The sequence below is a fragment of the Campylobacter sp. BCW_6460 genome (assembly GCF_001762705.1).
Taxonomy (GTDB): Bacteria; Campylobacterota; Campylobacteria; order Campylobacterales; family Campylobacteraceae; genus Campylobacter_D; species Campylobacter_D jejuni.
Window position 1 is genome coordinate 1 of the sequence record NZ_MJXI01000002.1, and the last position, 57,671, is coordinate 57,671.

A 57,671-nucleotide genomic window follows, 5' to 3' on the forward strand; every position below is an offset into this window, starting at 1 on the left:
GGATTCGAACCAACGGCCCCCTCCTTAAAAGGGAGATGCTCTACCGGCTGAGCTAACGAGACATTTTCTGAAATAAAAATGTGATTATGCCAAAATTAGCTCTATTTGTCAAGCTTTTTTAAATCATTTTTGGCATTTTCTCTCCAAATAACGAGAAAATATATTTATAGGTAAAGTCAAAACAAGATATGTAATAGCCAAAATTACATAAGCTTCAAGAGTAGCAAAAGTATAAGAATTTATCTCTTGTGCACTTTGGGTTAATTCATTTACAGCAATAACGCTTAATAATGAACTATCTTTAATTAAATTTGCAAATTGTCCACTCAGAGGTGCTAAAATATTTTTTAAAGCTTGGGGCAAAATTACATACGCAAAAACCTGCATCTCTTTTAACCCTAAAGCCCTAGCGCTCTCAAGCTGAGATATAGAAATACTTAAAATTCCAGCTCTAAATATTTCAGCTAAGTAAGCAGCAGAAAAACATGATAAAATAATAACTCCAGCCACATATCGATTATCAAGTCCTAAATTATTTGCAACGATATAATATATCAATAATACCTGCACTAGTAAAGGGGTTCCTCTGATAAGCTCTATGTAAAATATAGATAAAAATCTTAAAAAAACAATTGAACTTAAAGAAAAAGCACAAAAAACTCCACCCAAAATTATACTCAGTAATAAAGAAAAAAAACTGATTATTAAAGTATTTAAAAAACCTTGAAGAAATTTTTCTTTATAGGTCGCAATTGCACTAAAATCAAAATGATAAGCACTTATACTAAAACTACAATAACAAAACAATATTAAAAATAAAATCAAAAGAATTAAATTAGTGATTATTTTTGACTTTGATAGAGGTTTTAAAGGTTTAAAATTCTTATTTTTTTGGATAAACAAAGACAATAAAAATCTCCAAAATTACAATTTATTCATTTCTTAAAGTATCTAAAATGTTAATTTGAGTTGCTTTTTTTGCAGGATAAAAAGACGATAAAGCTATGATTATTAAAGCACCTATAATGGTTAAAGAAAAATCCATTAAAGACAAATCAAGTGGTAATTTACTAGTTCCATAAACATCAGCAGGTAAAGTTACAATATCAAAATTTCCTAAAAGCCATAAAGCAAAAAATGCAAGCATCACACCCACTATCATACCGCCGCCGCCAATAAGCATGCCTAAGGCAAAAAAACTCTTTTTTACCTCATTTTTGCTTGCACCTAGGGCAAGTAAAAGTGCTATTTCACTGCGACGATTCATTACTATCATCAATAAAGAACTTACTATATTTAAACTTGCAACCAAAATAATAAGCATCAACACTATAAAAAGCGCTCTTTTCTCAAGCTCTAAGGCTGAAAAGAAATTTTTATTTTGTTCCCACCAACCTACTACAGCATAATCGTCTTTTAAATAAGATTTAATTTTTTCAACATCCTTAAAAGCATTATCACTATATACATGAACTCCATCATAATTTGGATTTTTAGGCATTCCAAGTACCTTTTTCAATGCATCAACATCTGTGTACATATAAGCTTTATCATAAAATGCAAGCCCTGAAGTAAAACGCGCTTTAACATCAAAACGTTTAGTTTGCGGTACTAAAGAAAATCCACTAGGATTAAGATTTGAAAAAATAAGTGAAAGTTTGTCATTTTTATGCAAACCAAATTCATCAATAAGTGCTGATCCTACAAGTATATCAAAACCACTTAAATTCTCATCCTTTAAAGCTTTAGCAACCACTTCGTTTATTTTTTTTTCATCATTAAAATTAACGCCAAAAAGCACACCACCTTCAAAACGATTATCTCCCTTTACAACAACTTGAGTGCTTATATAAGGGCTAAATAACAAATTTGGAAATGTTTTTCTTAACTCATCTATAAATTCATCATTTACAGGAGCGTAAAATTTAGGCAAAATAGTAATAGGATAATTCATCACAAAAAAGCGTTTTTCAAATTCTTTATCAAAACCATTCATAATTGCCATAGCTACAAGCAAAACGCAAAGTCCTACACAAACTCCCAAAAAGGCCAAAAGCATAGAAAGATTGATAAAGGGTTGTTCTTTATCAAATCTTAAATATTTAAAAAGTAAATATTTTAAAACGCTTTTATTCAAGCTAAAATTCCTTGCTTAGGACCACTTTTTCCATGGCATTCTTTAAATTTTTTTCCACTTCCGCAAGGACAAGGAGCATTGCGTGGAACTTTTTTAAACTCAGCTTCGCCAAGATTATCTTCGCTTGCGCCCATTTCTACTGAGCTTTGAAGTAGCTTTTCATTTTCTTCATTGGCTTTATTTTCTAAATTTTGTACCTCTTCTTGATTAAATTGCACACTAAAAAGTAGTTTAATACTATCAAATTTAATACGATTAACTAGCTCCAAGAAAAGATTATAACTTTCTTTCTTATATTCCACAAGAGGATCTTTTTGATTGTATCCGCGAAGTCCTATTCCTGTTTTTAAAATATCCATTTGATACAAATGCTCTCTCCAAGCATTATCCAAAACTTGCAAATATAAAATACGCTCTATATTACGCAATTCTTTAATCTCAAGTCTTGACATCTTTTCGTTATAAGAATTTTCAAGAATTTGACTTAGCTTATCTTGCATTTCAATGACGCTTAAATTTTCAAAATCTTTTTCACTAATCTGAGTTGAACACTCATATAAAATTTTTGCTTTCAAATTTTCAAAATTTACATTAAAACCGCTTTCATCAAGCATATAATCATTCATTACATTTGCGCTATATTCAGCGATATTTTGAGAAATTTTAGCTCTAATATCATAGTTTTCATCTAAAAGCTCATTACGATAACGATAAATAGTTTTTCTTTGTTCATTTGCTACATCATCGTATTCTAACAAATGCTTTCTGCTTTCAAAATGTAAGCTTTCTACTTTTTTTTGCGCATTTTCAACCGCTCTTGTAACGATTCTTGACTCTATGCTTTCGCCCTCTTCTATACCTAAGCGATCCATAATGCTTTTAATACGATCCCCGCCAAAAATTCTTAAAAGATTATCTTCTAAACTTAGATAAAAACGACTTATTCCAGGATCGCCCTGCCTTCCTGCACGACCACGAAGTTGATTATCAATACGGCGGCTTTCATGTCTTTCTGTACCTATGATATAAAGCCCACCCAAAGCCCTAATCTCATCATCGATTTTTATATCCACACCACGACCTGCCATATTTGTAGCGATAGTTACGGCACCTTTTTTACCTGCATCTTGGATAATCAAAGCTTCTTGCTCGTGATTTTTAGCATTTAAAACATGATGAGGGATTTTCTCTTTTACAAGCATATTGTGAAAAACTTCACTGCGCTCTATACTTGCGGTTCCTACGAGCACAGGCTGACCTTTAGCATTGGCTTTTTTAATCTCTTCAATTACGGCTTTAAATTTTTCATTTTGAGTTTTATAGATAAGATCATCTTTATCTTGTCTTTTAATAGGAATATTTGTCGGTATAGAAATAACATCTAAACTATAAATTTGAGAAAATTCAGTCGCTTCTGTTTGTGCAGTTCCTGTCATACCTGCAAGTTTATTGTACATTCTAAAATAATTTTGAAAAGTAATATCTGCTAGTGTTTGGCTTTCTTCTTGAATTTTTACATTTTCTTTGGCTTCTAAAGCTTGATGCAATCCTTCGCTAAAACGACGTCCTTCACTTAAACGCCCTGTAAATTCATCAACGATGATAACTTCATTATTTCTTAAAACATAATGCACATCTTTTTCAAAAAGATTATGTGCCTTTAAAGCTTGATCAAGCTGATGTGCTAAGATAGCATTATCAAGACTGTATAAATTTTCTACACCAAAAAGTTTTTCAGCCTTAGCAATACCTGCTTCGGTAATCAAAACACTACGATTTTTCTCATCTACCACAAAATCACCCTCAGGTTTTGCAGGAGGTAAAACTGCTTCGCCTTTTTGCATTTGCTTAGCTACTTCATTGGCTTTAATATAACCATCTAAAGTGCGATTTGTAGGGCCGCTGATGATAAGCGGAGTTCTTGCCTCATCAATTAAAATACTATCTACTTCATCTACAATAACAAAATTATGCTCTCTTTGAACTTTTTCAACTTTTGAAAATTTCATATTATCACGCAAATAATCAAAACCAAACTCATTATTGGTTCCATAAGTAATATCGCAATCATAAGCTTGCTTGTGCTCTATGTCACTATTTTGAGAAGAAAGAATCACGCCTACGCTAAAACCTAAAAAATTATAAATCGCACTCATTTGCTCAGCATCTCTTTTGGCTAGATAATCATTCACTGTAACGACATGTACGCCTTTGCCACTCATGGCATTTAAAACTACAGGCAAGGTCGCTACAAGGGTTTTACCTTCTCCTGTTTTCATTTCTGCGATTTTTCCATCGTGTAAAACCATACCACCGATTAACTGCACATCAAAATGACGCATATTTAAAGTTCTCTTACCTGTCTCTCTGACTATAGCAAAAACATCATTTAAGATATCATTTTCGTTTTTTTCTCCGCTTAAAATTTGCTCTTTAAATTTTGCAAATTCGGCTTTTAATTCATCATCGCTTAAATTTTGATATTTGCCTTCTAAAGCATTGATTTGTGCTACACGCTTGAAGTATTTTTTAACTTCACGATCATTTTTTGTTCCAAAAACGGCTTTTAAGGTATTTAAAAACATTTTTAAACCTTTATAAATTTTTCAAACTACCATTATAACGATTATTTAATTAAAATTAGCTAGAATGATATAAAAAATATAATTTTTTTAAGGAAAATAAATGAAAAAAACATTCTTGATATTTTTTATTTTTATAGGACAACTTTTTGCCCTTGATCTTAATTTTAATACCTTTTCAAGCGATTTTATCCAAATAGTAAAATCCAAAAACTCTACACTTTCTTATTCTGGACATTTTATACTGAGTAAAGATCAAGCATATTGGAGTTATGATACTCCTAGTAAAAAAGAGATTTATATTAACAAAAATCAAGTAACCATAATAGAGCACGATCTAGAGCAAGTCATTTTCTCTCATCTTGATAACATTCCAAATCTTAATGAAATTTTCAAAAAAGCAAGTCTTATAGATAAAGATAAACTTGTAGCAAAATATGATAATATAAATTATACAATTAAACTCAATCAAGAGCAAATTCAAAGCATATCCTATAAAGATGAATTTGAAAATGATGTTATAATCAATCTAAACAATCAAATTAAAAATCCAAAAATTAATTCCGATGTTTTTAAGGCAAAAATTCCGCAAAATTATGATATAGTTCGCTAATTTTGCGTTGTATTTTCATCAAGCTTTATATCATAACCTGTTTGTGGTAAATGATAAGGCTTGCTTGCGTTATTTTCTTTGAATATTTGTGGAGGATTGGCGATTAAATCTCTTTTAATTTTTTCTTCTATATCTGGAGTCATTTTAGGTGTATTTAAATTATCTATATTGATTTCTCCATTGTCATTTTTATTTTCTTCATCTGAATCTTTGAAAAGCTGTTCAACTTGCTTGGCTTCTAAATTTGGAACACTAGGAGTTGGGATCTTTTCAACACCAGGAACTTGAGTTTTAGGAACTTCTAAGTTTTCAAGTGCTTTTTTTACCTCGCTGCCCATACCTTTCTCTTTAGCCTCAGTACTTTCTAAAAAGCGTTTAAACTCCTCTAAATCAAATTTTTCCACTCCGCTTAAAGATATGATATATATATCATCTAATTTAATCTTATACTTCTTATCTAAAAATTTTTCTAAAGTTTTTTTAAAATTATTTTTTCCAATTTCTGTAAAAATATCTTCGTAAAAAAACCCTGAAATTACTGTATTTACAGCATCAATCAACTTATTTTCATTTTCTTTTAAATTATTCCCATCAAATTCCAAAGAAATTTCAACTTTTTTAAGAACATTTGCTCCACTTTTAGAATACAAATCTGTTCTTATTTTATCTATTTCAAGATTTTGAGCATTTAAACTCAAAGCCAAAAAAACACTTAAAAATATTTTTTTCATTTAATGCCTTTAAATGATTTGTTCTTGTATTTCAAGATCTAAAAAATTATGTTTTTTATAAAAATCAATCACATTAGAATCTATTTTTAAAATATTAGCAAAATAAAATCCAAAATTTATCTTTTTTGTAGAATAAATTTTTAAAGTATTTGGATTTGTAGCGCGAGAAAGAGCGACATAAAGCTGTCCATTTTCAAAAATATGATCAATATCACACACTAATTTTTCAATGCTCATACCTTGTGATTTGTGTATAGTAATAGCATAAGCTAATTTAATAGGAAACTGTGTAACACTTGCAAGAATATTAACAACAAGATCTTTACCTGATTGTTCAAGTTCTTCCATGAAAAAAGTATAAGGTTCAAGTAAAATTTTCATCCCATTATTTTTAATAATACTAATATAAATTTTCTCCTCTTCATAAAGAATATCTTCTATAATGCCTTGCTCACCATTATAATAATTCTTATCCCAATTATTTACACAAAAAATAATACGAGCACCTATTTTAATATTTAATTCTTCCAATATATTTAAGCTTCTAATCCAAGAATCAAGTTCTTCATCTTTTATTCTCTTATCTTCTTTTTTAACCTGAGCCTTAAAGCATACAAGTGGGGTCTCAAGTTTGCTTAATTTTTCTTGATTAATATTGTTTACTTTTTTATTGATGCCACAAAGTAAAGTATAATCATCTTCTAAATTTTCTAATTCTTTATAATCAATTCGCAAAGATTCAAAAAAGCTTAAAATTTTTTCATCTAAAAAACCTTGTCTAATCAAAGATAAATAGTTATAAAATTCCATATTTTGTGTTCTTTTAGGTTGAGAAAGTTTAATGTTCTTAAAATTTAAATCTTGCCAAAAAAATGAAGAAAAAGCATAATAAGAATGATTAAATAAAGTTTCTTTTTTTTCTTTAATTACGGGAGGCAGTTGAAAAAAATCTCCTACAACTAAAATTTTTCCATTAAATTGAGAATTTTTAAGTCTAAAGCCTATCATTTCAAAAACACTTGCGCTAACCATGGAAATTTCATCGATAATAATAAGCTCAATCGTTTTTAAAAGCTCTTTAAGTTTTATTAATTTTTCTTTTTGTTTTTGATTGCGATCCAATGTGTTTAATTTCATCATATCATCACAATACCCTAAACAAAAAAAGCTGTGTAAAGTAACACCGCCTATATTAAACGCCGATAGAGCACTAGAACCAAGAGCTATGGCTAATTTTTTTTGTTTTCTATAAGATTTGATAAGCTCATTTGTCAAAAAGCTTTTACCAACTCCAGCACCACCACTTAAAAAAACATTATCATAAGCTAAAATTTTTTCTAGTTTATCAAGCATTATATTTCCTTGGCTTTAATTATAACTATTTTTTCTAAAAGGTTGATTATGAAATCTTGTTTATATTTTACTTTTATAGTGCTATTTTTAACAGCTTGTTCAACAAAAAATTTAACTTCACTTCATCATGAAAATTTAGAACAAAAAAATGAAAATCAACATTATGCAAAACTTGAATACGAACAAAATGTAAGCATTTTGCCACAATTTGCTTACGATATTAATTTTGATGCAAAACGATATAAAAAATATTTCTTTAACCCTTGGCATGATTCATTTAAAAATTACAAAGGACAAAATATTTTTTGGTCCTTTCCTTTATATTTAAATTCAAAAAATACTTATTATTTTTTCAATAAACAAATTATTCCACTTTCATGGTTTAAAAACGCTATAAATAATGCAAATATCCAAGAATTTGGCAAACTTAATCAAAAAGCTTTAATTATCCAAAATACAATCGTTAAAAATCTTCCAACCCAAAGAGCTATCTTAAAAAATCCTTTTTTTGAAAATGAAGGAATTCCTTTTGACTATGCAAGCGATGGCATTTTAAATGCTGGAACCCCTGTCTTAATTTCACATTTCAGCAAAGATAAGCGTTATGCTTTTGTTTTAGGTGAAGCTGGGTTTGGATTTGTTGAAAGTAAAAATTTGGAATTTTTCTCAAACGATAGAGCGAAAATCTATGAAAATCTTAACTTTATCACACCACTAAAAGAAAAATTTCCTATCTATAGCGAGGATGGTAAATTTTTCTTTGAAAGTAGAATTGGCGCTATTTATCCTTGCTACAAAGAAGATAAAAACTATTTTTATGGAAAAATAGGTTCTAAAAAATATAAAATTTCTAAAAAAGATGTATCTAAATTTCCTTTACAATTCAATGATAAAAATTTAAAAAATCAACTTTCACAAGTTTTAAATTTGCCTTATGGCTGGGGCGGTTATAATTTTGAAAGAGATTGTTCTTTACTAACTCGTGATATCTTTTCAGCTTTTGGACTTTATCTACCAAGAAATTCAGCTGCACAAAAAAATTCTTTTAATCATTTTGATATAAGCACTCTTAGTAATTCTCAAAAAAAAGATTTTTTAAACCGCTTTGGGAAAGCTTATCTTAGTTTACTTTATTTACCTGGACATATTATGCTTTATGCAGGACAAATTACAGATAATAATATTGCCATACATAATATATGGGGCTTAAGAAAAGATGCAACCCAAAGACTTCTCATAAGTTCTAGTGTCATCACTTCTTTAGAAATAGGAAAAAATGAAATTTTAGAAGATAATTTGCTTTTATCAAGACTTAAAGAAATAAGTTTTATAAATTTAAACGAACAAGAAAAAGAGCAAATAAAAAGCTATCTTGAAAATATACAAAACAAATAAGATTTATTGATTTAATCAATAAATCTTTTAGTTAAATCTGCAAAATATTCTATGCGTCTATCTCGCAAAAAAGGCCACCAACGACGCACATTTTCACTTCTTTTTTTATCTATTTCTATGATTTTTACACATTCGTTTTGAGAATCTAAAAGACAAAGTTCTTCACCTTGAGGGCCAAAAACAAAAGAATTTCCCCAAAATCTAATGCCCTCTTCTACCCCACTTACATCTTTTTCAAAACCTACTCTATTGATAGCTACTACATATAAACCATTAGCTATAGCATGTCCTTTTTGAACACCAAGCCAAGCATTGAGCTGCCTTTGTTTTTCTTCATCTTCATCCTTATCAAACCAACCAATTGCCGTGGGATAAATAAGAATCTCAGCTCCTTTTAAAGCCATAATTCTTGCTGCTTCAGGATACCACTGATCCCAACAAATAAGCACTCCAAGCTTACCTAAACTTGTATTTATAGGTTCAAAACCCAAATCTCCAGGAGTAAAATAAAATTTTTCATAAAAACAAGGATCATCAGGTATGTGCATTTTACGATATTTACCTGCTATAGAACCATCTTTTTCAAAAACCACTGCAGTATTATGATAAAGTCCGGCACTTCGTTTTTCAAATAATGAAGTAATAAGCACTATTTGATTTTTTCTAGCTATATTTGCCCAAAATTTCACATCTTTTTCATAATCATTAGCATAGTCAAAAAAATCCACATTTTCACTTTGACAAAAATACTCACTTTGATGAAGCTCTCCTAAACAAATAAGCTCAGCTCCTTGTTTAGAGGCTTCTTCTATAAATTCGCAAGTTTTTTTTATAGTTTGTTCTTTGTTTGAGTGAAATTTTTGTTGTATTAAAGCGATTTTCATTGTCTTTGCCTTTCTTGTTCTGCATCATCATAAGGATCTAAATGAATTTGTATATCCCATTTTTCATTTTCAAACATCTTACGCACACCTTCTTCTATTTCATCTGAAATTTTATGCGCATTTAAAAGCGAAATTATAGGGCAAAAAACCAAATGCACGCTTAAATAATTACAACTTGGAGTTTTACGCGTCTTTAATTCATGATAGGAAATTATTTCAGGATTATTAGAAATCAAAATACAAATTTTATCCACTTGTTCCTTAGGTAAAGCCTCATCCATTAAAAAAGCCAAAGCTTTTTTAATGATTTTAAAAGCAGAAAATGCCGTATAAAGACTGATCACTATCCCAAAAATAGCATCAATAATATGTAAATTTGTAAAATAAATCAAAACCAAAGCCCCTAAAGTACAAGCATTGGTTAAGCAATCTGTTTTGTAATGCAAAGCATCACTTTCTATAATCAAACTTTTGGTTTTTTTAGCTACATAATTTAAAAAAAGTACAAGAAAAAAAGTCATAATTAAAGCAAAAATCATCACATAGATGCTTGAATTTAAATCTTTAATTTCTTCTTTATAATAAATCTTTAAAATACTCTCATAAAAAATAAAAATCCCCACGCCAACTATAAAAACACCTTCTAACAAACCCATTAAAGCTTCAATTTTAGAAAAACCAAAATTATAATTTTCATTCGCCTTTTGTGAGCTTTTTTTAAGAGCTAAAAAATTAAAAGCAGAAATAGCAAAATCCATTAAAGAATCAATCGCACTTGAAAGCACCGCAACAGAACCACTTGTTAAGCCTACTATAAATTTAACCAAGGCTAAAACAATAGCACATAAACTTGCTACAAGAGTTGCTTTTTTTTGCAAACTCATCTTAAACCTTTGAAACGATTTTGACAAGAACAATGCAAAGAACCGTTTTGTCGTAAAAACACTCTTGCATCTACTCCTATAATTTTATGACTAGGTAAAGCTTTAGAAAGTCTTTTAGCTATGATTTCATCATTTTTATCCTTATAAAAAGGCACAATTAAAGCATTATTTATAAAAACAAAATTCGCATAAGTCGCTCCTAATCTTCTTCCTTCATAGTATAAAGGCTTAGGTATGGGAAGCTCTACTAAATCAAAGCCTGTTTTTTTAAGCTCTTCTTTCATTTTTTGCAAAGGCAAATAATGCTCATCCTCTTCATCTTCGCAAATACAATGCGCTATGGTATTTTTATCTATAAATCTTGCTAAGGTATCGATATGATGATCTGTATCATCACCTTTTATGAAACCATTTTCTAACCAAATAATTTGCTTTAAACCAAAAATTTCTTTTAATTTTGTATCAATTTGAGTTTTGTTTAGATGAGAATTTCTATTTTCATTTAAAAGACAATGAGAGCTTGTAAGCATCACACCCTCTCCATTAAAGTCAATGCTTCCTCCTTCTAAAACAAAATCCACCTTTTTAAGCCCCTCTTTAAATTTTTCTTTAAAAAGCTTAGAATTTACAGCATTATCAAGCTCACTTTGAAATTTATTTCCCCAAGCATTAAAAGTAAAATCAAGAGCCTTTAAACGACCATTTTCTACTATATCTATAGCTCCAAAATCGCGTATCCAAGTATCATTTGTATCACATTTAAAAAACTCTACATTTTTTATATCTTTAAAATTTTCAAAATCACTCTGTTTAGGAGCTATAAGTAAAACTTTTTGAAATTCACTTACCACTTTTACAAATTCTTTATAACTTTGCAAAATTTTCTCTAAATATGAACTCCAATCGCTTTTTTCATGAGGTAAAGAAAGCATGAGGTATTCTTGCTCGCTCCATTCAGGAATTGATTTTATCATTTAACTACCTTTTTTGATAATAAAATTATAATTGTATCATTTTTTGGAATTTTGTCAAATTTAAGAAGATTGCCTCGATATTTCGAGGCTTTAGTGTATTATTTAAAAAAGATTTTCATTTCATCATTACTTAAAACAAGTTTTCCATTTTCATTTGAAATTTTAAAAGTTCCTTTGAAATTTGAAAGGAAAGAATTTTCAAAATCCATTACATCCATTGGGTGACAAAGCATTTGAGTTGAAGCTACGCGATCACCTTCGATTTGCAAAGTATCTGCCTTAGTTTGGTAAGAACCAAAAAAACGATTACATCCTGAATAACCATAAAATTTATTATTTTCAAAACTAATATTTGGACTTTCCTCTGCGTTTTTTGGATCAAAAGTTTTACCATTAACTATAATTTTTTCTATTTTGAAAAGCTGGTTCTGCACAAGTTCATTATTACCTTTAGAAGCAGATGAAGTAACAGAAGTACTAGCACAACCCGCAAAAAAAGTTGCAGCTAAAGCAATTTGAAGCGTTTTTTTCATTTTATTCCTTTAAATTTGAAATTGGTTAAGTTCGCTTTCGAGATTATGACACACTATTTTTAACTCATCTGCAACTTGAAGCAGAATTTTAGAAATTTCTTCATTCTTTTCACTTACTTCGACATTTTTTTGCATACGAGAAAGTAAATTTTGTATATTCTCTTGGGAAATTTTTATTTTTTCAGTACATTGAGTTACCAAAGCCCTAGCATCTTCGTTGCATAATTTAACCTCATTAGCATCATCAACCAATAAAGTGGTGTCATCATTTAAAGCTTGTATACTTTGAGCATTTTTCTTTAATTCTGCGCTAACCTCATTAATACTTTGCAAAAGCTCTTTTGTAATTTGAGCTACATTTCCCAAAAATTCTTCACTGTTCTGAGCCAACTGCCTAACATCCTCAGCAATTACAGAAAAACCTCGTCCAAATGCACCAGCCCTAGCTGCTTCTATGCCAGCATTTAGGGATAGTAAATTGGTTTTATCTGCAATCTCATCCATCATTTGAGTTGCTTTTTGTATATTACCTGCTTGATTAACCATGTTTTCAACTTTTTTAGCCAATTCATTTTCATTTTGAGATACTGTTGATACTTTATTAGCAACATTAAACAAAGATTTAAGCATTTGCTCTAATAATAAAAAGGATTTTTCATTGGCACTATTTGCCTTATTTGACAAACTAGCAAGTTCTCCAAGTTCATTGCCAACATTTGCACCAAGTTTAAAACTTTGATCTATTTGCTTATGACTTTGTGAACTGATATCACTTAAAGAAATAGCATTTGAATTTAAAAGATTGCTTTGTTTTTCTACATTTTTTGAATTATGACTTGCACCGCTAACTGCCTTGTGAGTTTTTTTGATAAATTGATTGATATATCCACAAGCTAAAGCAATTTCATCTTGACCTTTAACTGAAATACGAGCTTTTAAATTGCCACTTCCTTGAGCTAATTCTTTAGCATGATTTAAAAGCTCTAAAACAGGCTTTCCAACAACAACTTTAAGCATTAAAAGAACCACACAAAGGGTAAAAATCAAAGCAATAGTAAATATTATAATATAAGATTGACTGGTTTTACTTATATCTTTTTGAACACCTTCTAAAGAATGCGATATATCCATAACCCCTATCACGCTCCCTACATTAGCATTTGCATGACAAGCAACACAACTTTCATCTGCAATCAAAGGGCGTATCAATCTTAAATGCACAACACCATTTACATTTTCTTCTAAAGCTTGAATTTTAGGATTTGAAAATTGTTCTATAATACGCTTATCATTTGAAATTTGAGGGGCTTTCATCTCAAAAAGATCTATAGTATCTTTTGAAGGATAAATTTTAATATCACTAATACCCTCTATACTTTTTGCATCTTCAATGGCTTCTTTAATTTTTTCAGGATCTCCTAAATTCATAGCCATTCTCATTGTTTGAAAAACAGAAGTACTTACGGTATCTAAATTTGCCCTGCTCATTTTATTGGCAGTATTTTTAAAGTCCAAATTTAAAATCACTTGCATTACAATAAAACTTATAAGCAACACCACAAAAATTGCAGCAGAAACCTTAAATCCTATAGTTTTAAACATCATAGTTTCCTAAAAATAAAATTTTTCGGAAATATTTTACACATAATTTATTTAATTTTTATTGAATTATGTGTAAAAAACATAACATTCCATTAAACTTAATGTAAAAAATGTCTTACGCCTGTGAAATAAAGCGCCATACCATACTCATCAGCCGCCTTTACCACTTCATCATCTCTTATGCTTCCGCCTGGTTCTACTATAGCTTTAACCCCTACTTTACTTGCTTCATCTATGCTATCTCTAAAAGGAAAAAAGGCTTCACTTGCTAAAACGCAACCTTGCAAATCAAGTCCCATTTCTTTAGCTTTAGCGATTGCTGCCTTTGCTGCATCGATTCTACTTGTCATACCCATACCTATAGCCACCATAGCGCCATTTTTTACATAAACAACATTGTTTGATTTGGTAAATGCTGCTATTTTCATAGCGATTTCAAGATCTTTTAATTCTTCCTTACTTGCCTCTCTTTGACTCATAAGCTTTGCATTTTTAAGCTCATCTTCGCCTACTTCATCGCTGTTTTGATATACAAAACCCCCATCAATATGTTTAAAATCATATTTATCAAAACTGCGGATTAAAAACGGACTTTCTTGAGTGAAAATTTTAATGCGTTTTTTACCTTCAAACACAGTTAAAGCTTTTTCATCTACATTGGCTGCAATGATTACTTCTACATAAATTTCATTGATTTTATTTGCTAAAGCCTCATCAAGAGTTCCATTGATTGCAACCACTCCTCCATAAGCACTGACGCTATCGCATTTTAAAGCATATATATAGCTTTGTACTAAATTTTCTTTTATAGCAAAACCGCAAGGATTTCCATGTTTTACTATAGCAATAGCTGGAGCTTTATCGAAACTACTAGCCAAATTTAAAGCTGCGTTAATATCGGTTAGATTGTTAAAACTTGCTTCGCCTTTAAGGGCTTTGAAATTTGCGCTAAAAAAGACATCAAACTCGTATAAAGCCCCTTTTTGATGTGGATTTTCTCCATATTTTGTATCAAATACTTTTTGTCCTACTATAAATTTGCTCGCTCCAAAACCTCCGTTAAAGCGTTCATTCATATAATTTGCAATATAAGCATCGTAATTTGCTGTATGCTCATAAGCTTTTATCATCAAATTTAAACGAAAATTCTCATCATTTTGACCTTTTTTTAAAGTCTCAATCACTTTTTCATAATCAAGTGGATCGCAAAGTACCATCACATCTTTATAGTTCTTTGCTGCACTTCTTATCATCGCAGGTCCGCCTATGTCGATATTTTCTATAATTTCATCAAAATCATCGCTCATAATGGTAGTTTTTTTAAAAGGATATAAATTTACACAAACTAGATCAATGCCTAAAATTTCATTTTCTTTTGCTTGTTTGATATGATTTTCATCGCTTCTTTTATGCAAAATCCCACCGTGAATCTTAGGGTGCAAAGTCTTCACACGCCCTTCAAAAAGCTCAGGACTCTTTGTAAAATCACTCACTTCTATAACTTTTATTCCATTTTCTTTTAAAAGCTTAAAAGTCCCGCCTGTTGAAAGAATCTCAAAACCTAAATTTTCAAGCTCTTTGCCAAATTCTACTATGCCTTCTTTATCACTCACACTAAGTAATGCTCTCATTTTTACCTTTCTAAATATTTTTTAACTTTTTCATAAGCTTCGTTGATTTTTTGAAATTTCTCTACGCCGATTTTAAGCTCTTCTTCGCTGACATTGTTTGCGTTTAAAATATCAGGATGGTATTTTTTTGCTAAATTGCGGTATTGTTTTTTTACCGCATTTAAATCTGCATTATTTGGAAGTTCTAAAATAGCAAAAGCTTCATCAAGACTTAATTCTTTTTTAGAACTTTTTAAATTTGAAAGACTTGCAATAAAAGCATCTAATTCGCTTTTTGCTATATCAAAGGCTTTAGCGATTTGCTCTAAAATTTCACGCTTTTTAGCATTAAAATCTGCATCGATTAAAGCCATAAAAACAAGCACACGCAAGACATTAAAACGCTCATTTTTAGGTAAAGGCACTTCTTTTAAAAAATCTTTTGCCACATAAAAGGCATCGCTTAAATTTTCTTTATGTTCGTTAAAACTTGCTTTTAAAAAAGCTCTTTCTTTTTCATCTTTGGCATTTGCATCTAAAAGATCTTTGATCATTTCAGCTTCATTTTCACTTACTCTGCCATCGCTTTTTGCAATTTTTGCCAAAAGTGCGATAACATAGTAATTCATACGCCTTTTAAACTCATCCATTCTTTCTTCCATAACCCCACGAGCAAAACCCTTAGCAAAGCCTTTAGCTCCTCTTGTAGCTGAGTTTAAAAAATCCTGTTTTCCCCAAGTTTTATAATACCAGTAAAACACCAAAACAACGAGTATAATTAAAACTAAAGTCATTGGATTTGCTCTTTAAAACTTTCAAAATAAAGCTTATCAAGTTCAGCCTTGCTTAACTCAATGCTATCAAGTTTAAAATGTTTTTGGCTTGTACTCACACCTAATTTATAAGCTTTTACTCCAAATTCTTTAGCTAAATTTAAAAAAGCTTCTTCATTTTCTTTACTAAGCCCTACTATAGCACGACTTGCACTCTCATCAAAAATCATTTTTTCATCATCAAAATCACTTGTTAAATTTGCACCCACACTAGAAATAGCAAACATTTTTGCCAAAGTCATAGCAATACCCCCTATTCCTACGCTATTGGCACACTCAAGTAAAGAATTTTGATTGGCTTTATAAAGCAAATCCCAAAGTGCAAGTTCAGCTTTATAATCAAGCTCTTTAAGACTTCCTGATACTTTTTTATCTTGGATTTTCATTACCATAGATCCGCCAAATTCTCCTAAACTTTCACCCAAAAGATAAACGCTTAAATTTTCTTTTTCAAAACTAGCTTTTAAGGTTTTATTTGCATCTTCTAAAACCCCTACGCTTACTATAGTAGGACTTGGATAAATACTTACGCCTTCAGTTTCATTATAAAGTGAAACATTGCCGCTTACTACTGGGGTATTTAACTCTTTACAAGCTTCTTTAATACCTTTGCAACCTTGTGCGAATTGCCACATCACTTCAGGATTTTGCGGATTTCCATAATTTAAACAATCACTTATTGCCAAAGGCTTAGCTCCTGTGCAAGCAACCTTTCTTCCTGCAGAAGCTACTGCTAAAGCTGCTCCTATTTTAGGATTTACATAATTTAAGCGTGAGTTACATTCTACAGCCATAGCCACACTTGCACCATTTTCTTTGATACGAATAACACTAGCACCTAATTTTCCATCAGCTTTTATGGTATTGGTTTGCACGCTTGAATCAAATTGATCATAAATAAAAGCTTTATTATTAATATTTTCATTTTGAAGCATTTGTATAAAAAGCTCTTGAACACTTGATTTTAGCTCAAATTTATAGTCTTTAATTTCACTTAAATATTTTGGCTCACTTATAGGACGACTTAAAACCGGCGCTTTTTCACTTAAAGGCTCGATAGGAATAAGCCCTACAAGCTCATCATGCCAAAAAAGTTCCATTTTTCCTGTATTGGTAACCTCACCCATAACCACAGCATCTAAATCCCATTTTTTAAAAATTTCTATAACCTTATCTTCATAGCCTTTTTTTGCACAAATAAGCATTCTTTCTTGAGACTCGCTAAGCATTAACTCATAAGGAGTCATACCGCTTTCACGCATAGGAGTTTTATCTAGGTAAAGCTTCATGCCACTGCCACTTCTTCCTGCCATTTCAAAAGAACTTGAAGTAAGCCCTGCAGCACCCATATCTTGAATACCCACAATATAATCGGTTTTAAAAAGCTCTAAACAAGCCTCCATAAGAAGTTTTTCACTGAAAGGATCGCCAATTTGCACTGTAGGACGCAAAGATTTGCTTTCTTCGTTAAAGCTATCACTTGCCATAACCGCTCCACCAAGTCCATCACGCCCTGTTTTTGAACCTACATAAATCACAGGATTTCCTACACCTTCAGCCTTAGCATAAAAGATATCTTCACTTTTACAAATCCCTAAAGCAAAGGCATTAACTAAGATATTTCCATTAAAACACTCATCAAAAGCACATTCTCCACCTATAGTTGGCACACCCATGCAATTTCCATAATGAGAAATTCCATTTACCACACCTTTAACAAGGTATTTTTGATGTTTGCCGCATTTTTCATCATGAATATTACCAAATTTTAAAGAATTTAGCCCTGCAACCACTCTTGCACCCATAGTAAAAACATCACGTAAAATTCCCCCTACTCCTGTAGCCGCACCTGCAAAAGGTTCGATAAAGCTAGGATGATTGTGACTTTCTACCTTAAAAACTGCTGCCATACCTTGCCCGATATCAATAACCCCTGCGTTTTCTCCTGGGCCTTGAATCACCCAAGATGCTTTAGTTGGAAAACCATTAAGATATTTTTTACTGGATTTATAAGAGCAATGCTCACTCCACATCGCAGAAATAACCCCAAGTTCTAACAGATTTGGTTCTCGTCCTAAAATTTCTAAAATTTGTGCATATTCTTCATCGCTGATTTTATGTGCTTTTATGGTTTCTTTATCCATTTTTATCCTTTCATTTTCCTAAGCAAAAATTACCAAACATTTCGTCTAAAATTTCATCTCTTTGAAAATCTTTGGTAAATCTTGCAAGTTCATTAATAGCTAAATTAAGTTCAAAAGCAAAAAGTTCTAAAGAACTTTCCTCTAAAAGTCCTTTAGCTCTAAAAATCGCTTCACTTGAAATTTTACAAGCATTAATAAGATCTAAAGAACTTACCATAATACCTTCGCTATCAAAAGAATTAAGATAATTTTGCAATTCTTCTTTTAACAAAGTGATATCTTTTTGAGCACTAAGCTTGATAAAATTTTTATTTTGAGTATTTTTGAAAACATTTTCTAAATCACTTTTATTTAAAATCCAAAAGATTTTTTTATCAGTATTTGCTAATAAGTCAAAAATTTTCTCATCTTCTTTATCTTGCACTCTTGAAGCATCAAAGACTGCCAAAATAATATCTGCATCTTCTAAACTTTTTTTACTTAAAGCTACGCCGATTTGTTCTATAACATCTTTACTTTCCCTAATACCCGCTGTATCTATAATGCGTAATAAATGCGTTCCTAATTTAAAGCTCTCTTCTATAGTATCACGAGTGGTGCCTGCTATATCTGAAACAATAGCTCTTTCATAAGAAAGCAAGGCATTTAAAAGCGAGGATTTGCCTACATTTGGCTTACCTACAATAGCGATTTTAAAACCTTCTATAAGTCCTTTTTTGCTTTGAGAAAGTGTATAAACTTCTTTTAAAATTTTAGAATTTTCTTCACACATAGTAGAAATTTGTTCTAATAAATCAGAAGGTAAATCATCATCAGCATAATCAATGCTAGTTTCTACAAAAGCTAAAGTTTTAACCAAATCTGTACGAATTTTTTCTAAAAGTTCTCCTAGATTTCCTTGCATGTTGCGTGCTATAATTTTAGCTGCAAGCGCAGATTTTGAAAGTATGAGATCTTGTATATTTAAGGCTTTTAAAGGAGTCATTTTGCCATTTAAACACGCTCTTTTGCTAAATTCTCCTGCTAAAGCAAGTCTTGCCCCTAAACTCACAAGTTCTTCGAGTAAAACTTCACTCACACTAAATCCTCCATGAGTTTGAAACTCTACTATATCTTCACCTGTAAAACTATAAGGAGCTTTAAAATATATCATTATAGCTTCATCGATGATTTCATTGTTTTGATTAAAAAGTTTTGTAAAAGTAGCATGGCGGGGGGTGAGTTTGGTTTTGTGGCTAAGCTTTAAGGCAAATTCTAAAGCTCTTTCACCGCTTAATCTTACAATAGAAATCGAACCCACGCCATGAGCTGTGGCAATAGCCGCTATAGTATCACTCATCTTTTTTGAAAAAGTCGTTTATTACAACAAATCTTTGATCATTATTTTGCTTAATTCCTACATACTTATCTGGAAATGCAGCTCTTAACTGCTCTAAAGCGATTTTTATCAAAACCCCATCTAAAGGTTTGGTTTGTCCGCGTCCATGAATTTTAATTTTTTCAATCACGCTTTGTAAATAAAGCTGCATACCTTGAATTTGATTTTCTAAAAATTGAGCGATCTCAAGGCGCACTAAAAGATTATATTTTAAATTGATCCAATTATGCAAAAGATAAGAAATAGCCTTGTAACGATGTGCTTCTTTGCCTATCATCAAAGCAGCATCTTCCCCATCCAATCGAATCAAAACACAATCTTCATCATACATTCTAAGTTCACTAAGCTCTATTTTAAACTGGGAGCTTTCTAAAAGTTTTACAAGCTGAATACGAATCTCATCTAAAATATCCTGAGTATTACGCACTCCTTTGCTTTCTCGATGAAAACTATCAAAAATTTCATCACTTTTTACTATGTATTTTTCTTTTTGACTTTTATTTTTTTCATTTTTTATTTCAATCTTGTTTTCTTGTTTTGGCTCATGTATTTCTGGTTTGTGATTTTTTGAACTTGTAAATTCTTTTTTAGGATTTTTTTTCAAAATCCTTTTTTTTGCTTTAGCCTCTATAATTGCCTTTTTTCTTCCAAATCCAAAAAAACCTTTTCTTGGATGCTGAATAATCTCATATTCTAAGTCCATCACAGAACATTCTAAACTTCTTGAAGCTTCTGTTAAGGCACTTTGAAGATCAATGGCTTCGATTTTCATTTTTCATGCTCCACTTGTTTTTTTGTGATGTTCTTTAGCAAATATTTTATTGATAACCCATTGTTGAACCAAAGAACAAAGATTATTTGCAAACCAATAAAGCGTAAGTCCTGCTGGGAAAGTGATAAAGAAAAAAGTAAAAATCACTGGTAAAAATTTCATAATCTTAGCTTGCATAGGATCTTGTATAGTCATAGGTGTGATAAGTTGTTGTAAAAACATCGTTGCACCCATTAAAATAGGCAAAATAAAATAAGGATCCATTACCGATAAATCATGTATCCAAAACGCCCAAGGAGCTGCTTTTAGCTCAATAGCATTAAGCAAAACGCGATAAATAGCAAAGAAAATAGGAATTTGTAAAAGTATAGGCAAACAACCACTCATAGGATTTGCACCATGTTTTTTATAAAGCTCCATCATGTGCATATTCATTTTTTGTGGATCGCCTTTATAACGCTCTCTAATATCTTTCATTTTAGGAGCAAGATCTTTAAGTTTATTCATAGAAATCATAGATTTATAAGTTAGTGGGAATAAAATAATACGCACAATTAAAGTCATCACAACGATAGCCCAACCCCAATTTCCTATATACTGATGTAAGAAATTCAAAAACTCAAACATAGGCTTAGCAATAAAAGTAAACCAACCATATTCAACAACTGCTTCAAGGCGTGGATCTATACTTCTTAAAATCACATGTTCTTTAGAACCTATATAACCCCCTGCTTTAAATTCATTATCACTATAAGCAAAAACTATAGGGTTTTTATTAGCATCCTTGCTGATTGCCACATTTAAAGGTTTATCAAAATTATAAAAGAAAGTTGCATAGTATCTATCAAAAGCCGAAGTCATTACGACATTATTAGCACTTTCATCCTTTTCTAGATCTCCATCTTTATAAGTTTCGATGGTTTCTTTATTATCCATTACCAAAGCACCATGAACTGTATAACTATCTACGGCAATATTTGGACGATATCCTGGACTTATAAAATAATTTGCATTTTTGCTGAGTTTAACTTCTATCTCATAATTTCCTTTTGGATAAAAAGTAATATCTTTTTCGATTTTCAATCCGGAAAGATTTTGAGTGAGTTTTAAAACTTGACTTCCATTTTCATCAACAAAAAGATTGCTAGAGTTAGCAATATAAGGAAATTTAAAAGCCTCTGAGTTAATACTTGGATCACTAAAACGCATTTCTAAAGGATAAGGACTATTTTCCTTGCTAACAAGATTTATAAATTCCCCTTTCTCATTTTGGTATTTTTTATCTTTTAAATAAAAAGCAGAAATTCTACCAAAAGAGTCAATTTGTGCTTCAAAATGTTTGCTTTGAACCTTAGATATCACACTATCTTGCGAAACTAAAGCCGCACTTGGAGTATTTGTGGTGGTATTTTGTATATTAGGAGTGTTATTTATGCTTGTGTTTTGTTGATTTTGTTGTGTAATGTTTTGTTCTATTTTTAAAGGTTGCTTTGGAATGAAAAAATAATCATAAACAACAAAAAATAAAAAAGAAATCACAACAGCCAAAAGTATACGCTTTTGCTGAAAAATATTATTTGAATTATTCACTGATTTGTCCTTTTAAAGATGATTTTTATAAGATAAAAACTTTTATTTTTATAAGGTATGTATAAAAAACAAAGTTGTTTTTTTGCTAAAAATATAGGCTTAAAACATAAATTCATAGGATAAAAATTTTTAGAAACTCTAGGATAATCAAATCCCCCTTTAAAAAAAGGGTTACATCTTAAAATTCTAAAAAAAGTAGAAAAAAAAGCTAGAAAAAAATTCTTTTTTTGAAACTGCCAAAGTGCATACTCAGAACAATTAGGATAATACCTACAAGCAGCGGGTTTTAAAGGGCTTAAGAATTTCTGATAAAAACGGAGTATTTTTAGGCATATCATTTGAAACATTCTAGTTTTTTCAATCCCCATTTTAGATTTTTTTCTAACCTAGAAAAAGAAAGTTCAGTGATTTCATTTTTAGCTACAAAAATATATTTGCCATCTTGAAGATATCTTTCAAACTTAGCAAACAAAGCCCTTAAAATTCGTTTTGAACGATTTCTAACCACTGCTTTTCCAACTTTTTTACTAGCAACAACTGCTATTTTTTTTTCATAACTATTCAGATAAAAAATGATCGCACCTTCGCAATGCCATTTTTTACCTACTTTATATACAGATGAAAATTCCTCGTTTGTGCTAAATTTATCAAAATTTTTCACACAGCAAGTCTTTTTCTACCTTTAGCGCGTCTTGCATTGATCACCTTGCGACCATTTTTAGTTTTCATACGAACACGGAAACCATGAGTGCGTTTTCTTGGAGTGCCATGCGGCTGATAAGTTCTTTTCATTTGATTTTTCCTTAAAAAATTATAAAATAAACTTGTATTTTATCTTAATCTTACTTATAAATTGCTTTTGATTAAGAGTAATTTTTAAATTCTTTTGATAAATTTTGAAATTACTTTTAAAAGGTTAAAAATGTCAGAATTTAAAATTATTGATTTAAGACAAGAAGATTTAGATATTTTACAAGAAATGATCATAGAATTTGCAAAATACGAAGATATGTTAGATTTTCTTCAATGCACGAAAGAAAAACTAGAACATTCTTTACTAAAAAATAAATTTGCTCGTGCTTTTTTGTTAAAAGAAAATGAAAAAACTATAGGCTATATGATTTATTTTTATACTTTTTCATCTTTTTGGGGTAGCGGTGGAATTTATCTTGAAGATATTTATATACGAGAAGATTTTCGTAAAAAAGGTTATGGAAAAGCTGTTTTTAAATTTTTAGGAGAAATTTGCAAAAAAGAAAATTTAAAAAGACTCGACTGGGTTTGCTTAAATGATAATATTTTAGGTATTAATTTTTATGAAAGTTTAAACGCTAAACATCTTAAACAATGGAGAAATTATCGTCTAAGTGGAGAAAATTTAGAAAAATTGTGTGATTTATGATAAGAAGTCTTTATTATTTAAAAGCTATGGGATTTAACTTTGTTGATACACATACAAACCACTTTGAACAAGTACAAAATTTTCAAGAATTAAAACAACTTGTTTCATCTTGCGCCTTATGCCAATTTTCCAAAACAAGAAAATTTAGTCTTATGGAGCCTAAGATAAAAAATGCCAAATTGCTAATTCTTGATGTTTTTGGGCAAAAGAGTGAAAATGAAAGCGGAATTTTACTTAATTCAAAAAAAGGTAAAAAATTAAAACACTATATTTATCAAATTTTAGGGCTTTGCGATGAAGATTTTTATTTTTCTTATTTATTTAAATGTTTTTGTAATGGAAAATTTGATGATTTTTCGCTACAATCTTGCTTACCATTTTTCTGGAACGAACTAAAACTGATTCAACCTGCTTTTTTGCTTTGTCTAGGAGAATACGCATTTAAAAGCTTGGGATTTAAAGATTATCACATTTTAAAAGGTGAAGTTTTTGCTTATAAAAATTTTTTCATAATGCCAAGTTATGATTTAGATTTTATAGAAAAAAATCCAAGTTATGAAAAAAATTTCATACAAGATTTAAAAAAAATTAAAGGATTTTTATGAAAAAAATATTTTTAATATTTTTCTTATCTTGCTTTTTGCTTAATGCAAAAGAGCAAAAATTAGTCGATGTAAAACCTGTTGAAAATTTTTATCCTAAATTAAGCGTTCAAGAATGCAACACAAATTGTCTTTTTGATCTTTTAGAATCAAGATTGTATCTCAGTTTTTTAAGTGAATTTGCAGACCAAAACGATCAATTTTTATCTAATGTTTATGCAAAATTATTAAATTCCATTACTGATTTTGAAAAAAATGTTCAAAAAATTACTTCTGTTAAACTTGCGATAATTATCCCAGAAAAAACCATAAAAAGCTACTCAAATACTATAATAAATTCAAGCATAGCCTATCTTTTAAGACAAAGAGCTGAAATCAAAGTAAAAGTTTTTTTAACTGGCACAGAAGATAGTGATAAAATTCGAGCCGCGCTTGATGCAGCACAAGCTCAAGGATATCAGTATGCCATAGCTGGATTTACTCTAAAAGGTGCCAATGAGTTGAAAAATTACTCAGGAAATATGAAAATTTTTATACCGACCATCCATAAAAACAACATACAATTTTCAAATCAAAATATTATTTTTGGAAGTATTGACTATGATGCTCAAATTGCCACACTTTTAAGCAAATCAAATGCTAATATCGCAATATTTAGCGATGGCTCTGCCTTATCAAGCAATCTAAATTCAAGAATTCTTGCTCAAAATAATAATGCTAGAATATATACCATAGAAGGCGAGAAGCTTGATTTTAGCAGACTTTTAAGATCACAAGGCGGAGTTAATAATGCCTCAATATTTTTTAACACTCCATTGATCAAAACAGCTCTAGCAAGTTCTCAACTAAGAATTTATAACATTCATCCTTATGTGCTTTTATCCACTCAAATCAACTATAATCCAACATTTTTAAGTTTAACACAACAAGGAGATAGAGAAAATTTCATCATTGCTAATTCTATCAATAACCACGATGATAACTTAGTCTATCTTAATGAAATTTTTAATCAAAGTATAGATTATAACTGGATTGCTTATGCCACTAGTATAGGAGTTGATTACTTTTATACCGAATTCTTAAATAAAAAAAGTGAAAGTTTATTTGATGAGAAAATCAAAAATTCTCAAGTTGATTACAAAGTGCGTCTTATGCAAGGCAAACAAGCAAGCTTTGAAGAATTAAAATAATTCTTCAAAGAGCTTTTTTAACTGCATATCCATTCTAGCTGGTTTTTCGTTTTTAATAAAAGCTAAAGTTAATTCCATTTTAAAAAGCAAAATTTCATCTTTATAAATTTCTTGTGAAATTTCCACAGAAGCATTTTTGACTTCTAAAATTTTTGTTTTAATCTCTATTATATCTCCAAGTTTTGCAGGTTTTAAGAAATTGCAATTTGCTTTTGCAAGCAAAAAATGTCCCTTAGACGCATCAAAAATATCTACTTTTTTATTGAAAAAAATTTCACTTCTTGCTCTCTCACAAAATTTTAAATAATTACTATGATACACCACTCCACCCGCATCAGTATCTTCATAATACACACGCATTTTCATCGCTTTACCTTAAAAAATATTTTACATTTAAAAAACATTAGATTATACAACGGAAATTCTTTGATATCGCTTTTTAGCTTATATTAAAAAATTCCGTCCAATATTAATTTAATAAAGTTTTTTAATAATATTAAATATATATTATAAAAAATAAAATTAAAAAATAACTTTTTTATTATTAATATTATTTAAATATTTTATTTATAATTAATATACTTAAGAATATTATAATTACGCTTCCTTTTAATAATATTTACAGATATTGTTAAATAGTTAAAATACAATAATCAATATTTAAGGATATCTATGCCAGCCATTAAGCTTTTTAACTTCACGGAGAGGGGTATAGAGAAATTTTGTTTTAAACTTTCTATTGTTACCTTCTTAAGCATCAATGCTTTTAGTCACTCAAGCAAATACTACAGACAATCGAAATTTCAATATTCCAGAGTATTATTTTAATGATAACAAACTTTATGATAAAACCAATTCTACTTATAAAACCCCAAGGTATAAATTATTATTCTAAGAGTTCTAAACATGATATTAACAATATTACTTTAATTTATAACAATACTAAAGTAAATATTATAAATATAAACGATTTAAATTTTAAACATTATTTACTTACTTCTGATATGAAAGAAGATAAAGTTCTTTCTTTTAATAGTGTCAATACAGCTAATCATAGTAATAAAAACAGTTAGAGCACTTCCTTTTTTAATCATAGCAAAAACGATTATGCTAATGCAAGTTATAATAAACTTATATTAGAACAAGGAGAACTTAGTTCAGTTTTTTATCTTAAACCTAAAGATACTCATATAAAAATCTTAGCAGTTCTAAAAGCAATCAACGCATGAATTTCTTAATGAGGTATAGAAACAAGCAAAGTAGATGGAGTAGAATTTGAAAATTTGCTAAACTTAATGTCAATCTTAACAATGCTTATTTCTTTAATGATACCTTTACCCATCTTTTTAGCTTAAATTATCAACAAGTTATTAATGAATCTATTTATACTAGATAATAGTAAAACTATATCTTTAGTAGGTCCTTATGGAGTAAGGGTTTATAATAATGAAGATAGAGATAATGCTGTAGTGGCTAGCTTTGGACTTAGAATGGCTACTCCTTTGAAAGATTTTTATATCACTCCTTTTTATGATATAGGTTATTCTTGGTGTGAGAATGTTTCTAAACTATATAGAGCAAGTGAAACAAACTATATGAATGCCTATGATTTGCAACTGCTTTATAATAAAACAGGAAATTTTTATGTTAAGCTTGATTTAGCTAAAGCTTTATAAAAATGATGATTATAGTTCTAAAGCTTATGTGAGTTTTGGGAAGTATTTTGAGTTTTTAAAAATTTATTTTTGATCAAATATTTAATACATATGAGATTTATATTGCCATAAAAGCTTTTAATGTTATAATTTAGCATTAAAAGCAAATATCAAGGATAAAAATGCAAGAAAATTTACTCGAAAAACAATTTCTAAATCACCCTTTATACGCTAAAATTCAAGAACTTAAAGCTCTCAATCTTGCTTGTAATTTTTCTTTAGATGATAGTGTAAATTTATCTACAAATTCTCAAGCCAAAGATGAAATCCTAGCTATAACAAAAGAACTTAAACCATGGAGAAAAGGTCCTTTTAAAATAGACGATCTTTTCATCAATACAGAATGGCAAAGTTTTATTAAATTTAATATTTTAAAGCCTTTTATGAACGAAATTTCTCAAAAATGCGTTGCTGATATAGGCTGTAATAATGGTTATTATATGTTTAAAATGCTTGAATTTAATCCTGCAAAACTCATAGGTTTTGATCCTTCTATCAAATACCGTTTGCAATTTGAACTCATTAACGCTTTAGCTAAAACTCCTATAGAATACGAACTTTTAGGCGTAGAAGATCTTCCAAGCTATGGCTTGAAATTTGATGTGATTTTCTGTCTTGGGGTGATTTATCATAGAAGTGATCCTATAAAAATGCTAAAAGATTTAAAAGCAGGACTTAATAAAAATGGAGTTGTTTTTTTAGATACCATGTATATAGAAGATGAGAGAGAAATCGCTCTTGTGCCTAATAAAACTTATTCTAAAATTCCAAATATTTATTTTATACCAAGCATTAGTGCATTAAAAAACTGGTGTGAAAGAGCAGGATTTAAAGAATTTGAAGTTTTGGCTACAAAAAAAACCGATGAAAACGAACAAAGAAAAACAGAATGGATAGACTCTTTTTCGCTGGAAAATTTCTTAGATCCAAAGGATAAAAATCTTACCATTGAAGGCTATGAAGCACCCAAAAGAGTTTATGTGCGTATTGGGATATAAATTCTTTTTGCTTTTTGTCGATCTAGGCTTTAGATATTTTGAAGTAGATAAGTAGAATTTAAAGGTTAGATATGGCAAAAAAAGATAATTTTGAAGAATATGCACAACTTGAAGAATACGCATCTGCAGAAGATATATCTCGTGTTAGAGCAGAATTACTCACTTGTCCTGAATTAAACACTTCGCTTGCTGGAACCATTATAGAAATTGATAAAAACTATGCCAAATCAATTTTAATAACCACAAGCGAAATGGTAGCAGATGATCAAGGATTGATTTTTGATGCCTTTATTTTCGCTGCGGCAAACTATGTAGCACAAGCCTCTATCAATAAAGAATTTTCAGTGATTATTGGATCAAAATGTTTTTTTTATGCTCCGCTTAAATTAGGCGATGTTTTAGAACTTGAAGCTCATGCACTTTTTGACGAAACCTCCAAAAAAAGAGATGTAAAAGTGGTCGGGCATGTTAAAGAAATTAAAATGTTTGAAGGAACGATACAAGTTGTTAGCACTGATGAGCATATATTTAAACTCAAGCGTCCGCCACTTAATACTGTTAAACCTACAGAAAATCAAGAACAAGGTGCCAAAATCAACAATCCAGAAGCCGTAGCAGCTGCATTAATGGCCTCTGTGGGTGGAAAATAATCAAGGAGTCATTTTAATATCCACCCAATTCTTTGGGCAATCCTTATGATAAGTTCCACTTCCATCATAATATTCTTTGCAATCATCATAAAAACGATTTGAAATTCCTCTTTCATTTACAAAACATCCAGAAATTCCTAAAACTAATAGTATCATTAAAGTATATTTTTTCATGTTTTTCCTTAGAATTTATTGTGTTTTCTCCATTTATAAGGCTCTATAGGATTACCCTCTTTCCAAAGACCTAAATGATTTTTCTTAGCATTTTCTTGTTCTTTAATATAAGCGTTACTATAGTAAGTATCAGCCCAAGCATAGCCTTTGCTTACTAAAAATCGATTAATATCAACATTATTAAGCTTTACAATAGCAACAATTCTACCATAAGTATCTTTATTTTTATAAATAATTTCAACTTGTTTACCGCTTAAAATTCTACTTAAAGCTTCTTTTGATTGCTTTCCAAAACTTTGTTTAAGTTCTGGTGCATCTATACCAAAAAATCTTATTCTAGCGAGTTTGTTTTCATGATTAACTTCTATAGTATCTCCATCAATAATTCTAACTACTTTTCCTTCAAAACTAGAATTTTGGGCAATATAATTCTGGATAAAAACAACTACAAGAGTAAAAATTAATACAGAAAAAAGTTTTTTTGGATCACTTAGTAATTTTCTTAAATTAAATAATTTTTTATAATTTATTCTCATTTTTTAATCATTTTGCCTTTAAATTTTAAAAAATATGCCATAATTTTATCAAAACAAAGGAGATAAAATGCAAAATGTTATAGAAATTTTTAAACAATTATGTAAAATTCCTCATTGCAGTTATGAAACAGAACAAATGAAAGAATTTTTAAGCTCTTATGCTAAAGATAAAGGCTTTAAAGTGAGTGTAGATAAAGCAGGAAATATCCGTGCCATAAAAGGCAAACCAAAAATTTGCTTACAAAGCCATTATGATATGGTCTGTATGGGCGATGCACCAAACTTAGAAGTTTATGAAGAAAATGGCTTTTTAAGAGCCAAAAATTCAAGTCTTGGCGCGGATAATGGTATAGGTATAGCCATCATGATGAGTGCTATGGCTGAATTTGAAAATTTAGAGTGTCTTTTTACAAACGATGAAGAAGTAGGACTCATGGGAGTGAATTCACTCGAGCACACTTTAGAATCTAAAATGCTTTTAAATTTAGATCATGAAAGCGATGATGAGATCATGATAGGCTGTGCAGGTGGAGTAGATATAGAAGCTAGCTTGCCTTTTAATACCCTTAGAAAAAAGGGTAAAATTTATGAGCTTTGCGCGCAAAATTTTAAAGGTGGACACTCAGGCATAAATATCGTACGCAACGAAAAAAGCTCCATCAAAGAAATGGCTAAATTCATACAAGAAAATAAAGGAGAAATCATTTCTTTTGAAGGTGGAGAAAGAATCAATTCTATACCTAAACACGCCAAAGCTTTAGTGCATTTTAAAAATGAAGTAAAGAGCAATAACTGGATAAAATGCGATTTTAAAGAAGAAGGTGAATTTGAAATTTGCGATCAAAGTAACAAACTTTTAAGCCTTATAAATTCTTTTACTCATGGAGTTAGAGCTTATGATGAAAATCTAGGTATAGTTCAAACAAGCATTAACCTAGCTACTTTAAGAATGCAAGATAAACAAATCAAATTCGCACTTTTTGCAAGATCTAATATACTTGATGGACTTAAGCAAGTAGAATTTGAAACTTTAGAATTTTTCAAGGCTTTTGATTTTAAAGTAAGAAGTTTTAATTTCTATCCACCTTGGGAAGGCAAACCAAACGCACTTAGCGACATGGTTTTTAAAGCGCTTAAAAAAGTATCGCCTAATGCCAAAGTTTCAGCTATCCATGCAGGGCTTGAGTGTGGCATTATAGAGAAAAAACAAGAGCTTTTATGCGCTTCTATAGGTCCAAATATCCATAATCCTCATTCAACTGATGAGCATTGCGAAATCGCTTCAGTTGAAAAAATATCTAAGGTTGTTTTTGAAGTTTTAAAAGACAATGCTTAATTCTTTAATCTTGCTTCTTGCAAAAACGCGTTTTAACAAAAACACGCAAAATAAGGAGCAAGATCCGACTATAGCAAAATAAATACCTAAATACTCTTTATAAAAAGCATTAACTACAAAAGGGGTTAAAAAACCTAAAATCGCATAAGAAATATTATAAGCAAAACTAAGCCCACTAAATTTAAGTTCGCTTTTAAAAATTTGTGTCATAAAAACAGGTGCGAAAGTGATAATACCTTGTGTAAAACAAGCCAGTAAAAAATAAAATAAAAATTTCTCATCATAAAAACTAAAAAGCATACCAAAGATAATAAAAGCTATACTAAAAATAGAACAAATCCTATAGCTTCCCCATTTGCTTGCTAAAAAACCTTGAAATAAAGCTCCAAAAATCACCGCTAAAATAGCAAAATTTTGTACCCATAAAGCAGAAGTTTTACTCATAGCTAAAAGACTTTCAAAATACTTAGGCAAAATCATCAAAGTTGCCACACCGCTTGTTAAAACCATGGTCATTAAAAAACAAACAAGCATGCTCATTTTATGAGTTTTTAAAGCTTCAAACAATGGAAAACTTAAAATTTTCTTTTCATTTTGAACTTTTACAAATTCTGGAGTTTCGCTGAGTTTATTTCTTAAAAACAAAGCTAAAATTCCAAAAAATCCTCCTATGATAAAAGGAATTCTCCAAGCATAGCTTTGAACTTCTTCTGGGGTAAAATAAGATCTTATGCCTAAAGTGGCAATATTTCCTAGCAATAAACCTATGGTTAAAGTCGCTGAAATAAAACCAAGAGCTAAAGGAATTTGACGCCCTTTGACAAATTCGCTCACATAAATCCAAGCTCCGCTCACCTCAGTTCCAACGGCTAGACCTTGCAAAATACGAATAGTAAATAAAATCAAAGTAGCAAATATACCTATACTTTCATAACTTGGCAAAAAAGCTAAAGCAAAACTAGGCAAAACCATCAAAAGTATAGAAATATAAAAAATATTCTTTCTTCCATATCTATCAGCAAAATGTGCCATCACAATAGAACCAAAAGGACGCGCTAAATAAGCAGCACCAAAGGCTATATAAGCATTTATCTGCATCCAAAAAGCATCATTTTGCGGAAAGAATACCTTAGCAAAAATATCCAAAAAAAAGGCAAAAAGCACAAAATCATAAAATTCCAAAATTCCACCCAAAGAAGCATAAATAATATTTTTGTATTTTTTTTGCATATTTTATCCTAAATCAATATAAAGGGCAAAAAGCCCTTTGTTAAATTTTTCCACCTTCAATCACTACATCATCAGCCTTAACATCATCTCCAAAATGAGCTTTTAAAGTTTCATCATAAGCCTTGTGAAAAAACTGCTCTTGGCCTAGTTTAATGATCAAATTATCGATAAATTCTTTAAGTTCTTTATCGCCTTTTTTAACTGCTGGTGCGATAACATCTTTATTGCCTAACTCTTTGATAGCCATTTTAAAATCAGGATGATCTTTCACCCAAGCAAAAAGCAAGGTATTATCATGACTTAAAGCATCGCCTCTTTTATCCATCAAAGCGGCAAAAGTTTCGGTATTTTGATCGTATTTTAAAGTTTTAATATCAGGATAATTTTGCGTAAAATACGCATCTGCTGTTGTGCCTTTGTTTAAAAGCAAGGTTTTATCTTTTAAATCTTCTACGCTAGTTATATTACTATCCTTTGGTACAGCTACGCCTAAAGCTACCTTCATATAAGGCAAGCAAAAATCAACCTGCTCGGCTCTTTGCGGAGTTTGAGTAAAATTAGCCAAAATAATATCTACTTTATTTGATTTTAAAAACTCAACCCTATTTGCAGCTTCAACAAGAACAAATTGCACCTTATTTTCATCGCCAAAAAGTTCTTTTGCTATGCGTTTAGCTAAAGCTATATCATAGCCTTGATTGTTTCCTTTTTCATCCACATAACCAAAAGGTGGTTTATCGCCAAATACCCCAATCCTAATAACTCCATTTTGCTTGATCTTATCAAGAGAATTTAAAGTTTTAGAGTCAGAATTACCTCCACAAGCAGCCAATACTACTACAACAAAGGCCGTTAAAACACTTAGAAGTATTTTTTTCATACATTTCCTTTCTTTAAAATAAGCTTAAATCTATTGCAAAATATATAATAATTGCAAAGTTAATTATACTTAAAATTATAAATAATGCATTTGAAACAAACTAAAAAGATTTTCCTATGTGTAAAAATGTAATTAATCTCACACTCTCTTTTAGCATTGTTTAAATTTTAAGTAAAAAAAGATATAATCTTTTTTTTAAAATTTTTAAGGAGAAAACTATGAAAAAAGGTATTTTTCTCTCTATTGGAATAGCTGTTTTGTTTTCAGCTTGCGGAAATTCCATAGATGAAAAAACAGTTAAAAAATATGAAAATCAACTAAATCAAACAGTTAAACAAGAAATTGTAAACCTTTCTCAGGATTCTGGAATAAAGATTGAATTTTCTGATTTTAAATGCAATGCAGATGGTGATTTTATAGCGTGTTTAAGTTCAAATTTCAAAACTCTTGCAAAAGATAACAACGATGAGTATCAAGAACTATTTCAAGCAAAAAATATCAAAATTCGCTCAAATGAAATTTACAAAGGCGAAGCAAATACATCAATTAACATTAAAGAATATTACAACGATCTTTTTAAAAACCAAAAAAGCATACAATCAAATTTGGTTTTTGAAGATTTTAAACTTGGAGAAAAAGTTGTTAGTGACATCAATGCAAGCTTATTTCAACAAGATCCAAAAATCAGCTCTTTTATCAATAAATTAAGCTCGGATTCTTATACTTTATCATTTGATAACTCCATAAACAAACAAGAAAACAATTATCTAGATAATCTTAATATAAAATTTTATAACGCAAAATTAAATTTCAATACAAATCTAAATATAAATCTAAAAGAAGATTTGCTTAATTACCTTGATTCTAAGGGTATAAAATTTAACACTCAAACTTTAGCTATGGATGAACAAGCTATCAATGAACTTCTTAATATAGCAAACTACGAACAAGCTTCAGATTTTAGCAATACAATCCAAAAATACATCATCTTAAATAATTTTAAAATTGATTCAACTCTTAAAACCGAAGGCGTATTTAGTAGCTATATAGCAACTGCTAAGGAAAATTTACAAACCTTAAAAGCTCAAAGTCAAAATGAAGAACAAGCATTAATCTTTGATAAAGCTTTAGCTATTTTAAACAATATCACTCAAAATGATGATTATAAACTCAACCTTGATTTAAAATTTAAAAACATCCCTGTTAGTGACTATAGCACACAGGGAATCGACAGCATAGAAAAACTAAGCATCAACAATCAAGACGCCACAGAAGCGTTAAAAATTATACTTCCATTTATCATGTTTTCTATGTTAATGGGCGGAGCGTCGTTTTAAATTTTAAAATGATAAAAACTTCAAAAACATTAAAAGCAAGATTAAATTCTTTGCTCTTAATGTTTTCATAATATTAACAAAAAAGGCTAAAATGAAAATTTTATTCTCCCCTAGTGAAAGCAAAAATGCAAATTGCGTAAAAAATCCCATCAATGAAAACTCATTTATATTTAAAGAATTATTTCCTTATAGAATGGAAGCTTTAAAGCATTATGAAAAATTTATCAAAAACGCAAGTTTACAGAATTTGCAAGAACTTTTTGGCATTAAAAATGAAAATGAAATTGATAAATTTAAACACAATTTAAAACAAGCTCCCACTCAAGAAGCTATATTGCTTTATACTGGGGTAAGTTATGAATATCTTAATTTTAAAGCTTTAGATAAAAAAAGTCAAGCTTATATTTTAGAAAATACTCTTATATTTTCTAATCTTTTTGGCGTTGTAAGAGCTAATGATACCCTACCCTTTTATAAATTCAAGCAAGGGGCTAAAATAGGAAATTTTGCCATAGAGAAATTTTATAAAGAACATTTTAGTAAAGTCTTAGATGAATACTTGGAAAATGAAGAAATACTTGACCTTAGAGCAGGATTTTATGATAAATTCTATACCCCAAAAAAGAAATTTTATACCTATAAATTTGTAAAAAATGGTAAAGTCATCAGTCATTTTGCTAAAGCTTATAGGGGAATTTTACTCTCCATAAGTGCAAAAAACCAAGTAAAAAACAATAAAGAGCTTTTAGCAAACCTTCCTTCAAACCTAAAACTCAAAGAAATTCAAATCAAAGGTTTAAAGGAAGAAATTGTGCTTGAAATTCTAGATTAGTTTTTATTTTAAGTATTTTAAAGCTAGCTTCGCATAATAACTTGCAGCCCTAGCTAAAAGCTTATCATTAAAAACATAACTAGAATTATGTAAATAAATGTCGTTTTCATTTTCTAAAAAAACATAGGCACATTTTTTCATTTCGCAAAAAAATCCAAAATCCTCACTTGCCATTAAAGGACGATGATTAAATTCACAATTTTTTTCGCCAAATAATTCTTTTGCAACCTCACTAGCAAAATCCACAGCTTCATCGTTATTCATAGTCACTGGTGCAACAACATTTTTATTGATTTTAATCTCTATATCATTAGCCTGTGCAAGACCTTTACAAATTTTATAAATTTTTTCTTCAGTTAGCTTTCTAGTTTCATTATCTAATGCTCTAACACTCATTTTAATCGTTGCAATATCTGGAATGATATTAAAAGCATGCCCTGCATTAAAAGCTCCTATGCTTATAACTGCTGAATTTTGAGGATCAACATTGCGAGATACTATACTTTGCAAAGCCACCACAAGTAAAGAAGCAGCATAAATAGGATCTTTTGCCTTTTCTGGAGCACTTCCATGACCACCTCTTCCAATAACTTCAATGCTATAACTATCCGAAGAAGCCATCATCGCACCTTTTTTAAGATAAAATTTCTTATCGCTACCAAAAGGCATATTGTGCCATCCAAAAACATAATCACTATCAAATTTTTCAAACAATCCATCTTCTATCATCGCCTTAGCACCACCCAAACCCTCTTCAGCAGGTTGAAAATAAAGATTTAGAGTGCCATTAAAATTCTGACTTGCTAAATATTTTGCAGCAAGTAATAAAGAAGTAGTATGTCCATCATGACCGCAAGCATGCATTACATTTTCTTTTTTGCTTTTATAAGGCAAATTTGTGCATTCTTGCAAAGGCAAAGCATCCATGTCTGCACGAAGCCCTATTTTTTTATCGTTATTTCCCTTTTTTAAAACCCCCACAACACCTGTTTTTCCTATTTCTTCATAAACCTCATAACCAAATTCTTTTAATTTTTGCGCCACTAATTTTGCAGTACATAATTCATCAAAACCAAGCTCAGGATTTTCATGAATTTGATGACGAATTTTTTCAAATTCGCCTTGTAAGTCTAGTATTTCTGGAATTAAATTCATTCTATTTTTCTCCTTGTATAAAATTTTCTCTTCTAGGTAAAACAAATTGTGCTAAGATCGCTGAAATAAAAATCAAAGCAAAAATATAAACAAAACCCAAAGTAAAACTATGGGTTTTATCAACACTCCAAGATACTACCCATAGGTTAAATGATAGTATAACAAAGGTAATACTCCAAAAAGCACTCATAATATAAGCAGTTTGATTTGGATTAGAATTTTTTAATTCTGAAGGTAGATTAAAGAAAAATGGAAACCACATAGAATAAAAAATGCCTGATAACACAGCAAAAATCTGTATCAATACTAAATTTTGTAAAAACAACATACTAAATCCGCATATAAAAATACACGCTCCTCCAGACAATAACATTATTTTAAAAGAAATATTTTTTCTTTTAAAAAATAATCCAAGATAAGGACCAAAAATAATAGCAAAATTAGCCAAGGCTGGAATTTCTTTTTTAGCAAAATCAGCTAATTCTTTACTAAAACCCGCATATTGCGCATAAAAAGTTGGTAAAAAAGTAAAAAGAGAATTTAAAAATAAAATAGGCCCTATGTAAAAAATAATCATACCCCAAGTAACACGAGATTTTAGAGCATAAATAAGATCTTTTGCATTATTCTTTTTTTCTTCTTTTTTATTCTCATCTTTACCTACAAAAAGCCACAAAATCAATAAAATCAAATTAATCCAAGCATAAAATGATAAAGAATCTCTCCAATTTCCAAAATAATTTGAGATACTTTCAGCTAAAACAAGTCCTAGGGTAATGCCTACTAAATTTGAAGTCATATTAAAACTAATTACAAAATGTAAAGCTTTTTTTTTCAAACCATTGTTGTGCAATAGGCACTAAGCAAACTAAAGCACAAGCTGAACCGAGCCCTGTTAAAAATCTTATAATCAAAATACCACTATAACTATCTACAAAACTTAAAAAGATACCCGAACTCATTAAAATACAGCCTAAAAAATATCCCTTTTTTAATCCGAATTTATAAACCAAAAAAGCAGTAAATGAAGCACCAAAAATTTTCGCAACTACTATCATACTAGTGATTAAAGTAGCTTGCTGAGTATTTAGAGCAAGATCATTTGAAATCAAGGGCATTAAAGACCCTGTTGCTGCCCAAGAGATACTAAAAACAGCATAAACACTAAAAATAATAAATTCAACCCCAATGCATCTAAAATGAAATAAAAGTGATTTTTCCATATTAAAATCCTTTTTGGATATTTATTAAAATATAACATAAAAAAATGAGATATTTATTATCTTTGATTATTTTTTAATTTAATTATTTTTTTATATATTTTTTTGTTACTTTTTGAAAATTTATATATAAGTTTAAAGATAAAAAAACTAAAATACAAAATAAAAACCCATAAAAGTTTTTTGAAGTATTTAAATGATATATTTCAAAATCTAGTTTTAAAAAGGAAAAATATGGAATTTTTAGCATTTATTTTTTTGATTATTATATTTTTATTTGTAGTCTTTATCATCGTTACTCGCTATGAAAAAAAGATAAAATTACTCAACCAAAACATACAAAATATGAAAGAAGATATAGCCGATCTTAAAGAAACAACTCAAAAAAATCGCTCTTTAATTGAAAAAAATCGCTCTAATATAGAAAATATAATAAAATAAAACTAAGAAAGATTTGCAATAAGTTTATAGTGCTTTTTCTGATTTATCATTAAAGTAAAAATTTTTTCACTTGAATTTTCGCTTTTATTTTTATAAATCATGCTTTTTAAAAACGGAAAAAGCATCGTACTAGAAGTTTTACCTTGTAAAATAATATGCATAGAACCTTTTAAAATTCCATACTTATAGCTCATACCGCTTGGAAATATATCAAGATTAAAACTTAAACTATCTTCATTACTATCATAATTTAAAATTTCAATTTTAACAAAACTAATTTCTTGATCTTCTTGAGATAAATTTTTAAAAATTTCAAGTTTTTCATGTTTTTTGATAGCAACAACTTCTTGCTTGCTTTCTTTAAAATCAGAAAGAAAATTTTCATTTTTAAAAATTCTTGAAAAAAATTTTAAATTTTTAAATTGCATACTTATTTGTTTTGTGTTTTCATGTATTATTTTTTCGGATTTTAAGATGTCATGTTCTATATTATCTTCTTGGTTTTGATTATCTTTGTTTGATTTCATGTCAAAATCTTCAACGATAATCATATCTTCACTATTACAAATATTAAAATGTTTTACAATTTCTTCAAAAGTAAAACTGTCATCACTAAATTCCAAAAGCTCTATATTTGAAGTGATAAAATCAACACCATCTCGTTCTTCAATCTTATCTTTAATCACAAAAGCATCAACACAAAAGCACGATCTTTGAAATTCATATTCAGAACTTTTGCCTTTAAATACTATCTTCATCATCACAAAGCTTTTGCTATAAGCTCTAAAGGACTAGCAAAAACAACCTTACTTGAATTTTGTTCTAATGCATTTGAAATTTGCATTCTACAAGCTGAACACTCGGCACTTACCACACTAGCCTTACTTTCATCGATCATTTGTGCTTTTTTAAGCCCTACACTTAAGGCTTTATCATAATAATCCGTTTGCATACTCACCCCGCCAAAACCGCAACAAGTATTAGAATTACTCATTTCCACAAAATGATAATTTGTTTTTAAAAGTTCTCTTGGCTCTTTAAAAACCCCTTGCATTTTTCTTGCATGGCAAGGATCGTGATAAGTAATGCTATAATTAAATTTATTTTTTGTTTTTAAAATTTCTTCCAAAGAAGTAAATTTATAAAAATACTCGCTAGCCATATATATCTTAGATGACACACATTTTGCGCGTTTTGCCCAGTCTAAATCATTTTGCATTATAAAAAAATGTTCATAATCTATCTTTAACATAGCCGAACAAGTGGCCTCAGGAACTATAATAGCATCTAATTTTTCTAATTTTTTTTCAAAATACTCAATATTTTTTTTAGCCAAAACTTCAACACTTTTAAAATCACCCGTAAAAAATTGCGGCGCTCCACAACACACTTGTTCTTTCATCAAATCCACATTGATTTTTAATTCCCTAGTGATTTTAAGCACTGCATTAGCCGTATCTATGTAAAAATAATTCGCCAAACAACCTACAAAAAAACCTATTGTTTTTTCTCCATCATTATTGATAAATTTTGGATTAGAATTTAAGAAACTTTTTTTATTAAAACTTGTAAGTAATCTTCCCTTTTTAACAAAAGGCATGGAAAATCTTGCCTTCATACCTGTATTTTCATTCTCATTTTGAATTTTAAACGCACAACTTTGAAACACATAGCCAAGCTTAGCTACCAAATCTAAAATTGTGCGTCTTCTTAAAAAGAAAAAAATAAGTTTTTTATACCAAGCTATACCAAATTTTTTAGCTATGTCATAACGAACTTCTTCTATGGCATTATCTACTCTTAATTTACTTGGACACACTTCAACACAATTGGTACATAAAAAACAAGATTCAAAAACTTTCTTAGCTTCTTTATCAAGTTCTAGAATTCCCTCTTTATAAGCAGATAAAAGATCTAAAAATCCTCTTGGACTGGTAATTTCATCGCGATTTTCTTCATGTATAGTACAAACAGGTATACATTTGCCACATTTAACACAAGCATCACTTATTTGACTAAATTTCATCTTACACCGTTTTTGAGAATACTTTTTTATCTTCACTAATGTTTTTCATATAAGCATCAAAACACATAGCAATATTTCTTATAAGCAAAACACCTGTTTCATTGACTTTGATAAAATTTTCATCAAAATTAATAAAATCTTTGTATTCTTCTAAAGCTTTTAAATCCTCTTTAAAATACTCCTGAAAATCAATGCAAAATTCTTTTTCTATTGACTTGATATCAAGCTTAAAATTTGCCATTAACTCCATAATCACTGCTTTTCTAAGCTCATCATCATCGCTTAAAGCTACGCCTCTTTCAAAAGGCAAAACTCCTCTATCTAATGCAGCCTCATAACTTGACATATCTTTAAAATTTTGCGCATAATGTCTTTGTCCTTCGCCTATACTTGTAAGCCCAACACCGACTAAATCAGCACCACCTTTAGTAGTATAACCTTGGAAATTTCTATGTAAAGTTCCATTTTCTAAAGCTTTAAAAAGCTCATCATTTTCTTTTGCAAAATGATCCATACCTATCATTTTATAGCCGTTTTTACTCAAAAAATTCTCACAAAATTCTAAAATTTCAAGTTTAACATCAGGACTTGGCAAGGTATTTTCATCAAATTTTCTCATATTTTTCTTAAGCCAAGGCACATGAGCGTAATTAAAAATCGCCAAACGATCAGGATTTAAAAGCATAACTTTTTCTAAAGTTTGTGTAAAGCTTTGTAAATTTTGATAAGGCAAACCATAAATTAAATCCATATTTACAGACTTTATGCCTTTACTTCTTACAAGATTTAAAGCATTTTGTGTTAATTCAAAAGGCTGGATGCGATGAATTTCTTTTTGAACTTTTTCATCAAAATCCTGCACTCCAAAGCTGATACGATTAAAGCCATTTTGTGTTAAAACTGTGGCTTGTTCGTCATTTAAAAAACGCGGATCGATCTCACAGCTAATCTCTGCATCTTTAGAAAAATTTCTAAAAATAGATCTGATTTTTAAAATCAAATTTTGAAGTTGTTTAGCACTAAAAAAAGTTGGAGTTCCGCCCCCAAAGTGCATTTGCACCACTTCTCTTTTAGTATCTAAAATAGTACTTAAAATATCAAGCTCTTTAAAAATATAAGTTAAATATCTTTCTTTACTCTCTTCTTTGGCTGTATAAATAACATTGCAACCACAAAAATAACAGGCACTCCTACAAAATGGTAAATGAAAATAAAGCGATAAAGATCTATCTTGCTTTTTTAAAATTTCTATATATTCTTCGTATTTGAAATTTGCATTAAACTCTACTGCTGTAGGATAAGAAGTGTAGCGTGGTCCTGCTTTAGAGTATTTTACAAAAGCTTTATAATCTCTCATTTTGGTTTACCCTTTCTATCATCGCTTGCATATCTACAAATAAATTTGGATGCTTTTGTTTGATTTTAGAAATTAATTTTTCAAGATCAATACTAACTTCCATGGTGCCATTTTGCGCCTTTTGCTTGATCTCATCCATAGCAACCGTCCAAACATCGTTAAAATCTACAGGAATTTGTTGATAAATCGCCTTTTCTAAACGCAATTCAAAATTCTCTTTTTGACTTTGTTTTAAACTTTCAAGTATATTCTTAAGACTTTGTAAAGAAAGCAAAGTGTGAATTTCATCGTTTTCATCAATCACAAACCAAGGCTCAGGAGAATCAAAACTTCCATTTTCAAGAACTAAACATTTTTCGTTTTCATTCTCGCTTTGCTTCATTTTAAAAATCGTTCTATCTTTTTTCTTTATTCCTAGATTTTGACTAAATTCATCAATGCGTTTTAAGCAAATGCTATACTTTTCTAGCTCTTTCATTCTCTTCCTCTCTGATTATCCAAAAAGCAAAGCAAGGCTTTTACCACATAAAGGCGATTTCTTGCTTCTTCAAAAATCACATCTGCATGTTTTTCAAAAATTTCTTCACTCACTTCATAACCCCTATAAGCAGGCAAACAATGAAGCAATATCGCGTCTTTATTGGCAACGCTCATAGCCTTCTCATCGATTATAAATCCTTCAAATTCTTTAATCTTGCGTTCTTTTTCATTCTCTTCACCCATAGAAACCCAAGTATCGGTGATGACTACATCTTTATCCTTTAAGGCTTCAAATTTATCATGACTTAAGGAAATTTTGGCTCCTGAAATCAAAGCCTGTTTCATAGCAAATTCCCAAATTTCAGAGCTAATTTTATAGTTTTTTGGTATAGCTATACTAAATTCAAAGCCCAAAATCGCAGCCGCAATAAGCCAAGAATTGCACATATTGTTACTATCTCCGATAAAAGCAACTTTTGCTATACCATTTTGCATCTTATTCCATTCTTTGATAGTAAGCAAATCTCCTAAAACCTGAGTAGGGTGATAAAGATCGCTTAAAGCATTGATCACAGGGGCTTTAGAATATCTTGCAAATTCGAGTAAAGTTTCATGTTTATTGACTCTCATCATCACAAAATCAACCATCGCCCCTATCACCCTAGCTGTATCCTTTACAGGCTCGCCACGACTAAGTTGTAAATCATTGCTATTTAAAAATAAAGCCTTTCCGCCAAGCTCTGTTATGGCTAATTCAAAAGCCATTCTTGTTCTTGTAGAATTTTTCTCAAAAATCATTGCTAAAGTTTTATCTTGTAAAAGTTTTTTAGGCTCTTTTTTAAGCTCGCTAGCATGATTTACAAGGCTTAAAATTTCCTCCTTAGAAAAATCTCTTAAAGTTAAAAAATGTTTCATTTTTCTCCTTTTAACATTTTAGCTAATTCTTTGGCATGATAAGTGATGATAAGCTTTGCTCCTGCTCTTTTAAAAGCTATCATAGTTTCATATAAGATTTTTTCATAATCAATCACTCCCGCATTTTTAGCTGCCTTTAGCATAGCATATTCTCCGCTTACATTATAAACACACAAAGGCAAGTTAGAATAAAGGGATATTTCTTTAATTACATCAAGATAAGCAAGAGCGGGTTTTACCATTAAAATATCAGCTCCTTGTGCTTCATCTTCTAAGCTTTCTTCTAAAGCTTCTTTACCATTAGCAAAATCCATTTGATAGCTTTTTCTATCTCCATAACTTGGAGCTGACTCTGCTACATCTCGAAATGGCCCATAATAACTTGATGCAAATTTAGTAGAATACGCCATTATAGGCAAATTTTCAAAACCTTCCTTATCTAAAGCTTTACGCAAAGTAGTGATAATACCATCCATCATTCCACTAGGTGCTATCATATCTACCCCTGCTCTTGCGTGAACTAAGGCTTGTTTGGCTGAAATTTCTAAAGTGGCATCATTATCCACGCTTTTTGTTTTTGGATCGATAATCCCACAATGCCCGTGATCTGTATACTCACAAAAACAAAGATCGCTAATTACAAAAAGATCTGGAAAATTTTTCTTAATCTCTCTTATGCTTCTTGCAACAAGCCCTTCATCATCTAAAGCATCGCTTCCGCAATTATCTTTTTTCTCATTTTCTAAAACGCCAAAAAGTATAATAGCTTTAATACCTAAGTTGACTACATTTTGACACTCTTTTAAAATTTCATCTAAACTCATTTGAAACACATCGGGCATAGAAGAAATTTCTTTTTTTATCCCTGTTCCATTAACCACAAAAAGCGGATAAATCAAATCATTTACACTTAAAGAATTTTCCCTTACCATAGATCTTAAGTTTTCATTAAACCTTAATCTTCTAAATCTTTTAAACATTTTTTTGTCCTTTTTTTGCTAAAATCTTAACATAAATTTGATTATAGAGAGTAGTAAATGAAAATAAAAATTTCAGAAATTGCGAATTTACCTAGCAAATGGGGAAATTTCCAAATACAAAGTTTTAAAGAAAATGATAAAGAACATTTATGTATATTTAAAAATACTCCAAAAGACACACTCAATCTAAGAATTCATTCAGAGTGCTTAACAGGAGATGCTTTAGGAAGTTTAAAATGTGACTGCGGAGAACAGCTTGAATTTTCACTCAAATATATAGAAAAAAACGGCGGAATGGTGATTTATCTTAGACAAGAAGGAAGAGGTATAGGACTTTTTAACAAGGTTAATGCTTATGCTTTACAAGATAAAGGTTTTGATACGATTAAAGCAAATCATCAGCTTGGCTTTAAAGCCGATGAGAGAACTTATGAAATTGTAGAATTTATACTCAAACACTATGAAATTTCTAAGGTTAATTTACTCACAAATAATCCCAAGAAACTAGAGTCCATTAAGGAAAAAATCATCACACGCATACCGATTTTAATAGAACCTAACCGTTTTAATGTAGAATATTTAAACATAAAACAAACTCAAATGGGACATCTTAAATAAATGATTTTTAAAGATTATGATTTTTTACAACACTATGATTTAAAAAACTTTAAAGAAAAGGTAAAAATTTATAAAGAATTATTATCTAAATTTAACCGCATTCACAATCTTACTCATTTAAAAAATATAGATGAAAATATCTTTGATAGTATTAAAATTTTAGATTTTTATGATTTTTCTAAAGCAAAAAATATTGCCGATATAGGAAGTGGTGCAGGATTTCCAGCTGTATTTTTAGCCTTTTTACTGCAAAGCAATTTTCATCTTTTCGAACCCAATCCCAAAAAAGCTGCCTTTTTGCGGACACTAAAAATAGAATGCGAACTTTCAAATTTACATATTTACAAAGAAAAAGTTCAAGAGTGTAAAAATACCTTTAAAGCCGATATCATCACTTCAAGAGCCTTAATGGATGTCAAGCCTTTGCTTGAAATTTGCAAAAATCTAAAAGATGAAAATACAATTTTTATTTTATGGAAAGGCAGTGAAATTTATCAAGAACTTGAAAATATAAAAAATTATGAAATTTTTGAAAATAATTTAAGAAAATACTGTATTTTAAAGTAGCCCTAAGGCTACTTTTTATTCTGCTAAATCAGCATTAAAACTGATATCAACCAAAGGCCAAGAGATTCCACCATGTCCTGGAGCAGCATCACTTAATGCTTTTAATGCTTTAGAACCATTTTTAAAAGTATGCAAATCAAGCTGCCCTTTAGCTTCAAATTTATTATCTTTGATAGTATAAGTTAAAGGTACAATAGTACTTTTTTTATCCATGGTAATTTTTGCTGAAATAACGCCTTTGTTTTCACCTACAATCACATCTTGGAAAACAACTTTAATATCTGCATTTCCCAATAAAGCAGGAAAAAACACTTTTGTGATATTATTGGTTATAACATCATTGCCTTCACCCATAAAAGCATTACTTGGCTTTATAGTAGCTTTAGCTCCTTTAAGATAACTTGCAAAATCCTTTGTATTTTTAGAAAATTTATATTCTACATTCTTAAATTCACCTTCTACTCCTACCATATCCTTAGTTTTATACCCTTCAAAAGATATTTTTAAACTATCTTCTTTAAAAGATACGGCACTTAAAGCAGATGCTAATAAACAAGAACTTAAAATACTTAAAACAATTTTTTTCATTTTAACTCCTTCAAAATGAGATTTTATTAAACAAAAACAATTATATTATCACTTGATTAATAAAAATAAATTTTTTCAAAAAATAATTGTTATTACCAAAGTATATCTTTAAAAGTCAAAGTTAAAAAATATCCTCCAAAAATCAAAACAAGCCCTAAAACAAAAGCCAAACCAAATACTCTAGAGCCACTCTTTAAAAATTTTTTAAAGTCAATTTGTAAACCTAAAGCTGCCATAGCAAAAACAATACATAAAGTACAAAGTGTTTTACCTAAAGAAATAATATCACTCGTAGCAATACCTAAAATACTTTCTTTAGTTGCTAGATATGTATTTAAAACTATCATACCTAAAAATGCGAATGCAAAATAAGGAATAGTAATACTTTTTGCAGTTTTTCCACTGCTTGAATGCTGATTTTTAGCAAAAAAATAAGTCACTATAAGCAAAAAAGGCACAAGTAAAATCACTCTCATCATTTTTATAATCACTGCAACATTAGAAGCACCTTGCTCAAATCCTGCCATATCTTTTGCCATTTCAGCGGCACCTGCAACATTTGCCACTTCATGCAAAGTAGCCCCCATAAAAACCCCCATAGCATTTTGATCAAAAAAAGGAAAAAGATTTAAAGAAAAAGCTATAGGATACAAAAACATAAACACAAGTCCAAAAATCACCACCGTACCTACAGCTAAAATTCCTTTAAAAGGATCACTTTTTAAACTTGACTCCAACGCTAAAACCGCTGCCGCACCGCAAATCGCACTTCCGGCTCCAACAAGCATAGAAGTTTCTTTATCGAGTTTAAAAATTTTCATTCCTACAAATAAAGCAATAATAAAAACAAAAAATATCACTATAGCAGAAAGTAAAAACCCTTTCAACCCTACACTTAAAAGCTCAGTTAAAGTAATATTAAAACCATATAAAACAATACCGAGTCTTAAAAGCTTTTTTGCACTAAAATGCACTCCAGCTTGAAAATGATGTTGGTATTTAAAAAACCAAGGAGAGAGCAACACTCCTATGATGATAGCAAAAGCAGTCGCTGCCAAATGAGTAGTATCTTTGATACTTTGAACACTAGAAAAATACATAGCAAAAATCACTATACAAGCAGTAAAAAGCAAACCCTTAAAATTTGAACGCACTATAGCCATGCTATGTGCTAAAAAACTTGTTTTCATTTATTTTCCTTTTTCTAAATTTTGTGTTATTATATTTTTTTTATTAAAATTATAAAAATATATTATTTTAATTTTTATAATAATTTTTTTTTATTAAATAAAGGAATCACTCATGAAAATCAAAGATATGGAAATATTTTTAGATCTTTTAAACACTCAAAGTCCAACTCATACAGCCAACAATTTTTCCATAACTCAACCTAATGTTTCAATAGTAATTAAAAATTTAGAAAATAAATTTGATGGCATTTTATTTGAAAGACTTGGAAAAAAACTCTTACCTACACCAAAAGCTTTAGAACTAGGAAAAAATTGGTTAAAAATTATACAAGCCTACTACCAAAGCTTAGAAAAATTAAACGACGAAAGTATGCTCTTAGGGGAAATAAAAATAGCCTCAACTCAAAGCATTTCTGAACATTTTTTAGCTCCTATTTTATTTGATTTTAAAGCAGAATTTAAAAACATAGAAATTCGCTCTCAAACACAGAATTCAAAAGAATGTTTAAATTTGCTAAAAAACGGAAATATAGAATTTGCAATTATTGAAGCAGAACTTGATCCAGCTTTAGTGGAGTATGAAAATTTAGAAATAAATTTTTGGCAAAATGATGAACTTATAGTAGCTACAAGTGATAAAAAATTCAATGAAAAAGAATTTTATATCGATGAACTTTTAGAACAAAAGTGGATTTTAAGAGAAGTAGGCTCAGGCTTAAGGGATAAATTTTTAAACGAAATTGGTGCAAGCTCAAAAAAACTTAATATTTTTCTTGAGCTTGATAGAATGGCTGCGATTAAAGAACTTGTTTTACAAAAAAAAGCAATCTCTATTTTTTCCAAAAAAAGCATAGAAAAAGAATTAAAAAATTCAACACTTTATGAAATCAAGTTAAAAAATATCAACCTAAAGCGTAAATTTTATACCTTAAAAAGAAAAAATTATAATTTTAACAGAGCTTTAGAAAAATTTGAAAAAATATTTAAATCATAAGCATAATAACCGATTTATATAGAAAGTTAAGCAATTTTTAGATAAAATCTAAAGCTTATATAAATTTCAAGGATAATCAATGAACGCCAAAACTCAAGAAGCTGAATTAGAAGAATTATTTCAAGAAAATGCAAAAGATTATATCACATATGAAAAATTGGTAAAATATCTTACAAAACAACCAAGTGCATCAACCGCTAAAAAAGTGCAAGCATTAGTGAAAAAACACAAAGTGCAACTTTTTTCAGCAGCTGAAATTGCACAAATGAAAAACATAGAAGATGCAAAAAGACTTCAAGAAGAAAAACAAAAACTCCAAGATACAAGCCTTGAGAACGAATTTGATTTAGCCAATGAAAACGATTTATTAGAATGGAGCAGATCAGACTCTCCTGTTCGTATGTATTTAAGAGAAATGGGACAAATTGCTTTATTAAACAAAGATGAAGAAATTGAAATTTCTAAAAAAATAGAACTTGGTGAAGATATTATCATTGATGCTTTTTGTTCTGTACCTTATTTGATAGATTTTATTTTAGATTATAAAGAACCTTTAATAAACAGAGAAAGAAGAGTAAAAGAATTATTTAAAAGCTTTGACGATGAAGAAAAAAATGATGATAAACTTGATGAACTTGATATAGACGAAGATGAAGAAAACGAAACAGAATTAGAAACAGATGAAGAAAATACTAAAAAAAACAGCAAAAAAGAAGATGAAAGAACTTTAAAAGTTATAGAAAAATTTAAAGCTCTAGAAAAAGCTAAAAAAGATTGGCTAAAAACATCCAAAGACAAGGAAAGTGGAGATGAGCTTTTAGATAAATTAAGCATTGCATTCAAAAAAAATATTTTAAAAGAAAAATTAATGGATCTAGGCCCTACTTCAAAACTTATTAGTGAAATCGTAAAATCAATGGAAACTGCACTAAAAAGTGATGAAGAATTTGACAAAGAACTTAAGCGTTTAGAATACCGCTTACCTATGTTTTCTGATGAACTTAAAAAACGCCATGCAGATATTTTAAAAGATATTACAAAATTGAGCAAAGAAGAAATCACAGAGCGAGCTTTAGAAACAACCATGGTAAGCACTTATATGGAAATTAAAAAACTATTTCAAACTAAAGAAGCCAGTGAAAAAAGCTTTGATCTTGAAAAATCACGTTTAAAAGAAATTTTAGAGCAAATTAAACGTGGTAAAAAAATCTCTGATGAAGCAAAAGGAAGAATGGCAAAATCAAACTTGCGTCTTGTTGTAAGCATAGCTAAACGCTACACAAATCGTGGTCTACCTTTCTTAGATCTTATTCAAGAAGGGAATATAGGCTTGATGAAAGCTGTGGATAAGTTTGAATACAAAAGGGGTTATAAATTTTCCACTTATGCAACCTGGTGGATCAGGCAAGCTATTTCAAGGGCTATAGCTGATCAAGCAAGAACCATAAGAATTCCAATCCACATGATAGAAACCATCAATCAAATTAACAAAATTATCCGCGAACATCTACAAAAAGATGGAAAAGAACCTGATGTCAGCGTTATAGCTAAAGAAGTAGGTTTAAGCGTAGATAAGGTTAAACAAGTTATTAAAATTACAAAAGAACCAATTTCTCTTGAAGCTCCAATAGGAAATGAAGATGATGGTAAATTTGGAGATTTTGTTGAAGATAGAAATTCACTTTCTCCAATGGATCATATCTTAAAGGATGATTTAAAAGAACAAATTGATGAAGTTTTAGATCAATTAAACGATAGGGAAAAAGCGGTAATTCGAATGCGCTTTGGCTTAATGGATGATGAAAGCGATAGAACCTTAGAAGAAATTGGGAAAGAGCTTAATGTCACTCGAGAAAGAGTGAGACAAATAGAAAGCTCAGCTATAAAAAAACTCAAACACCCTAAAGTAGGAAGAAAACTAAAAAATTATATAGAAGGTTGGAAGTAAGAGTCAATCTCTTACTAAAAACCTAAATCTTTTTCTTCTTTTAACTTGCGTACATGTTCAAAAAAAACTAATTTTCCGCTATGTTTTTTTAAATTTTTAAATTCCTTAATATCAAATTCTAAACACAAGATAGAAGAAGTTGGAAAAGAAGCTAAACATAGCGAGCTTAATAACTCTCCAAGCTCCATTAAACCAGGATTATGGCCCACTAAAAACACTTCATTAAACTCATCATCAATATTTTGCAAAATTTTTAGCAAATTTTCAACATTGCAAAGATACAATCTTTCATCAAAACAAATTTTATTTTTATCAAAATTATAAAATTTGGCTATTTTTTTCGCTGTTTTAGCGGTTCTAACAGCAGGACTTGATAACACTAAATCAGGATGAATTTCATGCAAGGCAAGATTCTTAAAAAGTTTTTTTAAATCTTCCTTTCCACTCTTAGTAAGCTTTCTTTCAAAATCATCGATATCTCCTCTCTTACTTGCTTTTGCATGTCTTATAATATAAATTTTTTTCATTTTACCTCTTTTATTTTAGCTAAAATATAACCACATATAAACCCGAAAATATGACCATACCAAGCAACATTTACCCCCATAAGTAATGGCGCAAAACTCATAAGTAAAATTGCCACTATAAGTCCTTTTGTGCTATTTTTATCAAGAACAGCATAAAAACCCATTAAAACACAAATTGCACCACTAGCACCTATGACATTTATATTTTCTCCAAAATATTTAAAATCAAAATACACATAAAAAACACTTAAAAGTGAACATAACAACCCGCCAATAAAATAAATAAAAATAAAACGCAAAGCACCCAAATAAGTTTCTAATATACGCCCAAATTGAAATAAAACTATCATATTTAATATAAGATGAGTTAAATTTCCATGTAAAAACATTGAACTTAAAAGTTGCCAATAAGCTCCATTAAAAAATAAAATATTCAAACCAAGGATATTGCAATAATCATAAGAAATCAAAAAATAACATAAAACATTTAAAAAAATTAAAAAAATTGTAAGCAAAGTATTAAACCTTTATTTTTTATAATATTGTCTTAAAATTCACATAAAATTCACATAAAATTCTTTACAATTTTACTAAAAAATAATTAGGAAAAATATTGAAAATTAAATTTTTAAGTATTATTACTATTTTAAGTTTATCTTTAAACGCTGATATAATAATTTCTGCTGATAATTTGCCAAGTGTTTCTAAAGAATTTTTACAACATAATTTCAAAGCACCTATAGGGATCGTGCAAAAAGACAAAAATTCCTATGAAGTCTATCTTAGCGATGGGACAGAACTTGAATTTGACATAGATGGAGCTTGGAAAGAAATTGAAAATAAAGCCTTTCCTTTTGAACTAGATTTTTTACCTCAAAATTTAGCTAATATCATTAAAAACGAATTTCCAAATACAAAAGCTAGAGAAATCGAAAGAAAAATCAACCATTACAAGATTAAATTTGATAACGATGTAAAAATTCTTATAGATTTTAATGGAACTATCTTGCACAAAGAAATTGATGATTAAAATATAATCAAATCTGCATTATATTTTTAACATCAACATGTTCTATCTTTTCTTTTTCAAGCAAAAGCTCTGATAATTTTAAAATTTTATCCTTCATAGAATTTAAAAATTCATCCATTTCTTTTTTTTGTTCATTTAAATTTGACTCTTCTAACATATCAAAACTCAACATATAATCAAGCAATTCTTTAATCTTTAAAAAATCATCTTGCGAGTTGGTATAACTTTCATTGTAAATTAATTTCATAGCTCTAGAACCAGCCAAATAAACTTTTATACGATTGATAAGCTCTGATTTTGATCTTATATTATGCTCATATTCTTTAAAACAATCTTCAATGAGAGTTATTTTATCAAATCCTATGTCAAAATAATATGCACTCAAAGCTTTTGCAGCTTGATAAGTGGCTTGAATTTTTTTCTCTTCATCATTAAAACTTAAAATCTTTTTCTTGCCTAAAAGAACTTTATTTAATACAGCATAAAAATCACTTTCCTCAACTAAAGCACTATTTCTTCTTAAAGCATTAATTGCCGCTTCATTGACCAAAGTTTCAAGTCCTGCTCCACTAAAACCTACGCTTGCTTTGGCGATTTTATTTAAATTGATATTATTATTTTTATCCTTCATATAAATTTCTAAAATTTTAAGTCTATCCTTAAAATCAGGTAAAGATAAAAAAATTCTCCTATCAAAACGCCCTGAACGCAATAAAGCAGAATCCATAAGTTCGATTTTATTTGTTGCAGCTATAACTATAACCCCGCTATTGTCCTCAAAACCATCCATTTGGGTTAAAAGTTGATTTAAAGTACTATCTCTTTCAACATTTGACATTTCTCCCCTTGCTTTACCTACAGCATCTATTTCATCGATAAAAACTATACTAGGAGCCATCATTTTAGCTTTTGAAAAAAGCTCTCTAACTCTTTTTGCACCCATACCTACATAAATTTCAACAAAACTTGAACCACTTTGATAAAAAAATGGCACCCCTGCTTCTCCTGCAACTGCTTTTGCTATCAATGTTTTTCCTACACCTGGTGGGCCTACCATTAAAACACCTTTTGGCATTTTTACACCAAATTCTTTATATTTTTTAGGATTTTGTAAAAAATCTACAAGTTCGCTTAGTTCCATTTTAACTTCATCAACACCTGCTACATCATTAAAAGTAATATCTGAAATCACAGGTTTTATATGAGAACTTTCTAAATTAATATTTGAATTTTGAGCTTGAATGTGATTCTTATTTGATATAGGATATTTAGCCAATTCTTTTTTACGGGCAAAATAACCAAAACTTATAAAAAGTGCGATAATAAAAACAAGTAAAATAAAAAACACCCAAAGCGTGTTATCTTTTTTAACCTCTATAGGAACTTTTGCTAAAAGTGTTTTTATATCTATGCCATCTTTTATAATTACGTAATTTTCACCTTCTGCCTTAAGCCAAATTTCGTCTTTATCAATCACAGCTTTTTGGATTAAATTTTGGCTTAATAGACTTTGATAAAGATTTTCATCTATATATTTAGGTTCATTTTTAAAATATAAAATTCCCAAAAGCATACATAAAACCATAAAAGATGCTAAAATTATCTTTTTATTTTTCATTATCTAGCCTTTTAAAATTGCAAAGTTAGACTTTTCTTGCACTTCATATTCAGATATAACAATCCATTCTTTAGCTATATCTTTATCACTTTTAATTTTGATCTTGTTAAAAAACTGATCATAACCCTCAAAAAAACCATCTTTTTGATTTTCTATCAAAACTTCAAGTGAAACTTGATTTTTTTTCCTAAATTCATAATTATTTTTTTCTACTATGGATTTTAAAGTGTTTAGCCTTTCTTTAGCTAAAGTTCCATTTATCACATCCTTCATGGTAGCAGAATGCGTGTTGTTTCTAGGACTAAAAATAAAAGCATGAATATGAGTGAGTGGAAATTCTTTAAATTTTTTCAAAGCTTCTTGCCATAGCTCTTCACTCTCACCTGGATGAGCTACTATAAAATCCGTCCCTAAAGCATATCCTTTGCTTGCTATAGTATTAAAAAGCTTTAAATCATTATCCGTATGCGATCTTCTTCGCATTATACGAAGCATTTTTTCACTTGTATGCTGCAATGCAATATGTAAATGCCTTTCAAGCCAAGTTTCATCTAAAATTTCTAAAAAACTCTCATCAATTTGTGCGGGTTCTAAACTACCTAACCTTATGCGTTTTATACCTGAAATTTGTCCCATTTTTTGCAAAAGCTTGCCTAAACTTGTGCCATTTTTAAGCCCATATGAACCTATATTAGTCCCTGTTAAAACAATTTCACTATAGCCATTAGCCCCCAAAATTTCAACCTGTTTCAAAAGAGCTTTTTCATCCACACTTCTTGATTTTCCCCGCACGCTAGGAATAATACAATAAGAACAAGCAAAATCACAACCTTCTTGAATTTTCACAAAAGCTTTGGTATGATTTTCATATTCGCAAACTATATCTTTATCAATAAAATTTAAATTTCCAAGTTCATAAAAACTTGTCTTTGCTCCTAAAAATTCATTGATTTTATCTTTATTTGACGCTCCAAGCACTCCAAAAACTTGCTTTTTATCTAAAAGCTCCTTACCTTTGCTTACAGCACCACAACCTGTAAGTATAACTTTAATGCCTTTTTTTTGCATGGTATTTACATAAGACTTTATCCCGCTATCAGCTCCATTTGTAACCGTGCAAGAATTTACAACGATAATTTGTGCTTTATTCTCATCATTTATAATCTCATAATCTTTTACATAACTTTTTAAAAGCTCTGTATCATAAATATTTGTGCGACACCCAAAGGTTTTAAAAAAAACTTTTTCTTTCAATCTTTATTCCTTGTATGAAAATGCATATTTTCATGATGTTGTTCAAAATGATTTTGATTTAAATTTCCCAAATATAAATTTTGCGATGGATAAGCAATTTTTATATCTTTATGCTTATTAAATTCTTTTATAATCTCTTTGCTAATCGTACTTCTTAATACCAAAGCCGCATAAGCATTAGTCATATACCATGCAGAAATTCGCATTCCCCAATGTTCAAAAAACATAAAAAACCTTGGCTCCACTTTAGGATTTTTAATACTATATTCATGTTGCAAACGAGCTATATTTTTTCTAGCAAGCTCAGTATAACCTTTGGCATGGCGTGTAACAATATTTTCCACAATTTCTTGCGCCTTATCAAGATTACTATCAAAAGTAACACTTATATCAATGCCATCAAGCACGGTTTTCATACCATGATGAGTATAATTAGCAAGCAAATTTGTAAAAACATAGTTGTTAGGAATAAATATAATACGCCCACTACGACGATTTTTGCTATAAGTTTCAAGCGTAAGCTCTTCATAAAGAGTAATGCGTAAAAAAGAAATATCTATAATATCTCCAATATAGGTAGTATCATTTTGAAAAACTTTTACACGATCCCCTACTCTAAAACTTCCACCAAAAATAATCACACACCATCCAAGCATAGACATAAACATATCTTTCATAGCAATAGCTAAGCCTGCAGAAGCAAAACCAAGTATAGTTACAAGATAAGTAATATTTTCTATATAAGCAAAGAGCAAAATAAGAAAAATAATATTTATATTAATAAAATTAATAATCTTCGTAGCGGTATAATATCTTTCACTATCTTTAATATATTTTTTAGCAATAAATTTCAACATAAAAGCTATAGCTATAACAACAACAATAGCAACAAGTATATTTACAGCCCTTAAGCTTTGAACTTTAATCTCAGCACTTACTCGAGAAAGCTCTTCATCAATTTTTTTCTCATAAACAGAATAAGAAACACTAGCAAAATTTAAAGCTTGCTCAAATTCTTCTAATTTTTTATCCGAAGCCTTTAAAGCTTCTATATTCTCAACACTTGGTTTAAGCTCAACTAATTCCTTAAGTTCTGAGTTTTTTTCTCTAATTTTATCTACTAAATTTTTAAAATCATTAAATTTAAATATATACTCTTCCTTTTCTCCTTTTAATTTCTTAATATGAGAAAAAGCTCCTATAATAGCCAAAGGATTAGTAAGTTTAGATAAAGTTTCTATATTATCAGGAGCACTAAGACTTTGTGCAAAATTTAAATCTTTATATTCTTTAAGCAAGCTCAATTGCTCTTCTAAATTTGCTATCTTGCGTTTAAGTTCTTCTTGTTGGTGAATATCGGAAGTCTTTTTTAAATTAAGATTTAAAATGATTAATTCATCATTTATATCTTGATATTTTATAAAATTTTCATAACGTATATTCCAAATACTAGCACTGATTACAGTATTTAAAGTATTAATTTTCTCATTTATATTATTAATAATAGTCCGATTTACATCTCCAAAAGCAAAAACAACAAAAAAGGTTAAAATAATAATTTTTTTCATTGAAATTCTCTTAAAGTTGCAATTATATCTTCTTTAGAAATATCGCTTTTTATCAAACCCTTACCCAAAGGATTAGCAAGAACAAAATTGATTTTTTTATTAGAGCTTTTTTTATCCATGAAAAAAGCTTCATAAAATTCATCTACATTATTGATTTTATATGATATTGGCAAACTGAATTTAAGTAAAATATCTTTTATTCTTTGACTTTGCATTTTATCCAAAAACCCTAAATTTAAAGCTAATTGATTTGCCATAACCATACCTATAGCTACTGCTTCTCCGTGTAAATAAAACTTATAATCTGTAAAATTTTCTATAACATGAGCAAAAGTATGTCCATAATTTAAAAGCATTCTAAGCCCTGATTCTTTTTCATCTTGTTCAACAACCCTTGATTTAAGTTCTATGCTTCTTGCTATAATTTGAGTAAAAATTTCATTCTCGCAAGTAGCATTTAAGAAACTTTTTTCATCAATTTTTTCTATAAAATCAAGTATACTATCATCAAACATTGTCGCCATTTTAATAAATTCAGCCATACCTGCAGCAAGTTCCCTAGAACTCAAAGTCTTTAAAAAAGAACTCTCACAATATACAGCTTTAGGTTGATAAAAAGTGCCAATAAGATTTTTACCAAAATTATTATTAACACCTGTTTTTCCACCTACTGCTGCATCAACGCAAGCTAAAAGTGTAGTAGGAATATTTATAAAATCAATACCTCTTTGATAAATACTAGCAGCAAATCCGCCCATATCACTAATCACGCCACCACCAAAACTTATAAGCACGCTTTTTCTATCCAATTTAGAATTAAACATTTGGTTTAAAATTTCTTCTATGGTGCTTAAATTTTTATATTCTTCACCATCTTTTACAGTAGCAATAAAAATTTCTTTTGCCTTAATTTTAGAAAGTAATGTTTTCAAATGAAGACCTGAAATCTTAGGATTTGAAAGTATAAAAACCTTACTATCAAATTTTAATTCTTCAAGTTCATCAATATAAACCTTATAAGCATTTTCTTTTAACTTAACTTCTACTTGCATTGAACTACTCTTTTTGCGTTTATTCTATCACATTTAATTAATTATTTATTCTACTGGTATGAAAAGTTGGTAATTTTGTCTCATTTTATAATAATGCCTATTTAAATTTGTACTTAAATTTCTGCCAAAATCTCTATTTAGTAATTCTTTTTGAAAACTCACAAATTGTAACAAATCTTCGCGATATTGCAAATTTAAAAGAGGGTTTTCATCATTTTTATTAATAATTTGTATATTTTTATCATAAAGCTTAGATAAACTTCTAAAATACTCCTCCATATCTGTAGTATTTTGAGAATTTGGATTATAATAATATAAAATAACTCCAAAATCAAGCTGTTTACTTAAATCAGCAATGACATTTGCATTATTTTCAAGTTCACTCTCATCGGCACTTAAAATAATTGCTTCTTTAAGCTCATCAAAAGAAGCTTCACCCACCTTCATAATAGGAATTTTTAAATCAAAAAAAGCTTGTTTTTCTTTCTCAAAATTTTTTATATCGGTTACAACTAATCCTATATCATTATTTTGCAACCATGTGGAAATTTGTTTAAAATCCGTGTTGAAATAATCAAAAAAAACACCTTCTTTATTCTCAGAAAGTTTTTTTAATTTTTCATACATTACCCCTAATTTAGGATTGATAACATGTATAAAAAATCTTTTTGCATTGCTTTTTTGAGTTAATTTTAAAGTAGTATCAAGCACTCTTTCTTGCATATTTTGATTCATATTTTTCATATCAATTAAAGCAAAAACATTACTTCCAAAAGGCATAGGAAATTGCCCTGCTTTGCCTCTTATATTATGAAAAATACTTTGTAAAACAACAGGATCTCCAACGATCAAAATGCTATCATTTGGCTCTAAAACAAAAGATGGTTTTACAAAATAAATCTTAGAATTTCTATAAATAAGGACTATGCGCCACCTTTTTTGTTGTATTGAACTTATGTGCCTATAAGCAAAAATAGACCCTGCTGGAATTTTTACTTCCATAATCTCTCCAACCCCAAGCCCTATATACTGAGCTGTTAAAGCAATATCTGGTAAAAAATCCATAAATCTACGGCTTAAAGTCATTCTAGCATCAGCTAAATTTGCATGAGTATCATTAACACTTAACCCCCAAAAATCCATTATTTCTATTTCTAAATTTGGATTTAAAGAACGCAAAGCCTCATAACTTTTTTTAGTTTCAAATTCATCTTGCATATAAATAAAAGCCTGTTTAAAATCTTTA

Annotated in this window: 58 protein-coding genes and 2 pseudogenes (1 of these 60 running past the window's edge); 18 read left to right on the forward strand and 42 right to left on the reverse strand. The window is 29.5% G+C overall.

The window, feature by feature from the left end; translation table 11 throughout:
• Positions 1-123 precede the first annotated feature (123 nt).
• Genes AJ881_RS00595 through secA form a run of 3 tightly spaced genes read right to left on the reverse strand, consistent with a single transcriptional unit; the run spans position 124 to position 4,722 of the window.
• Positions 124-909 carry an amino acid ABC transporter permease gene (locus AJ881_RS00595; protein ID WP_070282525.1) on the reverse strand — a complete coding sequence of 262 codons (786 nt, stop codon included), beginning with the start codon at positions 907-909 and terminating at the stop codon, positions 124-126.
• Between the two features lie 22 nt (positions 910-931).
• The gene (locus AJ881_RS00600; protein ID WP_002861692.1) at positions 932-2,137 is read right to left on the reverse strand and encodes an ABC transporter permease; all 1,206 of its coding nucleotides are present in this window, start codon (positions 2,135-2,137) and stop codon (positions 932-934) included.
• The gene (gene secA, locus AJ881_RS00605; RefSeq protein WP_070280754.1) at positions 2,134-4,722 is read right to left on the reverse strand and encodes a preprotein translocase subunit SecA; all 2,589 of its coding nucleotides are present in this window, start codon (positions 4,720-4,722) and stop codon (positions 2,134-2,136) included. Before secA ends, AJ881_RS00600 begins: the two co-directional genes overlap by 4 nt.
• A 100-nt stretch (positions 4,723-4,822) precedes the next feature.
• Here secA and lolA point away from each other — a divergent pair, with 100 nt between their 5' ends.
• Complete coding sequence (gene lolA, locus AJ881_RS00610; protein WP_002871477.1) at positions 4,823-5,332, forward strand: LolA-like outer membrane lipoprotein chaperone; 510 nt, start codon at positions 4,823-4,825, stop codon at positions 5,330-5,332.
• On the opposite strand, the gene AJ881_RS00615 is transcribed toward lolA, so the two are convergent.
• Positions 5,329-6,063, reverse strand: coding sequence for a hypothetical protein (locus AJ881_RS00615; protein WP_002861695.1), 735 nt, complete (start codon positions 6,061-6,063; stop codon positions 5,329-5,331). The two genes, lolA and AJ881_RS00615, sit on opposite strands and share 4 nt — an antisense overlap.
• Positions 6,064-6,072: 9 nt before the next feature.
• Positions 6,073-7,416 (reverse strand): ATP-dependent DNA helicase Pif1, encoded by a 1,344-nt coding sequence (gene pif1, locus AJ881_RS00620; RefSeq protein ID WP_002881640.1) that lies wholly within the window; start codon positions 7,414-7,416, stop codon positions 6,073-6,075.
• Between the two features lie 48 nt (positions 7,417-7,464).
• On the opposite strand from pif1, the gene AJ881_RS00625 reads away from it, so the two are divergent.
• Positions 7,465-8,811, forward strand: a complete 1,347-nt coding sequence (locus AJ881_RS00625; protein ID WP_070261209.1) for an SH3 domain-containing C40 family peptidase — start codon at positions 7,465-7,467, stop codon at positions 8,809-8,811.
• Positions 8,812-8,822: 11 nt separating this feature from the next.
• Here AJ881_RS00625 and AJ881_RS00630 read toward each other — a convergent pair whose 3' ends face one another.
• From AJ881_RS00630 to rpmH, 14 genes are all read right to left on the reverse strand, one after another.
• A complete protein-coding gene (locus AJ881_RS00630; RefSeq protein WP_002871473.1) occupies positions 8,823-9,695 on the reverse strand; it encodes an N-carbamoylputrescine amidohydrolase in 873 nt (290 codons plus the stop codon).
• Entirely contained in the window at positions 9,692-10,579 is an 888-nt protein-coding gene (locus tag AJ881_RS00635) for a cation diffusion facilitator family transporter (protein WP_002861699.1), read from the reverse strand. The genes AJ881_RS00630 and AJ881_RS00635 overlap by 4 nt, the downstream gene beginning before the upstream one ends.
• Positions 10,576-11,553 (reverse strand): agmatine deiminase family protein, encoded by a 978-nt coding sequence (locus AJ881_RS00640; protein WP_070285330.1) that lies wholly within the window; start codon positions 11,551-11,553, stop codon positions 10,576-10,578. The genes AJ881_RS00635 and AJ881_RS00640 overlap by 4 nt, the downstream gene beginning before the upstream one ends.
• A gap of 98 nt (positions 11,554-11,651) precedes the next feature.
• Positions 11,652-12,086 carry an META domain-containing protein gene (locus tag AJ881_RS00645; protein WP_002861701.1) on the reverse strand — a complete coding sequence of 145 codons (435 nt, stop codon included), beginning with the start codon at positions 12,084-12,086 and terminating at the stop codon, positions 11,652-11,654.
• A gap of 9 nt (positions 12,087-12,095) precedes the next feature.
• Complete coding sequence (locus tag AJ881_RS00650) at positions 12,096-13,688, reverse strand: methyl-accepting chemotaxis protein (protein WP_070282521.1); 1,593 nt, start codon at positions 13,686-13,688, stop codon at positions 12,096-12,098.
• A 98-nt stretch (positions 13,689-13,786) separates the two neighbouring features.
• Positions 13,787-15,319 (reverse strand): bifunctional phosphoribosylaminoimidazolecarboxamide formyltransferase/IMP cyclohydrolase, encoded by a 1,533-nt coding sequence (gene purH / locus AJ881_RS00655; protein WP_070282519.1) that lies wholly within the window; start codon positions 15,317-15,319, stop codon positions 13,787-13,789.
• Between the two features lie 2 nt (positions 15,320-15,321).
• Positions 15,322-16,092, reverse strand: a complete 771-nt coding sequence (locus tag AJ881_RS00660) for a J domain-containing protein (RefSeq protein ID WP_044780274.1) — start codon at positions 16,090-16,092, stop codon at positions 15,322-15,324.
• Complete coding sequence (gene purL, locus AJ881_RS00665; protein ID WP_070282517.1) at positions 16,089-18,275, reverse strand: phosphoribosylformylglycinamidine synthase subunit PurL; 2,187 nt, start codon at positions 18,273-18,275, stop codon at positions 16,089-16,091. Before purL ends, AJ881_RS00660 begins: the two co-directional genes overlap by 4 nt.
• A 10-nt stretch (positions 18,276-18,285) precedes the next feature.
• Positions 18,286-19,614 (reverse strand): tRNA uridine-5-carboxymethylaminomethyl(34) synthesis GTPase MnmE, encoded by a 1,329-nt coding sequence (gene mnmE / locus AJ881_RS00670; RefSeq protein ID WP_070282515.1) that lies wholly within the window; start codon positions 19,612-19,614, stop codon positions 18,286-18,288.
• Positions 19,607-20,425, reverse strand: coding sequence for a Jag N-terminal domain-containing protein (locus AJ881_RS00675; protein ID WP_070282513.1), 819 nt, complete (start codon positions 20,423-20,425; stop codon positions 19,607-19,609). Before AJ881_RS00675 ends, mnmE begins: the two co-directional genes overlap by 8 nt.
• Positions 20,426-20,428: 3 nt before the next feature.
• Entirely contained in the window at positions 20,429-22,015 is a 1,587-nt protein-coding gene (gene yidC, locus AJ881_RS00680; protein WP_070282511.1) for a membrane protein insertase YidC, read from the reverse strand.
• Positions 22,012-22,353: a membrane protein insertion efficiency factor YidD gene (gene yidD / locus AJ881_RS00685; protein WP_002861708.1), complete on the reverse strand. Its 342-nt coding sequence runs from the start codon at positions 22,351-22,353 to the stop codon at positions 22,012-22,014. The genes yidC and yidD overlap by 4 nt, the downstream gene beginning before the upstream one ends.
• A complete protein-coding gene (rnpA, locus tag AJ881_RS00690; protein ID WP_002938114.1) occupies positions 22,350-22,676 on the reverse strand; it encodes a ribonuclease P protein component in 327 nt (108 codons plus the stop codon). Before rnpA ends, yidD begins: the two co-directional genes overlap by 4 nt.
• Complete coding sequence (rpmH, locus tag AJ881_RS00695; RefSeq protein ID WP_002776864.1) at positions 22,673-22,807, reverse strand: 50S ribosomal protein L34; 135 nt, start codon at positions 22,805-22,807, stop codon at positions 22,673-22,675. Before rpmH ends, rnpA begins: the two co-directional genes overlap by 4 nt.
• Before the next feature lie 130 nt (positions 22,808-22,937).
• Between rpmH and AJ881_RS00700 the strand changes: the two genes are divergently transcribed.
• The 3 genes from AJ881_RS00700 to AJ881_RS00710 are packed head-to-tail and all read left to right on the forward strand — an operon-like array spanning position 22,938 to position 25,209.
• On the forward strand, positions 22,938-23,417 hold the full coding sequence (locus tag AJ881_RS00700) for a GNAT family N-acetyltransferase (protein ID WP_002853404.1): 480 nt from the start codon (positions 22,938-22,940) through the stop codon (positions 23,415-23,417).
• Positions 23,414-24,022 carry a uracil-DNA glycosylase family protein gene (locus AJ881_RS09375; protein WP_070282510.1) on the forward strand — a complete coding sequence of 203 codons (609 nt, stop codon included), beginning with the start codon at positions 23,414-23,416 and terminating at the stop codon, positions 24,020-24,022. The genes AJ881_RS00700 and AJ881_RS09375 overlap by 4 nt, the downstream gene beginning before the upstream one ends.
• Positions 24,019-25,209, forward strand: a complete 1,191-nt coding sequence (locus tag AJ881_RS00710) for a hypothetical protein (protein WP_002871462.1) — start codon at positions 24,019-24,021, stop codon at positions 25,207-25,209. The genes AJ881_RS09375 and AJ881_RS00710 overlap by 4 nt, the downstream gene beginning before the upstream one ends.
• On the opposite strand, the gene AJ881_RS00715 is transcribed toward AJ881_RS00710, so the two are convergent.
• Positions 25,201-25,575, reverse strand: coding sequence for a YbgC/FadM family acyl-CoA thioesterase (locus AJ881_RS00715; RefSeq protein WP_002871461.1), 375 nt, complete (start codon positions 25,573-25,575; stop codon positions 25,201-25,203). The genes AJ881_RS00710 and AJ881_RS00715 overlap by 9 nt on opposite strands.
• A 345-nt stretch (positions 25,576-25,920) precedes the next feature.
• Here AJ881_RS00715 and AJ881_RS09525 point away from each other — a divergent pair.
• The 4 genes and pseudogenes from AJ881_RS09525 to AJ881_RS00735 all read left to right on the forward strand — a co-directional run.
• Positions 25,921-26,449 (forward strand): annotated as a pseudogene (locus AJ881_RS09525) (hypothetical protein); the annotation flags it as partial.
• 39 nt (positions 26,450-26,488) lie between these two features.
• Positions 26,489-26,958 (forward strand): annotated as a pseudogene (locus tag AJ881_RS00725) (ShlB/FhaC/HecB family hemolysin secretion/activation protein); the annotation flags it as partial.
• 73 nt (positions 26,959-27,031) lie between these two features.
• Entirely contained in the window at positions 27,032-27,922 is an 891-nt protein-coding gene (gene cmoB, locus AJ881_RS00730; RefSeq protein WP_072223887.1) for a tRNA 5-methoxyuridine(34)/uridine 5-oxyacetic acid(34) synthase CmoB, read from the forward strand.
• 71 nt (positions 27,923-27,993) lie between these two features.
• Positions 27,994-28,572, forward strand: a complete 579-nt coding sequence (locus AJ881_RS00735; protein WP_002873190.1) for a hypothetical protein — start codon at positions 27,994-27,996, stop codon at positions 28,570-28,572.
• On the opposite strand, the gene AJ881_RS00740 is transcribed toward AJ881_RS00735, so the two are convergent.
• Positions 28,573-28,746, reverse strand: a complete 174-nt coding sequence (locus tag AJ881_RS00740; RefSeq protein WP_044779503.1) for a hypothetical protein — start codon at positions 28,744-28,746, stop codon at positions 28,573-28,575.
• Between the two features lie 8 nt (positions 28,747-28,754).
• The gene (locus tag AJ881_RS00745) at positions 28,755-29,282 is read right to left on the reverse strand and encodes a thermonuclease family protein (protein WP_002861717.1); all 528 of its coding nucleotides are present in this window, start codon (positions 29,280-29,282) and stop codon (positions 28,755-28,757) included.
• A 67-nt stretch (positions 29,283-29,349) separates the two neighbouring features.
• On the opposite strand from AJ881_RS00745, the gene AJ881_RS00750 reads away from it, so the two are divergent.
• Positions 29,350-30,618 (forward strand): M20/M25/M40 family metallo-hydrolase, encoded by a 1,269-nt coding sequence (locus AJ881_RS00750; protein ID WP_070282506.1) that lies wholly within the window; start codon positions 29,350-29,352, stop codon positions 30,616-30,618.
• Here the strand turns inward: AJ881_RS00750 and AJ881_RS00755 are convergent.
• Both AJ881_RS00755 and AJ881_RS00760 read right to left on the reverse strand, forming a co-directional pair.
• Positions 30,601-31,848 (reverse strand): MFS transporter, encoded by a 1,248-nt coding sequence (locus AJ881_RS00755; protein WP_070282505.1) that lies wholly within the window; start codon positions 31,846-31,848, stop codon positions 30,601-30,603. The two genes, AJ881_RS00750 and AJ881_RS00755, sit on opposite strands and share 18 nt — an antisense overlap.
• 40 nt (positions 31,849-31,888) lie before the next feature.
• A complete protein-coding gene (locus tag AJ881_RS00760) occupies positions 31,889-32,728 on the reverse strand; it encodes a cysteine ABC transporter substrate-binding protein (protein ID WP_002861720.1) in 840 nt (279 codons plus the stop codon).
• A gap of 218 nt (positions 32,729-32,946) precedes the next feature.
• Between AJ881_RS00760 and jlpA the strand changes: the two genes are divergently transcribed.
• Together jlpA and AJ881_RS00770 are read left to right on the forward strand one after the other, a co-directional pair.
• The gene (gene jlpA / locus AJ881_RS00765; RefSeq protein WP_044780265.1) at positions 32,947-34,065 is read left to right on the forward strand and encodes a lipoprotein adhesin JlpA; all 1,119 of its coding nucleotides are present in this window, start codon (positions 32,947-32,949) and stop codon (positions 34,063-34,065) included.
• A 91-nt stretch (positions 34,066-34,156) separates the two neighbouring features.
• Positions 34,157-34,897 carry a YaaA family protein gene (locus tag AJ881_RS00770; RefSeq protein ID WP_070282503.1) on the forward strand — a complete coding sequence of 247 codons (741 nt, stop codon included), beginning with the start codon at positions 34,157-34,159 and terminating at the stop codon, positions 34,895-34,897.
• A gap of 3 nt (positions 34,898-34,900) precedes the next feature.
• Here AJ881_RS00770 and AJ881_RS00775 read toward each other — a convergent pair whose 3' ends face one another.
• Genes AJ881_RS00775 through AJ881_RS09155 form a run of 3 tightly spaced genes read right to left on the reverse strand, consistent with a single transcriptional unit; the run spans position 34,901 to position 37,275 of the window.
• Positions 34,901-36,052, reverse strand: coding sequence for a M20 aminoacylase family protein (locus AJ881_RS00775; protein WP_070282500.1), 1,152 nt, complete (start codon positions 36,050-36,052; stop codon positions 34,901-34,903).
• A gap of 1 nt (position 36,053) precedes the next feature.
• A complete protein-coding gene (locus tag AJ881_RS09150) occupies positions 36,054-36,851 on the reverse strand; it encodes an MFS transporter (protein WP_083267007.1) in 798 nt (265 codons plus the stop codon).
• Positions 36,852-36,858: 7 nt separating this feature from the next.
• Positions 36,859-37,275, reverse strand: coding sequence for an MFS transporter (locus tag AJ881_RS09155; RefSeq protein ID WP_083267005.1), 417 nt, complete (start codon positions 37,273-37,275; stop codon positions 36,859-36,861).
• A 231-nt stretch (positions 37,276-37,506) separates the two neighbouring features.
• Here AJ881_RS09155 and AJ881_RS00800 point away from each other — a divergent pair, with 231 nt between their 5' ends.
• Positions 37,507-37,713, forward strand: a complete 207-nt coding sequence (locus tag AJ881_RS00800; protein ID WP_002853356.1) for a membrane protein — start codon at positions 37,507-37,509, stop codon at positions 37,711-37,713.
• A 2-nt stretch (positions 37,714-37,715) separates the two neighbouring features.
• Here the strand turns inward: AJ881_RS00800 and AJ881_RS00805 are convergent, their stop codons facing one another.
• Genes AJ881_RS00805 through hemB form a run of 6 tightly spaced genes read right to left on the reverse strand, consistent with a single transcriptional unit; the run spans position 37,716 to position 43,471 of the window.
• The gene (locus AJ881_RS00805; RefSeq protein WP_083259442.1) at positions 37,716-38,477 is read right to left on the reverse strand and encodes a DUF5416 family protein; all 762 of its coding nucleotides are present in this window, start codon (positions 38,475-38,477) and stop codon (positions 37,716-37,718) included.
• Entirely contained in the window at positions 38,474-39,739 is a 1,266-nt protein-coding gene (locus AJ881_RS00810) for a (Fe-S)-binding protein (protein WP_053872888.1), read from the reverse strand. Before AJ881_RS00810 ends, AJ881_RS00805 begins: the two co-directional genes overlap by 4 nt.
• A 1-nt stretch (position 39,740) precedes the next feature.
• A complete protein-coding gene (hemN, locus tag AJ881_RS00815) occupies positions 39,741-41,096 on the reverse strand; it encodes an oxygen-independent coproporphyrinogen III oxidase (RefSeq protein ID WP_002861729.1) in 1,356 nt (451 codons plus the stop codon).
• Positions 41,083-41,574: a DUF2603 domain-containing protein gene (locus AJ881_RS00820; protein ID WP_044779214.1), complete on the reverse strand. Its 492-nt coding sequence runs from the start codon at positions 41,572-41,574 to the stop codon at positions 41,083-41,085. The genes hemN and AJ881_RS00820 overlap by 14 nt, the downstream gene beginning before the upstream one ends.
• Positions 41,571-42,491 carry an ornithine carbamoyltransferase gene (gene argF / locus AJ881_RS00825; RefSeq protein WP_070282494.1) on the reverse strand — a complete coding sequence of 307 codons (921 nt, stop codon included), beginning with the start codon at positions 42,489-42,491 and terminating at the stop codon, positions 41,571-41,573. Before argF ends, AJ881_RS00820 begins: the two co-directional genes overlap by 4 nt.
• Positions 42,488-43,471 carry a porphobilinogen synthase gene (gene hemB / locus AJ881_RS00830; protein ID WP_070282492.1) on the reverse strand — a complete coding sequence of 328 codons (984 nt, stop codon included), beginning with the start codon at positions 43,469-43,471 and terminating at the stop codon, positions 42,488-42,490. Before hemB ends, argF begins: the two co-directional genes overlap by 4 nt.
• A 57-nt stretch (positions 43,472-43,528) precedes the next feature.
• Between hemB and ribA the strand changes: the two genes are divergently transcribed.
• Together ribA and rsmG are read left to right on the forward strand one after the other, a co-directional pair.
• Positions 43,529-44,089: a GTP cyclohydrolase II gene (ribA, locus tag AJ881_RS00835; RefSeq protein WP_070282490.1), complete on the forward strand. Its 561-nt coding sequence runs from the start codon at positions 43,529-43,531 to the stop codon at positions 44,087-44,089.
• Positions 44,090-44,656, forward strand: coding sequence for a 16S rRNA (guanine(527)-N(7))-methyltransferase RsmG (gene rsmG, locus AJ881_RS00840; protein WP_004305702.1), 567 nt, complete (start codon positions 44,090-44,092; stop codon positions 44,654-44,656).
• 15 nt (positions 44,657-44,671) lie between these two features.
• Here rsmG and AJ881_RS00845 read toward each other — a convergent pair whose 3' ends face one another.
• Both AJ881_RS00845 and AJ881_RS00850 read right to left on the reverse strand, forming a co-directional pair.
• Positions 44,672-45,244, reverse strand: coding sequence for a hypothetical protein (locus tag AJ881_RS00845; RefSeq protein WP_002861734.1), 573 nt, complete (start codon positions 45,242-45,244; stop codon positions 44,672-44,674).
• A 92-nt stretch (positions 45,245-45,336) separates the two neighbouring features.
• Complete coding sequence (locus tag AJ881_RS00850; RefSeq protein ID WP_044780252.1) at positions 45,337-46,434, reverse strand: YeiH family protein; 1,098 nt, start codon at positions 46,432-46,434, stop codon at positions 45,337-45,339.
• A gap of 112 nt (positions 46,435-46,546) precedes the next feature.
• Between AJ881_RS00850 and AJ881_RS00855 the strand changes: the two genes are divergently transcribed.
• Both AJ881_RS00855 and rpoD read left to right on the forward strand, forming a co-directional pair.
• Positions 46,547-47,428: a LysR family transcriptional regulator gene (locus AJ881_RS00855; protein ID WP_004305699.1), complete on the forward strand. Its 882-nt coding sequence runs from the start codon at positions 46,547-46,549 to the stop codon at positions 47,426-47,428.
• A gap of 79 nt (positions 47,429-47,507) precedes the next feature.
• Complete coding sequence (gene rpoD / locus AJ881_RS00860) at positions 47,508-49,376, forward strand: RNA polymerase sigma factor RpoD (RefSeq protein WP_004305698.1); 1,869 nt, start codon at positions 47,508-47,510, stop codon at positions 49,374-49,376.
• A 14-nt stretch (positions 49,377-49,390) separates the two neighbouring features.
• On the opposite strand, the gene AJ881_RS00865 is transcribed toward rpoD, so the two are convergent.
• Together AJ881_RS00865 and AJ881_RS00870 are read right to left on the reverse strand one after the other, a co-directional pair.
• Positions 49,391-49,903: a SixA phosphatase family protein gene (locus tag AJ881_RS00865; protein ID WP_004305696.1), complete on the reverse strand. Its 513-nt coding sequence runs from the start codon at positions 49,901-49,903 to the stop codon at positions 49,391-49,393.
• Positions 49,900-50,418, reverse strand: coding sequence for a rhomboid family intramembrane serine protease (locus tag AJ881_RS00870; RefSeq protein ID WP_052949359.1), 519 nt, complete (start codon positions 50,416-50,418; stop codon positions 49,900-49,902). Before AJ881_RS00870 ends, AJ881_RS00865 begins: the two co-directional genes overlap by 4 nt.
• Before the next feature lie 98 nt (positions 50,419-50,516).
• On the opposite strand from AJ881_RS00870, the gene AJ881_RS00875 reads away from it, so the two are divergent.
• Complete coding sequence (locus AJ881_RS00875) at positions 50,517-50,933, forward strand: PepSY-like domain-containing protein (protein WP_004305692.1); 417 nt, start codon at positions 50,517-50,519, stop codon at positions 50,931-50,933.
• Between the two features lie 7 nt (positions 50,934-50,940).
• Here the strand turns inward: AJ881_RS00875 and AJ881_RS00880 are convergent, their stop codons facing one another.
• The 5 genes in view from AJ881_RS00880 to AJ881_RS00900 are tightly spaced (at most 45 nt apart) and all read right to left on the reverse strand, a layout consistent with a single transcriptional unit that may run on beyond the window.
• Positions 50,941-52,551 carry an AAA family ATPase gene (locus tag AJ881_RS00880; RefSeq protein ID WP_052949358.1) on the reverse strand — a complete coding sequence of 537 codons (1,611 nt, stop codon included), beginning with the start codon at positions 52,549-52,551 and terminating at the stop codon, positions 50,941-50,943.
• Between the two features lie 3 nt (positions 52,552-52,554).
• Entirely contained in the window at positions 52,555-53,805 is a 1,251-nt protein-coding gene (gene mtaB, locus AJ881_RS00885; RefSeq protein ID WP_044780249.1) for a tRNA (N(6)-L-threonylcarbamoyladenosine(37)-C(2))-methylthiotransferase MtaB, read from the reverse strand.
• Positions 53,802-55,373, reverse strand: coding sequence for a mechanosensitive ion channel family protein (locus AJ881_RS00890; protein WP_070282488.1), 1,572 nt, complete (start codon positions 55,371-55,373; stop codon positions 53,802-53,804). The genes mtaB and AJ881_RS00890 overlap by 4 nt, the downstream gene beginning before the upstream one ends.
• On the reverse strand, positions 55,370-56,425 hold the full coding sequence (gene aroB / locus AJ881_RS00895) for a 3-dehydroquinate synthase (RefSeq protein ID WP_070282486.1): 1,056 nt from the start codon (positions 56,423-56,425) through the stop codon (positions 55,370-55,372). The genes AJ881_RS00890 and aroB overlap by 4 nt, the downstream gene beginning before the upstream one ends.
• Positions 56,426-56,470: 45 nt before the next feature.
• Positions 56,471-57,671 carry the 3' portion of a COG3400 family protein gene (locus AJ881_RS00900; RefSeq protein WP_002861745.1) on the reverse strand. Its footprint extends 200 nt past the window's final position, so 1,201 of the gene's 1,401 nt are visible here — the last part of the coding sequence; its start codon lies beyond the right edge, outside the window; it ends in the stop codon at positions 56,471-56,473.

Excerpts from the sequence above, each read along its gene's own strand:
- AJ881_RS00755 (WP_070282505.1), bottom strand. The coding sequence starts at position 31,848 with ATGCAAAAAAAATACAAAAATATTATTTATGCTTCTTTGGGTGGAATT.
- AJ881_RS00700 (WP_002853404.1), top strand. The coding sequence starts at position 22,938 with ATGTCAGAATTTAAAATTATTGATTTAAGACAAGAAGATTTAGATATT.
- argF (WP_070282494.1), bottom strand. The coding sequence starts at position 42,491 with ATGAAACATTTTTTAACTTTAAGAGATTTTTCTAAGGAGGAAATTTTA.
- AJ881_RS00865 (WP_004305696.1), bottom strand. The coding sequence starts at position 49,903 with ATGAAAAAAATTTATATTATAAGACATGCAAAAGCAAGTAAGAGAGGA.
- ribA (WP_070282490.1), top strand. The coding sequence starts at position 43,529 with ATGAAAATAAAAATTTCAGAAATTGCGAATTTACCTAGCAAATGGGGA.
- jlpA (WP_044780265.1), top strand. The coding sequence starts at position 32,947 with ATGAAAAAAGGTATTTTTCTCTCTATTGGAATAGCTGTTTTGTTTTCA.
- yidD (WP_002861708.1), bottom strand. The coding sequence starts at position 22,353 with ATGATATGCCTAAAAATACTCCGTTTTTATCAGAAATTCTTAAGCCCT.
- lolA (WP_002871477.1), top strand. The coding sequence starts at position 4,823 with ATGAAAAAAACATTCTTGATATTTTTTATTTTTATAGGACAACTTTTT.
- AJ881_RS00770 (WP_070282503.1), top strand. The coding sequence starts at position 34,157 with ATGAAAATTTTATTCTCCCCTAGTGAAAGCAAAAATGCAAATTGCGTA.
- mnmE (WP_070282515.1), bottom strand. The coding sequence starts at position 19,614 with ATGAGTGATACTATAGCGGCTATTGCCACAGCTCATGGCGTGGGTTCG.
- AJ881_RS00760 (WP_002861720.1), bottom strand. The coding sequence starts at position 32,728 with ATGAAAAAAATACTTCTAAGTGTTTTAACGGCCTTTGTTGTAGTAGTA.
- AJ881_RS00660 (WP_044780274.1), bottom strand. The coding sequence starts at position 16,092 with ATGACTTTAGTTTTAATTATACTCGTTGTTTTGGTGTTTTACTGGTAT.
- AJ881_RS00820 (WP_044779214.1), bottom strand. The coding sequence starts at position 41,574 with ATGAAAGAGCTAGAAAAGTATAGCATTTGCTTAAAACGCATTGATGAA.
- AJ881_RS00810 (WP_053872888.1), bottom strand. The coding sequence starts at position 39,739 with ATGAAATTTAGTCAAATAAGTGATGCTTGTGTTAAATGTGGCAAATGT.
- AJ881_RS00800 (WP_002853356.1), top strand. The coding sequence starts at position 37,507 with ATGGAATTTTTAGCATTTATTTTTTTGATTATTATATTTTTATTTGTA.
- rsmG (WP_004305702.1), top strand. The coding sequence starts at position 44,090 with ATGATTTTTAAAGATTATGATTTTTTACAACACTATGATTTAAAAAAC.
- AJ881_RS00850 (WP_044780252.1), bottom strand. The coding sequence starts at position 46,434 with ATGAAAACAAGTTTTTTAGCACATAGCATGGCTATAGTGCGTTCAAAT.
- AJ881_RS00845 (WP_002861734.1), bottom strand. The coding sequence starts at position 45,244 with ATGAAAAAAATTGTTTTAAGTATTTTAAGTTCTTGTTTATTAGCATCT.
- purL (WP_070282517.1), bottom strand. The coding sequence starts at position 18,275 with ATGGATAAAGAAACCATAAAAGCACATAAAATCAGCGATGAAGAATAT.
- AJ881_RS00880 (WP_052949358.1), bottom strand. The coding sequence starts at position 52,551 with ATGAAAAATAAAAAGATAATTTTAGCATCTTTTATGGTTTTATGTATG.
- aroB (WP_070282486.1), bottom strand. The coding sequence starts at position 56,425 with ATGCAAGTAGAAGTTAAGTTAAAAGAAAATGCTTATAAGGTTTATATT.
- AJ881_RS00750 (WP_070282506.1), top strand. The coding sequence starts at position 29,350 with ATGCAAAATGTTATAGAAATTTTTAAACAATTATGTAAAATTCCTCAT.
- AJ881_RS09155 (WP_083267005.1), bottom strand. The coding sequence starts at position 37,275 with ATGGAAAAATCACTTTTATTTCATTTTAGATGCATTGGGGTTGAATTT.
- AJ881_RS00645 (WP_002861701.1), bottom strand. The coding sequence starts at position 12,086 with ATGAAAAAAACGCTTCAAATTGCTTTAGCTGCAACTTTTTTTGCGGGT.
- AJ881_RS00635 (WP_002861699.1), bottom strand. The coding sequence starts at position 10,579 with ATGAGTTTGCAAAAAAAAGCAACTCTTGTAGCAAGTTTATGTGCTATT.
- AJ881_RS00630 (WP_002871473.1), bottom strand. The coding sequence starts at position 9,695 with ATGAAAATCGCTTTAATACAACAAAAATTTCACTCAAACAAAGAACAA.
- pif1 (WP_002881640.1), bottom strand. The coding sequence starts at position 7,416 with ATGCTTGATAAACTAGAAAAAATTTTAGCTTATGATAATGTTTTTTTA.
- hemB (WP_070282492.1), bottom strand. The coding sequence starts at position 43,471 with ATGTTTAAAAGATTTAGAAGATTAAGGTTTAATGAAAACTTAAGATCT.
- AJ881_RS00710 (WP_002871462.1), top strand. The coding sequence starts at position 24,019 with ATGAAAAAAATATTTTTAATATTTTTCTTATCTTGCTTTTTGCTTAAT.
- AJ881_RS00855 (WP_004305699.1), top strand. The coding sequence starts at position 46,547 with ATGAAAATCAAAGATATGGAAATATTTTTAGATCTTTTAAACACTCAA.
- rpmH (WP_002776864.1), bottom strand. The coding sequence starts at position 22,807 with ATGAAAAGAACTTATCAGCCGCATGGCACTCCAAGAAAACGCACTCAT.
- AJ881_RS00715 (WP_002871461.1), bottom strand. The coding sequence starts at position 25,575 with ATGAAAATGCGTGTGTATTATGAAGATACTGATGCGGGTGGAGTGGTG.
- secA (WP_070280754.1), bottom strand. The coding sequence starts at position 4,722 with ATGTTTTTAAATACCTTAAAAGCCGTTTTTGGAACAAAAAATGATCGT.
- AJ881_RS00740 (WP_044779503.1), bottom strand. The coding sequence starts at position 28,746 with ATGAAAAAATATACTTTAATGATACTATTAGTTTTAGGAATTTCTGGA.
- rpoD (WP_004305698.1), top strand. The coding sequence starts at position 47,508 with ATGAACGCCAAAACTCAAGAAGCTGAATTAGAAGAATTATTTCAAGAA.
- AJ881_RS00615 (WP_002861695.1), bottom strand. The coding sequence starts at position 6,063 with ATGAAAAAAATATTTTTAAGTGTTTTTTTGGCTTTGAGTTTAAATGCT.
- purH (WP_070282519.1), bottom strand. The coding sequence starts at position 15,319 with ATGAGAGCATTACTTAGTGTGAGTGATAAAGAAGGCATAGTAGAATTT.
- AJ881_RS00625 (WP_070261209.1), top strand. The coding sequence starts at position 7,465 with ATGAAATCTTGTTTATATTTTACTTTTATAGTGCTATTTTTAACAGCT.
- AJ881_RS00650 (WP_070282521.1), bottom strand. The coding sequence starts at position 13,688 with ATGTTTAAAACTATAGGATTTAAGGTTTCTGCTGCAATTTTTGTGGTG.
- AJ881_RS00640 (WP_070285330.1), bottom strand. The coding sequence starts at position 11,553 with ATGATAAAATCAATTCCTGAATGGAGCGAGCAAGAATACCTCATGCTT.
- AJ881_RS00775 (WP_070282500.1), bottom strand. The coding sequence starts at position 36,052 with ATGAATTTAATTCCAGAAATACTAGACTTACAAGGCGAATTTGAAAAA.
- hemN (WP_002861729.1), bottom strand. The coding sequence starts at position 41,096 with ATGAGAGATTATAAAGCTTTTGTAAAATACTCTAAAGCAGGACCACGC.
- AJ881_RS09150 (WP_083267007.1), bottom strand. The coding sequence starts at position 36,851 with ATGACTTCAAATTTAGTAGGCATTACCCTAGGACTTGTTTTAGCTGAA.
- AJ881_RS00745 (WP_002861717.1), bottom strand. The coding sequence starts at position 29,282 with ATGAGAATAAATTATAAAAAATTATTTAATTTAAGAAAATTACTAAGT.
- AJ881_RS00675 (WP_070282513.1), bottom strand. The coding sequence starts at position 20,425 with ATGAAAATCGAAGCCATTGATCTTCAAAGTGCCTTAACAGAAGCTTCA.
- AJ881_RS00890 (WP_070282488.1), bottom strand. The coding sequence starts at position 55,373 with ATGAAAAAAATTATTATTTTAACCTTTTTTGTTGTTTTTGCTTTTGGA.
- AJ881_RS09375 (WP_070282510.1), top strand. The coding sequence starts at position 23,414 with ATGATAAGAAGTCTTTATTATTTAAAAGCTATGGGATTTAACTTTGTT.
- AJ881_RS00735 (WP_002873190.1), top strand. The coding sequence starts at position 27,994 with ATGGCAAAAAAAGATAATTTTGAAGAATATGCACAACTTGAAGAATAC.